Annotated in this window: 61 protein-coding genes and 2 other RNA genes (2 of these 63 cut by a window edge); 23 read left to right on the top strand and 40 right to left on the bottom strand. The window is 62.0% G+C overall.

Annotated elements, in window-relative coordinates:
• The 8 genes in view from AB5Y94_RS19870 to AB5Y94_RS19835 are tightly spaced (at most 21 nt apart) and all read right to left on the bottom strand, a layout consistent with a single transcriptional unit that may run on beyond the window.
• Window positions 1-1247: the 5' portion of a hypothetical protein gene (locus tag AB5Y94_RS19870; RefSeq protein ID WP_368206387.1), read on the bottom strand. 325 nt of this gene lie to the left of the window's left edge; only the first 1247 of its 1572 coding nucleotides appear in the window; it begins with the start codon at window positions 1245-1247; the stop codon falls past the left edge of the window.
• The gene (locus AB5Y94_RS19865; RefSeq protein WP_368206386.1) at window positions 1247-1822 is read right to left on the bottom strand and encodes a DUF3486 family protein; all 576 of its coding nucleotides are present in this window, start codon (window positions 1820-1822) and stop codon (window positions 1247-1249) included. Before AB5Y94_RS19865 ends, AB5Y94_RS19870 begins: the two co-directional genes overlap by 1 nt.
• A 12-nt stretch (window positions 1823-1834) precedes the next feature.
• The gene (locus tag AB5Y94_RS19860; protein WP_201974035.1) at window positions 1835-2131 is read right to left on the bottom strand and encodes an ArsR family transcriptional regulator; all 297 of its coding nucleotides are present in this window, start codon (window positions 2129-2131) and stop codon (window positions 1835-1837) included.
• Window positions 2128-2442 carry a DUF2730 family protein gene (locus AB5Y94_RS19855; protein WP_099359166.1) on the bottom strand — a complete coding sequence of 105 codons (315 nt, stop codon included), beginning with the start codon at window positions 2440-2442 and terminating at the stop codon, window positions 2128-2130. The genes AB5Y94_RS19860 and AB5Y94_RS19855 overlap by 4 nt, the downstream gene beginning before the upstream one ends.
• Entirely contained in the window at window positions 2423-2650 is a 228-nt protein-coding gene (locus tag AB5Y94_RS19850; RefSeq protein ID WP_219280200.1) for a TraR/DksA C4-type zinc finger protein, read from the bottom strand. The genes AB5Y94_RS19855 and AB5Y94_RS19850 overlap by 20 nt, the downstream gene beginning before the upstream one ends.
• A gap of 21 nt (window positions 2651-2671) precedes the next feature.
• Window positions 2672-2893 (bottom strand): hypothetical protein, encoded by a 222-nt coding sequence (locus AB5Y94_RS19845; protein WP_368206385.1) that lies wholly within the window; start codon window positions 2891-2893, stop codon window positions 2672-2674.
• Entirely contained in the window at window positions 2886-3188 is a 303-nt protein-coding gene (locus AB5Y94_RS19840) for a hypothetical protein (protein WP_368206384.1), read from the bottom strand. The genes AB5Y94_RS19845 and AB5Y94_RS19840 overlap by 8 nt, the downstream gene beginning before the upstream one ends.
• Entirely contained in the window at window positions 3185-3772 is a 588-nt protein-coding gene (locus AB5Y94_RS19835) for a glycoside hydrolase family 108 protein (protein WP_368206383.1), read from the bottom strand. Before AB5Y94_RS19835 ends, AB5Y94_RS19840 begins: the two co-directional genes overlap by 4 nt.
• Before the next feature lie 182 nt (window positions 3773-3954).
• On the opposite strand from AB5Y94_RS19835, the gene AB5Y94_RS19830 reads away from it, so the two are divergent.
• Window positions 3955-5085 (top strand): type VI secretion system PAAR protein, encoded by a 1131-nt coding sequence (locus AB5Y94_RS19830; RefSeq protein WP_368206382.1) that lies wholly within the window; start codon window positions 3955-3957, stop codon window positions 5083-5085.
• Entirely contained in the window at window positions 5085-5342 is a 258-nt protein-coding gene (locus AB5Y94_RS19825) for a hypothetical protein (RefSeq protein ID WP_368206381.1), read from the top strand. The genes AB5Y94_RS19830 and AB5Y94_RS19825 overlap by 1 nt, the downstream gene beginning before the upstream one ends.
• A gap of 37 nt (window positions 5343-5379) precedes the next feature.
• Here AB5Y94_RS19825 and AB5Y94_RS19820 read toward each other — a convergent pair whose 3' ends face one another.
• The 16 genes from AB5Y94_RS19820 to AB5Y94_RS19745 all read right to left on the bottom strand — a co-directional run bounded on the left by AB5Y94_RS19820 (window position 5380) and on the right by AB5Y94_RS19745 (window position 13102).
• The gene (locus tag AB5Y94_RS19820) at window positions 5380-5802 is read right to left on the bottom strand and encodes a Mor transcription activator family protein (protein ID WP_368206380.1); all 423 of its coding nucleotides are present in this window, start codon (window positions 5800-5802) and stop codon (window positions 5380-5382) included.
• The gene (locus tag AB5Y94_RS19815) at window positions 5795-6379 is read right to left on the bottom strand and encodes a gp16 family protein (RefSeq protein ID WP_368206379.1); all 585 of its coding nucleotides are present in this window, start codon (window positions 6377-6379) and stop codon (window positions 5795-5797) included. The genes AB5Y94_RS19820 and AB5Y94_RS19815 overlap by 8 nt, the downstream gene beginning before the upstream one ends.
• Window positions 6380-6528: 149 nt before the next feature.
• Window positions 6529-6759, bottom strand: a complete 231-nt coding sequence (locus AB5Y94_RS19810) for a hypothetical protein (protein WP_368206378.1) — start codon at window positions 6757-6759, stop codon at window positions 6529-6531.
• A 40-nt stretch (window positions 6760-6799) separates the two neighbouring features.
• Window positions 6800-6862: hammerhead ribozyme type II (locus AB5Y94_RS19805), an RNA gene on the bottom strand.
• Window positions 6863-6869: 7 nt separating this feature from the next.
• On the bottom strand, window positions 6870-7133 hold the full coding sequence (locus AB5Y94_RS19800) for a hypothetical protein (RefSeq protein WP_368206377.1): 264 nt from the start codon (window positions 7131-7133) through the stop codon (window positions 6870-6872).
• 13 nt (window positions 7134-7146) lie between these two features.
• Window positions 7147-7359 carry a hypothetical protein gene (locus AB5Y94_RS19795; RefSeq protein WP_368206376.1) on the bottom strand — a complete coding sequence of 71 codons (213 nt, stop codon included), beginning with the start codon at window positions 7357-7359 and terminating at the stop codon, window positions 7147-7149.
• A gap of 10 nt (window positions 7360-7369) precedes the next feature.
• A complete protein-coding gene (locus AB5Y94_RS19790) occupies window positions 7370-7555 on the bottom strand; it encodes a hypothetical protein (protein WP_368206375.1) in 186 nt (61 codons plus the stop codon).
• Between the two features lie 8 nt (window positions 7556-7563).
• Window positions 7564-7633: hammerhead ribozyme type II (locus AB5Y94_RS19785), an RNA gene on the bottom strand.
• Between the two features lie 2 nt (window positions 7634-7635).
• A complete protein-coding gene (locus tag AB5Y94_RS19780; RefSeq protein WP_043133138.1) occupies window positions 7636-7833 on the bottom strand; it encodes a hypothetical protein in 198 nt (65 codons plus the stop codon).
• A gap of 14 nt (window positions 7834-7847) precedes the next feature.
• Window positions 7848-8468 carry a DUF3164 family protein gene (locus tag AB5Y94_RS19775; RefSeq protein WP_368206374.1) on the bottom strand — a complete coding sequence of 207 codons (621 nt, stop codon included), beginning with the start codon at window positions 8466-8468 and terminating at the stop codon, window positions 7848-7850.
• Window positions 8469-8509: 41 nt separating this feature from the next.
• Window positions 8510-8740, bottom strand: coding sequence for a hypothetical protein (locus AB5Y94_RS19770; RefSeq protein ID WP_368206373.1), 231 nt, complete (start codon window positions 8738-8740; stop codon window positions 8510-8512).
• Between the two features lie 57 nt (window positions 8741-8797).
• Window positions 8798-9355, bottom strand: coding sequence for a transcriptional regulator (locus tag AB5Y94_RS19765; protein ID WP_368206372.1), 558 nt, complete (start codon window positions 9353-9355; stop codon window positions 8798-8800).
• Window positions 9339-9956 (bottom strand): hypothetical protein, encoded by a 618-nt coding sequence (locus AB5Y94_RS19760; RefSeq protein ID WP_368206371.1) that lies wholly within the window; start codon window positions 9954-9956, stop codon window positions 9339-9341. Before AB5Y94_RS19760 ends, AB5Y94_RS19765 begins: the two co-directional genes overlap by 17 nt.
• Window positions 9957-10001: 45 nt before the next feature.
• On the bottom strand, window positions 10002-10724 hold the full coding sequence (locus tag AB5Y94_RS19755; RefSeq protein ID WP_005353404.1) for an AAA family ATPase: 723 nt from the start codon (window positions 10722-10724) through the stop codon (window positions 10002-10004).
• 42 nt (window positions 10725-10766) lie between these two features.
• Entirely contained in the window at window positions 10767-12980 is a 2214-nt protein-coding gene (locus AB5Y94_RS19750) for a DNA-binding protein (RefSeq protein WP_368206370.1), read from the bottom strand.
• On the bottom strand, window positions 12977-13102 hold the full coding sequence (locus AB5Y94_RS19745; protein WP_257622359.1) for a hypothetical protein: 126 nt from the start codon (window positions 13100-13102) through the stop codon (window positions 12977-12979). The genes AB5Y94_RS19750 and AB5Y94_RS19745 overlap by 4 nt, the downstream gene beginning before the upstream one ends.
• Window positions 13103-13388: 286 nt before the next feature.
• On the opposite strand from AB5Y94_RS19745, the gene AB5Y94_RS19740 reads away from it, so the two are divergent.
• Together AB5Y94_RS19740 and AB5Y94_RS19735 are read left to right on the top strand one after the other, a co-directional pair.
• Entirely contained in the window at window positions 13389-14135 is a 747-nt protein-coding gene (locus AB5Y94_RS19740; RefSeq protein WP_242798505.1) for a helix-turn-helix transcriptional regulator, read from the top strand.
• A gap of 479 nt (window positions 14136-14614) precedes the next feature.
• On the top strand, window positions 14615-15913 hold the full coding sequence (locus tag AB5Y94_RS19735; protein ID WP_017784045.1) for a PAS domain-containing methyl-accepting chemotaxis protein: 1299 nt from the start codon (window positions 14615-14617) through the stop codon (window positions 15911-15913).
• Window positions 15914-16008: 95 nt separating this feature from the next.
• Here AB5Y94_RS19735 and AB5Y94_RS19730 read toward each other — a convergent pair whose 3' ends face one another.
• Window positions 16009-16905 (bottom strand): DMT family transporter, encoded by an 897-nt coding sequence (locus tag AB5Y94_RS19730; protein WP_368206369.1) that lies wholly within the window; start codon window positions 16903-16905, stop codon window positions 16009-16011.
• A gap of 112 nt (window positions 16906-17017) precedes the next feature.
• Here AB5Y94_RS19730 and rsxA point away from each other — a divergent pair, with 112 nt between their 5' ends.
• From rsxA to gloA, 8 genes are all read left to right on the top strand, one after another.
• Window positions 17018-17599, top strand: a complete 582-nt coding sequence (rsxA, locus tag AB5Y94_RS19725) for an electron transport complex subunit RsxA (protein ID WP_005302262.1) — start codon at window positions 17018-17020, stop codon at window positions 17597-17599.
• A 4-nt stretch (window positions 17600-17603) separates the two neighbouring features.
• Window positions 17604-18167 carry an electron transport complex subunit RsxB gene (gene rsxB, locus AB5Y94_RS19720; RefSeq protein WP_005302265.1) on the top strand — a complete coding sequence of 188 codons (564 nt, stop codon included), beginning with the start codon at window positions 17604-17606 and terminating at the stop codon, window positions 18165-18167.
• Window positions 18168-18169: 2 nt separating this feature from the next.
• Window positions 18170-20863 (top strand): electron transport complex subunit RsxC, encoded by a 2694-nt coding sequence (rsxC, locus tag AB5Y94_RS19715; protein WP_368206368.1) that lies wholly within the window; start codon window positions 18170-18172, stop codon window positions 20861-20863.
• Window positions 20864-20866: 3 nt separating this feature from the next.
• Window positions 20867-21919, top strand: coding sequence for an electron transport complex subunit RsxD (gene rsxD / locus AB5Y94_RS19710; protein ID WP_005302270.1), 1053 nt, complete (start codon window positions 20867-20869; stop codon window positions 21917-21919).
• A 112-nt stretch (window positions 21920-22031) separates the two neighbouring features.
• Window positions 22032-22664 (top strand): electron transport complex subunit RsxG, encoded by a 633-nt coding sequence (gene rsxG, locus AB5Y94_RS19705; RefSeq protein ID WP_010633633.1) that lies wholly within the window; start codon window positions 22032-22034, stop codon window positions 22662-22664.
• Between the two features lie 16 nt (window positions 22665-22680).
• Window positions 22681-23439: an electron transport complex subunit E gene (locus AB5Y94_RS19700; RefSeq protein WP_017764207.1), complete on the top strand. Its 759-nt coding sequence runs from the start codon at window positions 22681-22683 to the stop codon at window positions 23437-23439.
• Between the two features lie 14 nt (window positions 23440-23453).
• Window positions 23454-24095 (top strand): endonuclease III, encoded by a 642-nt coding sequence (gene nth / locus AB5Y94_RS19695; RefSeq protein ID WP_005302279.1) that lies wholly within the window; start codon window positions 23454-23456, stop codon window positions 24093-24095.
• A 96-nt stretch (window positions 24096-24191) separates the two neighbouring features.
• Window positions 24192-24605, top strand: a complete 414-nt coding sequence (gloA, locus tag AB5Y94_RS19690) for a lactoylglutathione lyase (protein ID WP_017764205.1) — start codon at window positions 24192-24194, stop codon at window positions 24603-24605.
• A 69-nt stretch (window positions 24606-24674) separates the two neighbouring features.
• Here gloA and AB5Y94_RS19685 read toward each other — a convergent pair whose 3' ends face one another.
• A complete protein-coding gene (locus AB5Y94_RS19685) occupies window positions 24675-25550 on the bottom strand; it encodes an OmpA family protein (protein ID WP_005302285.1) in 876 nt (291 codons plus the stop codon).
• A 68-nt stretch (window positions 25551-25618) separates the two neighbouring features.
• Window positions 25619-27592, bottom strand: a complete 1974-nt coding sequence (locus AB5Y94_RS19680; RefSeq protein ID WP_017764204.1) for a methyl-accepting chemotaxis protein — start codon at window positions 27590-27592, stop codon at window positions 25619-25621.
• Between the two features lie 148 nt (window positions 27593-27740).
• Between AB5Y94_RS19680 and rnt the strand changes: the two genes are divergently transcribed.
• Both rnt and AB5Y94_RS19670 read left to right on the top strand, forming a co-directional pair.
• On the top strand, window positions 27741-28400 hold the full coding sequence (rnt, locus tag AB5Y94_RS19675) for a ribonuclease T (RefSeq protein ID WP_010633628.1): 660 nt from the start codon (window positions 27741-27743) through the stop codon (window positions 28398-28400).
• A gap of 270 nt (window positions 28401-28670) precedes the next feature.
• Complete coding sequence (locus AB5Y94_RS19670; RefSeq protein WP_005302295.1) at window positions 28671-29993, top strand: Na+/H+ antiporter family protein; 1323 nt, start codon at window positions 28671-28673, stop codon at window positions 29991-29993.
• 214 nt (window positions 29994-30207) lie between these two features.
• Here the strand turns inward: AB5Y94_RS19670 and AB5Y94_RS19665 are convergent, their stop codons facing one another.
• The 5 genes from AB5Y94_RS19665 to AB5Y94_RS19645 form a co-directional block, all read right to left on the bottom strand.
• A complete protein-coding gene (locus tag AB5Y94_RS19665; RefSeq protein ID WP_368206367.1) occupies window positions 30208-30333 on the bottom strand; it encodes a hypothetical protein in 126 nt (41 codons plus the stop codon).
• Window positions 30334-30421: 88 nt separating this feature from the next.
• Entirely contained in the window at window positions 30422-32317 is a 1896-nt protein-coding gene (locus AB5Y94_RS19660) for a DEAD/DEAH box helicase (protein WP_005302298.1), read from the bottom strand.
• A gap of 180 nt (window positions 32318-32497) precedes the next feature.
• On the bottom strand, window positions 32498-32959 hold the full coding sequence (locus tag AB5Y94_RS19655; protein WP_195879251.1) for a hotdog fold thioesterase: 462 nt from the start codon (window positions 32957-32959) through the stop codon (window positions 32498-32500).
• 140 nt (window positions 32960-33099) lie between these two features.
• Window positions 33100-33588 (bottom strand): hypothetical protein, encoded by a 489-nt coding sequence (locus tag AB5Y94_RS19650; protein WP_324039423.1) that lies wholly within the window; start codon window positions 33586-33588, stop codon window positions 33100-33102.
• Window positions 33588-36644, bottom strand: a complete 3057-nt coding sequence (locus AB5Y94_RS19645; protein WP_368206366.1) for an FAD-binding and (Fe-S)-binding domain-containing protein — start codon at window positions 36642-36644, stop codon at window positions 33588-33590. Before AB5Y94_RS19645 ends, AB5Y94_RS19650 begins: the two co-directional genes overlap by 1 nt.
• A gap of 169 nt (window positions 36645-36813) precedes the next feature.
• Here AB5Y94_RS19645 and AB5Y94_RS19640 point away from each other — a divergent pair, with 169 nt between their 5' ends.
• The 3 genes from AB5Y94_RS19640 (at window position 36814) to AB5Y94_RS19630 (ending at window position 40882) form a co-directional block, all read left to right on the top strand.
• Window positions 36814-37740, top strand: coding sequence for a cation diffusion facilitator family transporter (locus AB5Y94_RS19640; protein WP_011706465.1), 927 nt, complete (start codon window positions 36814-36816; stop codon window positions 37738-37740).
• 297 nt (window positions 37741-38037) lie between these two features.
• A complete protein-coding gene (locus AB5Y94_RS19635; RefSeq protein ID WP_368206365.1) occupies window positions 38038-39573 on the top strand; it encodes a TerC family protein in 1536 nt (511 codons plus the stop codon).
• Between the two features lie 187 nt (window positions 39574-39760).
• Window positions 39761-40882, top strand: coding sequence for an alkene reductase (locus tag AB5Y94_RS19630; protein ID WP_279484176.1), 1122 nt, complete (start codon window positions 39761-39763; stop codon window positions 40880-40882).
• 80 nt (window positions 40883-40962) lie between these two features.
• On the opposite strand, the gene AB5Y94_RS19625 is transcribed toward AB5Y94_RS19630, so the two are convergent.
• Window positions 40963-41982, bottom strand: a complete 1020-nt coding sequence (locus AB5Y94_RS19625; RefSeq protein WP_368206364.1) for an adenosine deaminase — start codon at window positions 41980-41982, stop codon at window positions 40963-40965.
• 212 nt (window positions 41983-42194) lie between these two features.
• Between AB5Y94_RS19625 and AB5Y94_RS19620 the strand changes: the two genes are divergently transcribed.
• The 5 genes from AB5Y94_RS19620 (at window position 42195) to AB5Y94_RS19600 (ending at window position 47618) form a co-directional block, all read left to right on the top strand.
• The gene (locus AB5Y94_RS19620; RefSeq protein ID WP_005302324.1) at window positions 42195-42944 is read left to right on the top strand and encodes an HAD-IIA family hydrolase; all 750 of its coding nucleotides are present in this window, start codon (window positions 42195-42197) and stop codon (window positions 42942-42944) included.
• Between the two features lie 56 nt (window positions 42945-43000).
• Window positions 43001-44575: a cation:proton antiporter family protein gene (locus AB5Y94_RS19615; RefSeq protein ID WP_010633618.1), complete on the top strand. Its 1575-nt coding sequence runs from the start codon at window positions 43001-43003 to the stop codon at window positions 44573-44575.
• A 126-nt stretch (window positions 44576-44701) separates the two neighbouring features.
• A complete protein-coding gene (locus AB5Y94_RS19610) occupies window positions 44702-45067 on the top strand; it encodes a cupin domain-containing protein (protein WP_226008679.1) in 366 nt (121 codons plus the stop codon).
• A 206-nt stretch (window positions 45068-45273) separates the two neighbouring features.
• The gene (asnB, locus tag AB5Y94_RS19605; RefSeq protein WP_368206363.1) at window positions 45274-46938 is read left to right on the top strand and encodes an asparagine synthase B; all 1665 of its coding nucleotides are present in this window, start codon (window positions 45274-45276) and stop codon (window positions 46936-46938) included.
• A gap of 179 nt (window positions 46939-47117) precedes the next feature.
• Window positions 47118-47618 carry a thioredoxin family protein gene (locus AB5Y94_RS19600; protein WP_368206362.1) on the top strand — a complete coding sequence of 167 codons (501 nt, stop codon included), beginning with the start codon at window positions 47118-47120 and terminating at the stop codon, window positions 47616-47618.
• Window positions 47619-47699: 81 nt separating this feature from the next.
• Here AB5Y94_RS19600 and maiA read toward each other — a convergent pair whose 3' ends face one another.
• From maiA to AB5Y94_RS19570, 6 genes are all read right to left on the bottom strand, one after another.
• Window positions 47700-48338: a maleylacetoacetate isomerase gene (gene maiA, locus AB5Y94_RS19595; RefSeq protein WP_041203201.1), complete on the bottom strand. Its 639-nt coding sequence runs from the start codon at window positions 48336-48338 to the stop codon at window positions 47700-47702.
• A 73-nt stretch (window positions 48339-48411) separates the two neighbouring features.
• Window positions 48412-49410, bottom strand: coding sequence for a fumarylacetoacetate hydrolase family protein (locus tag AB5Y94_RS19590; RefSeq protein ID WP_054544656.1), 999 nt, complete (start codon window positions 49408-49410; stop codon window positions 48412-48414).
• Between the two features lie 11 nt (window positions 49411-49421).
• Window positions 49422-50582 (bottom strand): homogentisate 1,2-dioxygenase, encoded by a 1161-nt coding sequence (locus AB5Y94_RS19585; protein ID WP_054544655.1) that lies wholly within the window; start codon window positions 50580-50582, stop codon window positions 49422-49424.
• A 47-nt stretch (window positions 50583-50629) separates the two neighbouring features.
• Window positions 50630-51727 carry a 4-hydroxyphenylpyruvate dioxygenase gene (gene hppD, locus AB5Y94_RS19580; protein ID WP_005302356.1) on the bottom strand — a complete coding sequence of 366 codons (1098 nt, stop codon included), beginning with the start codon at window positions 51725-51727 and terminating at the stop codon, window positions 50630-50632.
• 237 nt (window positions 51728-51964) lie between these two features.
• Entirely contained in the window at window positions 51965-52633 is a 669-nt protein-coding gene (locus AB5Y94_RS19575; RefSeq protein WP_368206361.1) for an HAD family hydrolase, read from the bottom strand.
• On the bottom strand, window positions 52630-53289 hold the full coding sequence (locus AB5Y94_RS19570; protein ID WP_368206360.1) for a TIGR01621 family pseudouridine synthase: 660 nt from the start codon (window positions 53287-53289) through the stop codon (window positions 52630-52632). Before AB5Y94_RS19570 ends, AB5Y94_RS19575 begins: the two co-directional genes overlap by 4 nt.
• An 86-nt stretch (window positions 53290-53375) precedes the next feature.
• Between AB5Y94_RS19570 and AB5Y94_RS19565 the strand changes: the two genes are divergently transcribed.
• Window positions 53376-54959, top strand: a complete 1584-nt coding sequence (locus AB5Y94_RS19565; protein ID WP_368206359.1) for an ABC transporter substrate-binding protein — start codon at window positions 53376-53378, stop codon at window positions 54957-54959.
• Between the two features lie 66 nt (window positions 54960-55025).
• On the opposite strand, the gene AB5Y94_RS19560 is transcribed toward AB5Y94_RS19565, so the two are convergent.
• A protein-coding gene (locus tag AB5Y94_RS19560; protein WP_368206358.1) for a PAS domain-containing methyl-accepting chemotaxis protein crosses the window boundary here: on the bottom strand, window positions 55026-55232 show its 3' portion. Its footprint extends 1347 nt past the window's final position; 207 of the gene's 1554 nt are visible here — the last part of the coding sequence; its start codon lies off the right edge, out of view; the stop codon is at window positions 55026-55028.

Here is a 55232-nt window from a genome sequence, read left to right as displayed (position 1 = left end):
TCCCGATACCAAGGGTCATTGAGCATCACGCACTCGATCATGCTGGCGCCCCAGCGCAGCCGGGCAGCCTCTGCCAGATAGCCGCCATTGCCGGTAGCATCGAAGGCCGCCGCCGTGAAGCGGTGCAGTCCCTGCAGCAAGTAGAACAGGAGCTGGCGCTGGGTCTCATAGGGGGCATTGACCAGCTCCACCACGAAGGGCACCCGTTTTCGCAGGCTGGTTGCGATGGAGAGCGGGACGAACACAGAGAGATCACCCTTGCGGACAAAATCCTCCCCCAATACATGGCGGCAACTGCGATCGAGCGCTTCGAGGCAGGGCTTGAGGTGCTCCTCACACCAGATCTCCGCTACCGCCTTGCGGGTCTCCTCGCTTTGCAGCTCGAAGTCCGCAGGGGAAGTGAAGCGCAGGATAGGGATATCCGGCTGCATGGCCCGCTCGATCAGGGTGCGCTTGATGTAGACGCCGCTGCTCTGCTTGGGCACACAGAAATACTCTTCCAGCGCATCCTCTTCGGTGGCGGTGTCTTTGAGGAGGCCCGCCTTCCAGGCATCCTCTGCCTCTTGGGACCAGGGCATGCCTTTGATCTGGCAGATGCGGCGATAGAGCCCCTGGCGGCAGGCGTCGTCCAAGGTGATGGTGTGGATGGAGTAACGCTTCTTGCCGGCGCGGCTGTCGCCGATCAGCTGGTTAAACAGATTGTCCACGCCGTTGTGGGTGCTGATGAGGCGCACCTTGGCGCCCCACATGGTCAGCGCCAGCGCCGCTTTCAGCACCTCGGCCAGCCGGTCATGGAAGGCGGCTTCGTCGATGGTGACATTGCCCTGCATCCCCCGCAGGTTGGAGGGGTTGCTGGAGAGCGCCTGCACCTTGAAGCCCGAGGCGAAATAGACCACGAAGGTGAGGATCGCCTTGTCCTCATCGTCGGTGAACACCTCCTCCTGGATCTCGCCGGCCGCCTTGTTGTACGCCTTGGCCCACATGGCCACGGCGTCAATAAACTCGCGGGCCATCTCCTTGTTGCTGCCCACATAGAAGTGGTGACCGCCACCGGCCGACTTGGCCTTGGAGGCCGTCAGCGTGGCATCGGCCGCCTCCGCCCAGGTGATCCCGGTGCGGCGGCTCTTCTCGGCGATCTTGAGCGGGCTCTCGTCGGCAATCCAGATGCGCTGGTAGGGCAGCAGCACCTCGTCGGGGTTGTATTCAGTACCGAGGGACTGGGCCAGTTGTTGGGCGATCGTAGTCATCAGGCGATCCCCAGGATTTCACGGCGAATGGCGGCAGCGGCTTCACCGCTCAGTCCCGCCTGGGTGACGATGGCCTCGGTCTTGGCGGCCACCTCCTCGGCGAAGGCCTGGCGGATCTCCTTCTCCCGCTTGTGGCTCTGCATGGCGGTGGACTCGAGCCGCTGTGCCGCCAGCATGGCGTTTTTCAGCATGTCGATATCCACCGCCTCCTCCGGGTTCTGTACCTGGGCCAGCATCGCCTTGAACAGCTGGGAACGGCCGAGCTCCAGGATGAGCTTGGTGGTCTCCCCCATCGGCTTGTCACCGAGCTGGGAGGTGAGCGCCGCCGTGGTCTCCCGTAAGTCGCGCAAGTGTTGGCCAACCTGTTCCACCTGGCTGGCGTGGCGGCTGAGCCCTGAGCGGGAGAGCTTGAGATCGTCGGGTAGCCCTGCCTCCTCGATAAGGCCATTGATCTCATCCAGGATGGCGGCCTGGCTGTTGGCCCGATCACGCAGCATCTCGTTGAGGGCGTTGCGGATAGCCTCGGGCAGCAGCCATACCTTGCTGGCGCGGCCTCGGGTCGGTTTCTCGGCCATGGTCATCCTCCCTCAATCCTCGGCACGAGGCTTCTTGACGCCAGGCACCGAGGCGCGCCCCTCGGCCACATCCTGGCCCCGACCGGTGAGGTGGGCCACCTGCACCTGGGCGAGACGCTCGATGCGCACCAGCCCCTGCTCTTCCAGCCAGGCCAGTAGGGTCTTGACCCGATCCCGGGTCACCCGGCCGGTGCCGAGCTGATCGAGGCAATCGTTCAAGATCGACTCGTTGGCCGCGCCGCCGATATCGAGCAGGGAGCGCAAGATCACCAGCCGCTGCTGGGCGTCCAATATTGCTTGAATGCTCATGCCTTCTCCTTCTGTACCGATGCCAGCTCGTTCTCCAGCAACATGTCGGCAAGCCGGCGCGCCTGGCGCAGCTCCGGTTTGACCTCCCGCAGTTCGCCACGCAGCTCGCTTATCTCCAGTTGCAGCTTGTGCAGCTCCTTCTCACTCGGCAGGTCGGCCAATACCTGCTCTACCCGTTGAACCCGCTGTACCAGGGCGGTGAGATCCTCCCGTTTGGCGTAGGTCTTGGAGAGCAGGATGATGACCACCAGCCCAACCAGGCTTGCCAGGGCGTACAGGGGCCCCCAGTTCTTAACGATGAAATCCCACACGGACAGCCTCCTTGCGCTCGAATAGGGTCTGGCACTCGATGCAGCGCGGCGCATCGGGTTCGGCATGCAGCCGCGCAATCGGGATGGGCTCATCACAATCACAACAAATGCCATCGCCCCGGGGTTTCGGCCTTGCCCGGTGGGCGGCAATAAGGCGCCCGGTCCGCTCGGCGTCGAGCTGCTGGGCGCGGTCTATGGGGTCGCTCAAGGGCGTCTCCTTGCGAACCGGTTATTTGATGACGTGAGTCGCCTTGAGGCGGCCCCAGATGGCCAGCAGGCCGCCGATGGCACTGGCCAGATCCACAGCAGTGGAGACCAGACTGGTCTGGGTGCCGACATCGACCGGTACGCCGAACAGGCCGGCAATACCGGCCCCCACGGCGATGACACCGCCGATCACGGCGCGGCTCTTGAGCGCAGGCTTTGCTTGGGGTAACAGGGAATCAGGCATGATGAACTTCCTTAGGTTGGGTTGGGGTAAGACGGGCACGGGCCCGCAGGCGATCCAGCTCGCCCACCGACCGCCAACCCTGCTCGTACAGGGATTGGCGCGTGGCGTGATGGCTGTAGAGCGGGATGGCCTCCAGATCCGCACCGGCCAGGGCGGCCTTCAGATGGGCGCGGCGCCCATCCTTGAAGCAGGCGAGGTAACGGGGGTTCTTGAGTTCGGGGATGCCGAAATAGCCGGCGGCCTGGATCCCTTGCAACGCCTGGCGGCGCTTGTTGGTGAGGCTGGGTTTGCTCATGCCGCCCCCTCACCGAACCGGATCGAGAGCAGGTAGCTCTGCAGGCGCAGCAGGCGGTTGATCCAGCCGTGAGCATTGGCCCACTGGCTGGGGTCTTTGCGCACGATACCAAGCATAAAGCCTGCGCGGATTTCCAGCAGTTTCAGCAACAGGGCACGGCCACCGTCCCGCCCCGTCTTGGCGGCCAACACCCGCAAGGTATGGGAGCCCAGTAGCCCATCTGCCAAGACGCCAAGCGCCTGCTGCAGCTGGCGCACCGAGCGACCAGGGCCGTGATGCACGGCCCCATCGAACAGGGCAATGGCAATCAGCGGGCAGACGCTATCGACCCGATCACAACGGGCTGGCAACCAGTAGTTGGCGCGGTAAAACAGCTGGGCGTGGGCAGGGGTCGCATTGCTGACGGCAATGTCCGGCCGGCCATCCCGATCGAGGTCGATCATGCCGTCTTTGTTGCCGTCGGCAGCATCGGCCATGCCAAACTTGGTGTGGCCGCCCCGGTCGGCCGGGTGGTTGACCTCGCCCCCTTCCACATCGGGGCGAAGCAACCAGGCAAGCGCTATGGGATAGGTATCAGGCAACATAAAAGGCCCCTCGATTAACTGCGTTATCGCAGCGTACCGAGGGGCCCTTATCGTGTGGGTTTATGGCGGCTTAGAGTCAGAAGTTGGCGTTAGCCATATGCTACCTGTCATTTTTCCCAGTTAAATATTCTCCCCCGCCCCATAAAATAGCCGTCTTTGAATTTTGAATGAGGCACACCGAGGTGAGCAAAAAAGCGGCGACAATTGGGGATATCGGCACTGACCACGATGGCTACGCGCCTTCGAAAATAATCTCAGGCTCACCCGATGTACTGATTGATGGAAAACCGGTTGCCCGAGTGTCTGATCAACTCGAACCTCACACAAAACCAGGCAGCGCCCCCCACCCTCGCTCGATTGCATCCGGTTCATCGACCGTGTTCATCAACGGTCTGCCAATGGCGATTACAGGAGGAAGTGTTGGTTGTGGGGGCGTCATTATTGGCTCCAGCAGTGTGATCGTCGGAGACATGGCCCCAGCCGCGAAGCGCATGAGCATGTCAGCACCGCTCCAGGAGGCAAAAACATCGGCGGCAAAACCTCCTGTGCCTCCCATCATGGATGATTGGAAACCTGTTCCAGGTTACCGAGGCGTGATCTACCACACCAAGCGACAAATGGATGACTACCAGGCCGATGACCTTCAAAGCGGCGATATGTCTATGGGCGAAATAATGAGGTTGGGCGAAATGTATAATTTCGCCTTTAGCCCAGATGCTTTCATTTACCCGCCAGCCATTCATTTTGGTATTCTGCGCACGGCGGTTCAGTTCGTCTCTCTTGGTGAATATGGGCCCATTATTGGCAGGCTCATTAATCACTTTGAAGGCTCCAGCGGGGCAACCTATACAGATCCGTTGTTAGACAAGGCAATGAAAACGCACGTCACGACGAAAACATTTACAAACCGTATCCAAACGCTCATCGGCGAGCGTTTAACGGCTGGAGGTGGCACTCTCAACGCGGATGATCGCCATCCCATCCAGGCGGGTTTGAACAGCTCAGCCTCATTACCCAAGTTCGATACGATGGCTGACTGGGTGAATGGATTGGGTATTGCCGTCCACGACGTCTATGCCGTCCGCGTTGAGCTCACCGAACTTGAATACAAGGGACATGAATTCCGAGGAGTTCTGACTTATAAGATCCAAGACCACTTTGGCCTAGATGACCTGGATGTAAATGGCGGTAAGAAGTTTGAATATTTGGCTCCATTCCGTTCGTGGTTTTTGCTCCAACGATATGAACGTTACGCCTACAAACCCTTCATCACTGAAATGAATTTTACTGCTGATATTAGAGGATCATTCTGATGCCCCGTCCTGTGATTATCTGGTACCTGCTGGCCTATGTTCTGCTGGGATATGTCGCGTTGAATAGAGGGTCACATGTGCCGGACTCGTATACAGGGCTTGCATTCGCCATTCCTATGATATGTATCCCGATCAGCATCGGGATCACGGTCTGGGGAATTCTGGTGAGCGCCTTCAAAAAACGCTTCAAACTTATGCTGGGTTACATGCTGGCCGGTCTGGGCTTGTATGGCCTGCTGCAGGTGATCGTTGCCTGACACAAAAAGACAGTGGGCCATCTGCCCACTGTCTTTTTTAACTGAATAGGTCTCCCTGCAGCCGCTTTCTGGTTAACAACCGCTGCTCTGCGACCACCGCATAGGTCTGCGGCACCGACAGACCATGCTTGCGAGCCAACTGGTCGATATTGCGGCCATTGAACTCATCCCAGATAGCTCGGTCGCGCAAGGCGGCTTTGAGGTGATCACCGGTGGGAATGTAATACGCTCGCCCTCCCATATAGTGAGCCTGCACCAACGCCAGTTTGCGGGCCTGAGCCAAGGCAAGTTCCGACGTCATGCCACCTCTGGCCAGCTCGCAGGCCAGTACATCCACCAGTTCAGCCAGCGCCTTGGGCCATTTGGCCGTCAGCTCGGTCGTCGGGATCTGGTCGAGGCGATCCACCAACTGCCCCAACGACTCGTGATCGTCAGCGAACAGGTCCAGATTCTTATCCATGTTGCATCTCCTCAAACGCCGCAAGGATGGCCTGATAACCGGCCACTCGGCCGGTTCTCTCATTGGTGGGGACAACCTTCTTGGCCCTGTGCAACGCCTCGACCATCTCCCGCTTGTGCCAATTTTTAAGAGACTCCAGCACCGGATAAGCCAGCGTGTCACTGAGCCACGCCACCTCGGCGACACCAATGCCCTTGTTAATCCGCACCGTCTGGCGCTCTACATAGTGATTGAGCGCCGTCTCGCTACCATCACGCAGCAGGCCATGGCGGTGCATGGTAATCCAGATAGCCCGGATCACGCTTATCTCAGCGGTCTTGGTCGGGGCGCCGCGAGCCGGGCTTAAACGCTTTGGTTTGCCCCCGTTCACGGCACGTTTAACGGTCGGTTTAAACCCTGCCCCCTTCATGGCCAACAGCACTTTGTCCAACTCCTGGAGCGTCAGTTCTGCCGCAGAACGCTTGCCACTCTGCTGGACCAGCAGCTCCCGATAGGTTTCTTCATCCAGCCCCAGGGAGCGGCGGCCAACCTGTACCAACCGGATCAAGCGGGTACGTTCATTGCTGCTTGTTGTCATGATCTCTCCCCACCTTTGCCACCCAGATTTGGCCGGCGGTCACATCGTTCCCACTACGCCATTGCGGACAATGACGATCGAGCCACTGCTCGGCCCCTTGCTGGCTCAATGGGCCGAACTTCATCACATAGGCCAGCAAGCCCTGCCAATTAGACGCTGCCATGACTGACCTCTGCGGCTCTGGCCTGCTGTAACTCAGCCACCAGTTGCCAACGCATCTGGCTGGCCTCCCCGGCCAGGGCAAACAACCCCTGAGCACGAGCATCTCGCTCAAACTGCTTGAGCTGTCTGCACACAGCCCGTTTATCAGGGGTCGCCTGTGCAATGGCGGCCGCGCTGAATATCTTGGTAAGCCGAATATCCATCTCTGTTTTGGTCATCGCCGTGCTCCTTTATCGAGGCGGTGAAGACCTGGGCCCAGGTCGGCTGCTCATCAGTGCCTGGCCACCACGCCAGGCAGACGGGGAGACCCCCGTTTCGCGCTTTTCTCTTACCCAACCATGTCAGTACAATCACCCAGGGCGTAGTCACATGAGTAGTCGACGTCGCTGCCTGGTGGAGCTGGCTGTTGGTTTGTCATCATGGCCACCTGCTTGATTTCTCCCCAGCAAACCTGACCGACAATCTCATCCCATCCATCGCCTGCATTGTCGCGGTAGTCATCAATGACGCTGTTGGCAAAGTCGATGGCTTCTTGCTCAGTTTTGAATGTCTCGAAACCCGCATCTGGGTCATATGCAAAATACCGTTTCATCCAGTTCACCCCCTCAATCTCTGAGCGCTTTACGCGCCTTGTTGACAATGGAGGTCAGCATGACCAAGCGCGATTTCTGGTTGGCGGCTTGACCGTACTGATTGATAAAATCAACGGCCAGCTGAGCTTGCCCCAGAGCCTGCTGCGGATTGCTCCTCAGCAGGCATTCCAGAGAGCTTTTGGCATCCGTTACGCTGGTATTGAGCAGAGCTTTCACGTTCTCCATATCCAGTTCCTCAGTTGACCAAGAACAGACCAGTGAACAGGCCAGCGACGAAAGCTCCATAGATGGCTGCCATCACGTTGACCAGTAGCCAGAAAGCAGCTTCCAGATTCATGCTGCCCTCAATTGTGCTTGCCCCTGACCACGGCCTCTGGCGTTCAACGCCATCATGGTTCTTCCCTAAGATTCGTTTATTCATCTATTCATCCCTGGCTGCTCATCAGTACCCGACCACCACGCCAGGCAGACAGGGCGGCGCGGCCACCCTGTTTCGCATCGTTACTGCTCGAACTGCAGCGGCATCAGATCCTGGTACTCCTCTTCGCTCAGCGGTGCCGGGCCCAACCCCAGCACCCATAACAAAGCGGCCTTGATGCCATCCTCATAGGTGTCATCGGGATAGCAGGTGCCCTCGGTTTCGCTGATTTGTTCGCACAACTGCAGTTGCTCTTCGGCCTGCTCTACGTTGATTTCCATCGCGCACTCCCCCCTTACAACTTCGCCAGATCCAGGCTCATCTGGACGTAACGTCCCTGGCCGTCCCGCTCGTAGAGCCGCAAATATTGGCTGGTGCCGGTCACCTGGATGGCGTCGGCGATCGCTTGCATGGCCTGCTCCCAGTCAGCATCGTCGATATTGAGCTGGCGTAGGGAGAGCACCTGATTGACGTCGATGTGCCCAGCCTTGGAAACCCGAAAGGCATGGTCCACCAGCGCCCGCAGCTTGGCATCGGCACCGTCGCTCCAGCGCTCGATGCAGCTATCGATCAGCACCTTGGCCGCCTGGATCCTTTCATCAAATTTGCGGTGCTCCCCCACCGCCCGGATCAGCTTGTAACGGCCATCGAAGCTGAGCAGAGTCACGTTGCCCTTGGTGCCGCCCCATGCCACCCCGTACTGCTCGGCCGAGAGGTCCACGAAGTCGGCGATCTGCTGCATCGCGCCGATCTTGAAGGCGGCCAATTGGGAGCGCTGCTCACGGGCCGCCGCGATGATGGTCATCACCACCTCATCGCGCAGCTTGTCCGCCGGGGCGATTAAGGATTCCGGAACCCAATGCCCTAGGGCGTTCTGCCGCATCGGGGTCGTGTTGCTGGTCTGTGCTTCTTGCATAAGGCTCTCCTTGATTTATCCCGTTGTTGTTCGGCGATCGCTTACTGCCGCCAGTGCAACAAACACCCACCAAAGCGCACGATGGCGACATCACGCACTACGCCTGCGAGGCATTCACGTCCCCACACGGCCCGCTTGGTCATCCCCTCCGGCAGTGGGCCGGTCACCGCCAGCAAGGGGGTATGGCGCACCCGACTGGTGCTCACCTTGCACCCCTTTGCCATCAGCCAGACTCGCAATTGCTCGGCGGTCTTCTGCAGATTTCTGTTCATCCCGTTCTCCCTGTGATGTCAATCACTGAGCCCACCACACACCCCGAGCCCGTTGATTTACTGACCTGGCTTCTCACCCTTGTCGAGCAGCCGGTTGTACTTGATGCCCAAGATTTTGAGCTCCTCGGCCAGCAGCTCGGCCAGGATGCGCAAGCTGTTGCTGGCATTGTCGCCATCGCTTTTGGCCTGTCGGCGCAGCCGAGAGAGGGTTGCCTCGGCGTCATAGCGCGCGGCTTTCTGTTGGCTACAGCCCTGCTCTACCGATAACCGCATCGGGCGACGAAGCTGCTGCGCCTCGGTCAGCTGGCTATGGGGGCAACCGCTGCGGCATGCCTTCCAGAGCTTGATATCCATCGGACTACTGCCCACTTCGCTCGGGCCTCGGCGTTGGTGAGCGAGACACTGATGAGCCGGGATATCTCCCAAGATGGGGCACCTCACTTTGTTGCCCATCAGGGTCCCTTCCACCAAGGTCTGTACCCTTGCCATGTCGCCGGGATACTTTTCGTTGCAGACCTGGCTGATGGTGGTGCGCGAGAGACCGAGCTTCTCTGCCACCTGGGCCAGCGAGCTGGCCGCCACTTCGGCCTGCAACACCTCAAGCCACGTTTCCATGAGGTGCCTCCTTCACATCAAACTGATAAAAATGCTGCTCGTTCTGATCCCAACATCCCCCCTGTTTAGCTCGCACCATGGGGGCAAAACGGCCGGTATCACGGATCAGCTGATAACGGTTCTGATCTCCTTTCATCTTGAAGCGCTCAATCTTGTCTACCAACCGAACATATCCAGCCCGGATCAAAAAAGTGGTGTAAGTGCTGGCCCCCGCCTCATCGACTCCTGAGGTGATCGCTAGGTCGCTCAGGGTGAAAAAACGACTGATTTTCATGGTGTTCCACATCTTCTGTTGAACCGTTTTGCGGCGTATCCGACGTTTCTTACGGTGCTTCGTTTGCCTGTTACCCGACCCAAACTGGGGCTCATTGAATGGATCGATCACCTGGTACCGGCTACCTCGAAACGAAACGCGCTTACCAAATGGCTTCTGGTACACACACCGCAGATGGCCGCTGGCCAACCAACGCCGAACAACCAGATACAGATTCGCCAGCTTTAATGGGCTGGCAGTAGCTAACTCCAGAAGGTCAAACGACTCTTGCTGGCACATCCACTGCCAGGCCGTCTCTGCATTGGTATTTATGCTTTTACCGACCACTGGTATCCCTCCCGTGCTTTGTTGTTATTTTCCGGTTCCCAGCGGCTAACGGCTGCGGCGCACGTCATGTAGCAGTTCGCTGGCGTCGACATCCTCCAAGCGGATAATCCTGGCGTCAGAGGCCATGGCCATCTTCTCGATCTTGTCCAGCGCCGAAACGATGGTTCGCACCACGCCGTTGGAGCGCTTGCGGATGAGATCCAGCAGGGCATCGTCGATCTCCACATCTACCTCCAGCATTTCGCTGGCGATGAGGGAGACGTCTTCCAGATCGGCTGGCTTGAACTCGATCCACTGAGAGATGCGGTTAAACAGCTGCTTGCGCTGGCTGATACGGCGGGCAATTTCTTCCATCCCCACCAAGATCAGAGGCTGCTCGGTGGCATCGTAGATATCGCGCAGGGTCTCCATGATGCGGGCATTGCCGACCACGTAGTCGGCCTCATCCACAAAGATGGCCAGCTCTTCGGCGCGCACGGATTCGATAATGCTATCGACCTGAGCACGCAAGTTGTGGCGCTGGGGAATACCGATCTCTTTGGCAATCTGCTCCAGCAGGCTGGTTACCGTGTCGGCCTTGTAGCAGCGGACATAGATGCCGTTCACTTCGTCCTGGTTGAACAGCCATTCCACAGCGGTGGTTTTGCCAAAGCCGGAGGGACCGTGGATCAGGCCAATGCCCGGCACGATGCTGGAGCGGTTGAGCAAGTTGTCGAGCAGCTGCTCGGTCTTGATCATGTTTTTGACTTCAACGATCTTGTGTTTCATAGTGGGTTTGTCCTTTGTTTTTGGGCCTTTTCGGGCTACTCGCTAACCTTTTGCCTGGGTGCGGCGGGTAGCCCGAACTTCATCCAGATGGCGGTTAATGCGTTTTGCCATCAGCTTGTGGCTGTAGAGGTATCGGGTCAGCCACTCCTTCTCCCGCTCTGTCAGCGGGGCATCCAACTCCTTCTCTGCCAGGTAAATGGCCTGTTCGTACTCGGTCTTGAGTGCTCTGGACTCTTGCCCGGCAATCGCCTGTGCTCGGGCCGCTTTCTCTTCTCGCCTGGCCTCAATGGCGGCAAGTTCTGCAGCACTGAACTGAGCCGGTTCAGCGGGTGCGGCAATGCCGGATAACGCAGCCAAGGCCGGGTTATCGAGGGTGAGGTCACTGCGTTGGAATTGGGCGATATCCCGTGCCTGGGAGACGAAGTGGCGAACCACATCCTGATGGAGCTGGTCGATGCCAAAGGTCTTGGCCACATTGCGCATCTCGCGGCGAAAGCCGGCCAGCGCTTTGGCATCGGCACGTTTGGCAGCACGGAAGGCATCCGGACTGACGCCATTGCCCAGTAGTTCGATGTTCACGGCTTCGATCCGCTCGTTCCAATCCCCTGTGCGATACAAGATGGCGCGGCCCACATCGCTGGGGTCGAGGAACACACTGACCCGCTGGCTCTTCCAGTTGTGCTCCAGCAGTTCAGGGGCCGTGTATTTGAGCCCACCCGCCTTGATGAAGCCCTTGGAGACGGTGGCCTCACCGACATGGTTAAGCAGCAGATCCAGCGCCGACTCGTCGCTGATGGCACGGCGCTGATAGCGGGCATGACCATATTTCTCGTTGGGGGTCATTCCCAGGGAGCTGTGTTTGCGGTTGTGGTAACGGGCATCGAGCCAGTTATCGAGCAAGCTCTGCAACTCGGCCGCCGTCATAGCCAGCTCGAAGAGCTCCTTTTCGGCATCCGGTTTGCGTTTCTCTTCCAGCCGCTGGGCAAAGCTTTTGCGCGCCTCGATCACCTGCCGGTCTGCCACGCAGTGGCCGATATAGGAGGGCAGCAACTCGATCAAGCCGTGGCTCAGGGTGCGAAAGAAACGCTCTATGTGCGGTTTCTCCCACCCGGAATAGGCGTTGGAGCGGCTGACGTTCATGCCCAGCAGGGTGCAGATGGACATCACCCGCTGGCTCACGTAGTCAGAGCCGTTATCGGTGCGCATCACGCCGTTATCGTTGAGGGTGCCCCAGGCCAGCAGGGTCTTGCGCAGCAGCAGGCAGATCCCCTCGCTTGATGAGGTCTTGGCCACCAGCAGGCGCACCCGGCGGGTAAACACATCGATCACCGCGATAATGCTGTGACGACCATCCACCAACATGGCATCGACCGGCGTGCTGTCGAACTCCCACACGTCATTGGGCTGCGCCATCCAGGGGTACATCTCCTCGATCGCGCTGCGGTATTTGTTGTTGTAGGCATCGGGGTTGGTGGCATAGGTAAAGGCCACCTTGTTGTCACTCAGCCATTTGACCATCCAGCGACGCAAAGAGGATTGGCTGGGGATGTGCCATCCCAACTGGTTCATCTCGCTGTATTGGCTGGCAAGTTCGTGCAGGGCGCCCCACTTGTTGGCCAGATGGGGTTTGGCGGTGACCAGGGCCGTCAGAAACTGGGCCAGATCCGGGCTCTGCTCCACGGTCGATGGCCGCTCCCGCTGGTAGTTGCCGGCCAAGGCTGCGGGGCCTTCATCGGCCAGCGCTCCCTGCCAACGACGCAGGGTGATCAGGCTGAACGGTTTTTGCCGGCCATAAACGCTCACAGGGAGTGACAGGCTGCGGGCACGGTAAGCCTCGATAAAGGCACGGCGCCCCACTTCCCCTTGCTGGCAAGCTTGATAGGGCGCCAGAAAGATATCGGCGGCCTGCAGGATCAGCAGCCTGGCATCGACCTTCTGGCGAGCCCCCTCCCCCAGCGTCAGCAATTTGCGGCCCGCCTCCGGTTTGACCGGCACCCCACGCGCCAGCAACTTGGCCATGGCCTTGCCACCAGCAGCGTGGTCGGTCACAGCTTGACCTTGCTCGGCCACGGCTCTCTCTGCCAGATAACGGCGGGTTTCTATCGGCAGCGAGCTGATGTGGTATTCGCTGCCTTTGCCTTTCTCGCGCTTGCGGCTCTGCCACTCTTCTCGCTCGGCCTTTTTGCGCACACCATCGGGGTATGTGGGCATGCCGGCCAGCCCGGCCAGCGCCTGGGCGGTGTACCAGGTGCTCATTGGTCACCTCCCAGCAGATCGATATCCAGCGACTCGGAGAGCAGCGTCATGATGGTGCGGCTTTCTCGCCGTTTGGGGCTGACCCCCATGGCCGGGGCATAGTGTTTGATACAGCGCTGCACTGCTCTTGGGTGCAACCCTTTGGCGCGGGCCCAAGCAGCTTGGGAATATCCGCGTTTTATGAGCTCAGCCCTGATCCACTCTGGTGTTTTCCCTGACATACTCACCCCGTTTCGGTATCATCAAGTGTCGCGGTGCGTGTCTTAATCATTCATAAAAGAATGATTTTATGTCGCAATGCGTCACATATGAATGATTGATCACCCCAAAAAGATTGACAAGTCTTTTTGCGCGGAATTTTTTGTCTATCGACTCAACAGCATTAGCCACTAGCCGAGAATTCCTTGTATGTCAGAGCGTTATGAAGAAAAACCACAAGCAGTACAAAAAGACGGTGAGGTATCTTTTCTGACGGCGGGAATGGATACTCTGAGCGCTCGTCTGGATGAGCTTCGGGGCAATCTGAGCTACAAGGCATTCGCCGAACAGGTGGGTATGAGTGAGTCGGGGATCCGTAAATACTTCCCTCCATTCAATTCACTGCCCACCATCGACAAGGCGCTGCGCATCGCGCGGGTGTTCAATGTGAATCTGGAGTGGCTGGCCACCGGCCAAGGCCCCAAGCATCCAGATGTAGATGCAGAACTGATGGTGCAACGTGAGGTGTTTGATGAGGAGTACGCGCTGATCGATGGCTACCATGTCACCGTCAGTACCGGCCATGGTGCGTTTAATGATGATCACGAGGTTAAACGCAAGCTGGCCTTTCGCCGCAAGTGGCTCACGTTTCGCAAGTTAAATCCGGATAACCTGGTGGTGGTCTTCGCCAAAGGCGACAGCATGGAACCCACCATCCACTCTGGTGACTCCATCCTGGTCGATATCAGCAAGAATCAGATCGAAGATGGATCCATCTTCGTGTTGCGGCTCGGCGAGGAACTCTATGCCAAGCGCTTGCAGAAAAACTTCGATGGCGGGATCACCATCATCAGCGACAACCGCGATGATTACCCACTGCAGGTCGTTCCAGCCAACCAACTGGAAAGCCTAGCCGTGATCGGCAAGGTCGTATGGGCCGGGCACGATTTTTTTTAATCTAGCCCGCTTCAAAATGGGGTTTAAACGCTGAGTTAAACCCCAAACTGCATCGCCAACCAGCCATCCCAAGTTTTCATTTTTGGCGCACTGTTCCAGAAGATCGTCCGTGATCTTTCATTTTGCCGCATCTCACGCCTAGTATCTTCCAATTTCCCTCTAAGTCCTGTCAGCCTTGAGTTTGTCCCACGAGATCCCACTTGTTTTCGGCTGCTCCCGGTTTTTCATTCTTAGTGGTCGGTTACAAAATGAGCAAATGGAGGGACAAAAACCGCCGCCGCCCCTCCTACCGTCACGCCCTCAGGCGGACTTCCCCCATTCCCCCCTGTTGCCGCTCCCCCGCATGGAACAATAAATAACGACAAAACAAGCAGTTCCCCACAATGGCCAAGGCGATGGCCAAAGAACCTGTACTAGTATTCAGACGGTCGGTTATTGTCATGAAGAGCCTCACAAGGGTCTTAACAAGGAGCTCCGCCATGTTTTGGAATCGCACGGGAAATCACGACAAGAGTGAACAAGCGGCAAAGATCGCAGCACTCGGCGCCTTTGAGCAGGCCATCCAGTCACGGCTGCCCTATATCGAATTCACCCCGGAGGGGGTCATCACCTTCGTCAACGATCGCTTTCTCGCCATCGTGGGCTACGGCCGGGAGGAGGTGATCGGCAAGCACCACAGCTCTCTCTGCTTCCCCGACGATGTCAACACCCGGGAATACGAGCAGCTATGGCAGGAGCTGCGGCGGGGAGAGTCGCGCAGCGGCCGCTTCATTCGGCAGGCCAAATCGGGCAAGGCGGTCTGGCTCGAAGCCAGTTACTTCCCGATCCTCCTCGATGGCAAGGTGATCAAGGTGGCCAAGGTGGCCTCCAACGTCAGCGAGCAACAATCCACCCTGGAGCGCACCCAGGCCCTGCTGACAGCACTGGACAAGTCCCTGGCCGTCATCGACTTCCAACCCGATGGCACCGTCATCACCGCCAACCAGAACTTCCTGCACTGTTTTGGCTACCGGCTGGACGAGGTGGTGGGTCAGCCCCACCGCATGTTCTGCGACGAGGAGTTTTATCAGCAGAATCCCAACTTCTGGCGGGATCTCGGATCCGGCGCCATCCAGTCCGGGCTCTTCATGCGCCGCGGCCGCCACGGCGAGAAGATCTGGCTGGAGGCCACCTACAACCCCATCTTCAACCACGAGCGCAAGGTGGTGAAGATCATCAAGCTGGCGAGCGACATCAGCGAGCGGGTGGAGAAATCCATCTCGGTGCGCGAGGCGGCCCAGAAAGCCTGCGCCATCGCCGGTGAGACCGTTTCGAGCGCCGCCAAAGGGCGGGAGGTGATCGACAAGGTGCTGGAAACCTCGGCCCACATCAACAGTTCGGTCAGCGAGGTCACCCGGCAGATAGAGAACCTCAACCAGCAGTCGAGAAGCATAGAGTCCATCATCTCAACCATCAGCAGCATCGCGGATCAGACCAACCTGCTGGCGCTCAACGCCGCCATCGAGGCGGCCCGCGCCGGCGAGCAGGGGCGCGGATTTGCGGTGGTGGCCGATGAAGTGCGCCAGCTGGCGGCCAGAACCTCCACCTCCACCGGCGAGATCGTCTCCGTCATCCGGCTTAACTCCGACATCACCTCCAGGATCACCCAGACCGTCTCTGTGGTATCGGAAAAGGCGATGGCAGGTCAGGCCCAGGCCGACATCATCGCCGGCGTAATTCAGGAGATCATCGAGGACGCCAACTCCGTCTCGGAGACGGTCAAAGGGCTCTCCATCTAGCTATTTCGTCCACAACAGACAGGCGACGCCGGTGCGTCGCCTGTTTGCTTTGTCTCCTGTGTTATCCGCCTGCATTCGATGGGGTGCTCCGCCCGTTACCCCTCGGCGGTGACGGCCTGCGCCCCCTTGCGCCTGGCCGGCAGTTGCCCCAACGCGATGCCCAGCAGCACGGCGCCGCAGGCCACCCATTGCAGGGCATTGAGGGTCTCCCCCAACAGCAGGTAGGCCAGCAGCAGGGTAAACACCGGGATGAGATTGACGTAGGCTGCCGCCAGCGTCACCTTCACCTGGGTCACCGACCAGTTGTAGAGCAGGTAGGCCCCGAGCGTCACGCAGGCACCGAGAAAGACGATGACCGCCATATCCTGCCAGACCCAGTCTGCTGGCCAGGGCTCCCTGAGGGCGAAGGGGGCAAAAAAGAGGGTGCCGACAAAGGCCTGCAGGGCGGTCAGGGTCAGCACGCTGTAGCGGCTGCAGAGCTTCTTGAACACCACCGAGTAGGTGGCGGCGCAGAACATGGCTGCCATCTCCAGGCTGTTGCCAAGCAGGGCGTTGGGGGCAGACTCATCGGCTCCGCTGCCAAAACCGAGCAGGGCAATGCCGAAGATGGCCACGGCAAAGCCGAGCAGCTGGCGGCGGCTCACCCGCTCCCCGATCAGCAAAAAGGCGACCAGGGCCACCACCAGCGGCAGCAGGGCGCAAACCATGCCCGCCTGGCCAGCGCTGGTGTAGCGCAGGGCGTTGACCTCCAGCAGAAAATAGAGGCAGGGCTCCAGTGCCCCCATCAAGGCCAGCCAGCGCCAATCCCCTGGCTGGTAGCGGAAATTGCCGAGATAGCGGTAGCAGCACAGCCAGCAAAGGGCCGCCACGCTCATGCGCATGAAGAGCACCTGACCGAAGCCCCAGACCCCCAGCACGTGCTTGAGCGCGATGAAGGAGCTGGACCAGAGCAGCATCGCCAGAGTCAGGGTAAAAATGGGTAAAGGGCGCACGTTTCCTCCATGAAATTGGCTATTTGAATAATAACCATGCGGCCTTGCGGTTGTTAAAAGGCACCTAAAATCAGATAATACCGCCGCCTTCAAACCGGATAACCAACCTGCAATGACTGAGTACCTGCTTTTACTGGTCGGCACCGTGCTGATCAACAACTTCGTGCTGGTGAAGTTTCTTGGCCTGTGCCCCTTCATGGGCGTCTCCGGCAAGCTGGAAACCGCCATCGGCATGGGGTTGGCGACCACCTTCGTGATGACCCTGGCCAGCGCCTGTTCCTATCTGATGGAACACTATATCCTGATCCCGCTGAACATCGCCTACCTGCGCACGCTCGCCTTCATTCTTGTGATCGCCGTCGTGGTTCAGTTTACCGAGATGGTTATCCGCAAGAGCAGCCCTACCCTCTACCGTCTGCTTGGCATCTTCCTGCCGCTCATCACCACCAACTGTGCCGTGCTGGGGGTGGCGCTGCTCAGCATCAACGAGCACCACAACTTCATCCAGAGCATCATCTACGGCTTTGGTGCCGCCACCGGCTTCTCGCTGGTACTGATCCTGTTTGCCGCCATGCGTGAGCGCCTGGTGGCCGCCGATGTTCCCACCCCGTTTCGCGGCGTCTCCATCGCCATGATCACCGCCGGCCTGATGTCGCTGGCCTTTATGGGCTTTACCGGCCTCATCAAGATATAGCGCTATGATTCACATTCTTTTTGCCGTTCTGGTGTTGGCTCTGCTGGCCCTGGCTTTCGGCATCATTCTGGGCTTTGCCGCCGTCAAGTTTCATGTGGAAGCCGATCCCATCGTCGATCAGCTCGACGCCCTGCTGCCGCAAACCCAGTGCGGCCAGTGCGGCTACCCTGGCTGCAAACCCTACGCCGAGGCACTGGCCAACGGCGATCAGATCAACAAGTGTGTACCCGGTGGCGATGCCACCATGCGCAAGATTGCCGATCTGATGGGGGTCGAACCCCAGCCGCTGGGCGGCGCAGAAGCCGCCGTACCGGTCAAGAAAGTCGCCTTCATCCATGAAGATCAGTGCATCGGCTGCACCAAGTGCATCCAGGCCTGCCCGGTCGATGCCATCGTCGGTGCCACCAAGGCGATGCACACCGTGATCAAGGACGAGTGCACCGGCTGCGATCTCTGCGTCGATCCCTGCCCGACCGACTGCATCGAGATGATCCCGGTGCCCACCACGGTCGACAACTGGAAGTGGGATCTCAACAACGTCACCATTCCGGTCAAGATAGTGGAGTAACCATGCAGTCCTTACTCGAACGCATCAAAGCCGGCACCCTGTGGGATTTTCACGGCGGCATTCATCCTCCCGAGAACAAGGAGCAGTCCAGCCTCACCCCGGTGGTGGACGCGGGCCTGCCGCCCCAGCTCATCATTCCGGTACGCCAGCACGCGGGCCCGGCCGGCGATCTGCTGGTGCGGGTCGGCGACCGGGTCAAGAAGGGTCAGCCACTCACTCGTCATGAGAAGGGACGGATCGTGCCGGTGCACGCCTCCACCTCCGGCACCATCACCGCCATCGGCCACCATACGGTGGCCCACCCCTCCGGTCTCGACGATCTCTGCATCACCCTCACCCCGGATGGCGAAGATGCCTGGGGCGAGCGCAAGGGCCAAGCCGACTACTGGAATCTGGAGCGGGGCGAGCTGCTCGAGCGCATTCAACAGGCCGGTATCGCCGGCCTCGGCGGCGCCGTGTTCCCGACCCACAGCAAGCTCGACGGCCGTGGCCAGCTCACCGAGATCCTCATCGTCAACGGCCTCGAATGCGAGCCTTACATCACCACCGATGACCGGCTGATGCAGGAGTATGCCGATGAGATCATGGACGGCATCCGGGTGCTCAAGCACCTGCTCAAACCCAAGCTGACCCTGATCGGGGTGGAAGACAACAAGCCGGCCGCCATCGGCGAGCTGACCCGTCACGCCACCGACGAAGACGTACTGGTCAAGGCGGTCCCCACCAAGTACCCCTCGGGCGGCGCCAAGCAGACCATAGAGCTGCTCACCGGCCGTCAGGTACCCAAGGGCGGCCGCGCGGTGGACATGGGCATCATGGTGCTCAACGTGGCCACCGTGTTTGCCATCAAGCGCGCCATCATCGACGGCGAACCGCTCATCTCCCGCATCGTCACCCTCACCGGCGACGCCTTCAAGAAGCCGGGCAACGCCTGGGTGCTGCTGGGCACGCCGGTACGCTGGCTGCTGCAGCGCTTCGAGCTCCAGCCCGAGGCGGATCAGCGGGTCATCATGGGGGGCCCTATGATGGGCTTCACCCTGCCCCACGCCATGGTACCCGTGGTCAAGGCCACCAACTGTCTGCTCTCCCCCACCCGGGCCGAGCTGCCGCCCCCCGGTCCGGAGCAGGCCTGCATTCGCTGCAGCGCCTGTGCCGACGCTTGTCCGGCCAACCTGCTACCGCAGGAGCTCTACTGGTACAGCCGGGCCAAGGAGTACGACAAGGCCGAAGGGCTCAACCTGTTCGACTGCATCGAATGCGGCGCCTGCGCCTGGGTCTGCCCGAGCGAGATCCCGCTGGTGCAGTACTACAAGATTGCCAAGGATGATATCCGCGAAGCTCGCGCCGAGGCCGAGAAGGCCGAGCGCGCCAAGCAGCGCTTCGAGGCCAAGCAGGCCCGCTTCGAGCGGGAGAAAGCCGCCCGCGAAGCCCGCCATGCCGAGGCAGCTGCCCAGCGCCGCCAGGCCATGACAGCGGCCGGCGGAGAAGATCCGGTGGCTGCGGCCCTGGCCCGTCTCAAGGCCAAGCAGGAGGCTCCCGTCACGGCCGTTGCCGCCACTGCCGAAGGTGTGCCCGACAACAGCGCGGTGATCGCCGCCCGTGAGGCCCGCAAGCGGGAGGCGGAAGCCCGCCGCGCTGCCAAGGCGCTCGACACGACGGCAGCCGAGCCGGGCGATGCCACTGCCACCACAGAGGCGGATCCGAAAAAAGCGGCCATCGCCGCCGCACTGGCGCGGGCCAAGGCCAAGAAGGCAGCCCAGAGCGGTGACGCCGAGGCGGCACAGGCCACCCCGGCGGATGCCACAGCGTCAACCAGTGCTGCTGCCCAGAGCGATCCCAAGAAGGCCGCCATCGCGGCAGCCATTGCCCGCGCCAAAGCGAAGAAAGCGCAAGCTGGCAGCGAGGCAGATGCCACCGAGCCAGGCGCTGACAGCCGTGCGGCAACAGCCGAGCCGACCGGCGCGGGGGACGATCCCAAGAAGGCGGCCATTGCCGCCGCCATCGCCCGCGCCAAAGCCAAGAAGGCCGCGGCTCAGGCGCAAGGTGAAACAGCCGTAACCGAGGGTGAAGAGACCGTTGCGACGGCCGCGGCTACCGACCCGCAGCCTGACGCCGCCGAGGCGGATCCCAAGAAGGCAGCCATCGCCGCAGCTATCGCTCGGGCCAAGGCCAAGAAGGCCGCGGCTCAGGCGCAAGGCGACACCGCCGTGAGCGAGGGTGAAGCGGCTGTTGCAGCCGCCCCTGCCGCCGTCTCGCAGCCTGACGCTGCCGACGCAGATCCCAAGAAGGCAGCCATTGCCGCCGCCATCGCCCGCGCCAAGGCCAAGAAGGCCGCGGCTCAGGCGCAAGGCGACACCGCCGTGAGCGAGGGTGAAGAGGCTGTTGCGGCGGCCCCTGCTACCGCCCCGCAACCTGATGCTGCCGACGTGGATCCCAAAAAGGCGGCCATTGCCGCCGCCATCGCCCGCGCCAAGGCCAAGAAGGCTGCGGCTCAAGCGCAAGGCGACACCGCCATAAGCGAGGGTGAAGCGGCTGTTGCGGCGGCCCCTGCTACCGCCCCGCAGCCTGATGCTGCCGACGCGGATCCCAAGAAGGCGGCCATCGCTGCCGCCGTGGCCCGTGCCAAGGCCCGGAAACTGGCGGCCGAGGCGGCAGCCCAGGCCTCCCCTTCTCCATCGACCGACAAGAGCCACTGATCCATGTTCAATATCGCGAGTGCGCCGTTTGCCCATAACCGCAGACAGACCCAAACCCTGATGTTGCTGGTGATGCTGGCCTGTCTGCCCGGTTTTCTGGCGCAGAGCTGGTTCTTTGGCTGGGGCACCCTGATCCAGATCCTGCTGGCCCTGGTCACGGCGCTGGCCTCCGAAGCCCTGGTGCTGCGCCTGCGCCAACGCCCCGTCAAGCCAGCCCTGCTGGATGGCAGTGCGGCGCTCACCGCCGTGCTGATCGGTCTCTCCCTGCCGCCACTGCTGCCCTGGTGGATGCTGGTGCTGGGCACCGCGTTTGCCATCATCATCGCCAAGCACCTCTACGGCGGGCTCGGCCAGAACCTGTTCAACCCTGCCATGGTGGCCTACGTGCTGCTGCTGGTTTCCTTCCCGGTGCAGATGACCAGCTGGCTGCCGCCGTCTAGCATCGCTGCCTACGACATCGGCTTTGGCGATGCAGCCTCGGTGATCTTCACCGGCTTCAGCCTGGATGGCTACAGCATGGCCCAGCTCAAGCAGGGGGTGGACGGACTGACCATGGCCACGCCGCTGGATACCTTAAAGACCGGGCTGACCCAGGGCCTCACCGCCGGCGAAGTGATGACCCACAAGGTGTTCGAGGGCTGGGGCGGCATCGGCTGGAGCTGGGTCAACCTCGGCTACCTGCTGGGCGGTCTGTTCCTGCTGCAACAGAAGGTGATCAACTGGCGCATCCCGGGGGCCATTCTCGGCGCCCTGCTGCTGGCTGCCACCCTGGGTTATCTGGTGACGCCGGATGCCACCGCCACCCCCATGTTCCACCTGTTCAGCGGCGCCACCATGCTGGGGGCCTTCTTCATCGCCACGGATCCGGTGAGTGCCAGCACCACACCGCGCGGCCGCCTGGTCTATGGCGTGCTCATCGGGGTGCTGGTCTACCTCATCCGCCGTTTTGGCGGCTACCCGGATGCCTTCGCCTTTGCCGTGCTGCTGGCCAACCTGTGCGTGCCGCTGATCGACAGCCTGACACGCCCCAAAGTCTATGGAGCCCGCCGCAAATGATCTCGACAGCCAACGCCTGCATGGCTTGCTGGACAGACAGCCTGAGCTGTCCCGGCGCCCATGACGCCCGTCGTATGAACGTCGCGCACACCTCACTCTCAGGAACGATGCAATGTTAAAGAGCATGCGCAAGAACGGCGTCACCCTGGCCATGTTCGCCCTGGCCTGTACCGCCCTGGTGGTGCTGACCAACGAATTGACCCAGGGCCGGATCGCCCATCAACAGCAGCTGGAGAAGCTGCGCACCCTCTCAGCCCTGTTGCCGGAGGGGAGCTATGACAACGATCTGGTGGCCAGCTGCAAGCTGGTGCAGAGCAAGCGCTACCTGGGCAGCGATCAGCCAATGCCCCTCTACACCGCGACCCTGCAGGGCACCACCACCGGCTATGCGCTGGAAACCGTGGCCCCCGACGGCTACAGTGGGGCCATTCGCCTGATCGTCGGCACGGACGCCAAGGGCACCGTCAGCGCGGTGCGGGTGTTGACCCACAACGAGACGCCCGGTCTTGGCGACAAGATAGAGTTGAAAAAATCTGGCTGGATCAACAGCTTCGTCGGCAAGTTCCTCAACCGCGACAACGAATCCAGCTGGGCCGTGAAGAAGGATGGCGGCGAGTTCGACGCCTTCACCGGCGCCACCATCACCCCCAGGGCCGTGGTCAAGGCGGTGAAGAACCTGCTGTTGCTGCAACAGGAGCACCCCGAGCTGCTGCGGGACGCCCCCGCCTGTGACGCCACCCCCTAACGCCGGAGCACAAGCTATGGAACAAGTTGATGTGATTGACGGGCAGAGCCCGATCAGCGAGAGCAATGGCCGCCGTGAAGAGCTCAAGGAGCTGATGCTGCAGGGGCTGTGGAAGAACAACCCCTCCCTGGTGCAGGTGCTGGGGCTCTGCCCCACCCTGGCGGTCTCCTCCACCTTCACCAATGCGCTGGGGCTCGGCCTTGCCACCATGGCGGTGCTGGTCAGCTCCAACCTCGCCATCTCCCTGGTGCGCAACTGGGTGCCCAAGGATATCCGCATCCCGGTCTACGTGATGATCATCGCGGCCCTGGTGACCAGCGTGCAGCTGTTGATGAACGCCTACACCTACGGCCTCTATCAGGCGCTCGGCATCTTCATCGCCCTCATCGTCACCAACTGCGTCATCATAGGCCGGGCCGAGGCCTATGCCTCCAAGAACCCGCCGCTGCTGGCGGCCATCGACGGCTTCATGATGGGACTGGGCTTTACCCTGGTGCTGCTGGTGCTGGGGGGGCTTCGCGAGATCATCGGCATGGGCACCCTGTTTGACGGTGCCGACCTGCTGCTGGGTGAGTGGGCCAAGTCCCTGCGCATCGAGCTGTTCCATGCCGACGCCAGCCTGCTGCTGGCGATCCTGCCCCCTGGCGGCTTCATCGGTCTCGGCCTGATGATCGCCGGCAAGAACGCCATCAACGACTGGATGGGCCGCAAGCAGAGCGCCGAGAAGGCCCACTGCAGCGTGCCGGCCGCGGGCGCCCGCGCGACCCAGCTCTGAGCCAAGAGGGAGCCATGAACAACCAGAAACGCAGACTGATCCTGGAGCGACTGCGGGATGACAATCCCCATCCCACCACAGAGCTCAACTTCACCACGCCGTTCGAGCTGCTGATCGCCGTGCTGCTGTCGGCCCAGGCCACCGATGTGAGCGTCAACAAGGCCACCGACAAGCTCTACCCGGTGGCCAACACCCCGCAGGCCATGCTGGATCTGGGGGTGGACGGGGTCAAGGAGTACATCAAGACCATTGGCCTGTTCAACACCAAGGCCGAGAACGTCATCAAGACCTGCGCCATCCTGCTGGAGCGCCACGGCGGCGAGGTGCCGGAGAATCGCGAGGCCCTCGAGGCCCTGCCCGGTGTCGGCCGCAAGACCGCCAACGTGGTGCTCAACACCGCCTTCGGCTGGCCCACCATCGCCGTCGATACCCATATCTTCCGGGTCTCCAACCGCACCGGCTTTGCGGTGGGCAAGAACGTCGATCAGGTGGAGGAGAAGCTGCTCAAGGTGGTCCCGGCCGAGTTCAAGCTGGATGTGCACCACTGGCTGATCCTGCACGGGCGCTACACCTGCCTGGCCCGCAAGCCGCGCTGTGGCTCCTGCATCATCGAAGATTTGTGTGAGTACAAAGAAAAAGTCTACCCCGAGAGCTGATCCGCAGGGCGAGGCCTGGCTCACAGGCGTTTGCGGACCCAGGCCGAGGGCCATGGATTCAAGGCAGTACCAATCACCAACCCGGAGAATTGAGCAATGAGAATTCTGCATACCATGTTGCGCGTCGGCGATCTGCAACGTTCCATCGACTTCTACACCCGTGTGCTGGGCATGAAACTGCTGCGCAAGAGCGAGAACAGCGAGTATAAGTACACCCTGGCCTTCGTCGGCTACGGCGACGAGAAGGATGAGGCCGTCATCGAGCTCACCTACAACTGGGGCGTGAGCGAGTACGAGCTGGGCTCGGCCTACGGCCACATCGCGCTGGAAGCGGACGACATCTATGCCACCTGCGAGGCGCTGCGCGCCGCTGGTGCCAAGATCACCCGCGAACCGGGTCCGGTCAAGGGCGGTACCACCGTCATCGCCTTCGTCGAGGATCCGGACGGTTACAAGATTGAACTGATCGCCAAGAAAGATGCCGGCAGCGGCCTTGGCGAGAGCTTCTGATCCAGGCTTGTCCCCTGAAAAACCAAAAAGAGCGCCGAGGCGCTCTTTTTTTTATGGCAAAGATATCGCTCAGATGGCGCCATTGCGGCCCATGTTGATCACCACCCGCCGGTTCTTGGCACGGCCACCCTCGGTCTCGTTGGAGGCGACGTGCTGCTTCTCGCCGTGCCCTTCCACCGAGATCTTGCCGGGATCGATGCCCAGATCGACGAACACCTTCTTGATGGCATCGGCCCGCTTCTCCGAGAGCTTCTGGTTCGGCCAGCGGCCGCCGTAGCTGTCGCTGTAGGCGTCGATCACCACCACGTCGATGCTCTTGTCCACCTTCACGTACTCGCCGATCATCGCCAGCCGCCGCTTGGAGGCCAGCGACAGCTGATCGCTGTTCTTGTCGTAGGTGAGCACGCTGAAGGCGATGTCGTTGAAACTGTAGGGCAGCAGGCCGTTCACGCAGTCCATGAAGGCCTGGTACTTGACCCGGAAGTTGACCGAGGAGAGGGAGACCCGCACCGGCCGGTTCTGGCGATACCAGTCGCGATACTGGAAGGTCGGCATGCGCCCTCCCTCCAGCTCGTCCAGCATGGTCCAGGCGGTCTGCCCCTCCACCAGGCCATCAAACTGCTGGTAGAAACGCAGCTGGCTTATCTCCCGACCGGCCAGGCCAGGGCGCCAGATGGGCGGCATGATGCCCAGACTCACCGTCTGGGTCTGGGCCTGCTGGCGCAGCCCCTTGAGTTCGAAGTCCAGATTGATCTTGCGACCGGCGCGGCTGACGAAGGCCCCCGTGCCCCAGCTGGGGATGGGATGCTCGAGCCGGCACTCCACCTGGGTATCAGAGGTCAACCGCCAGACGGATTGATCCAGGCCGGCACCGAATTCGGTGACCCCCGCCTGCAACTGCATACTCACTGATATGCTGACCAACCCCAACACCCAAGCGTTCAACTGCCTGCCCTCCACACGATCTCTGGTTAGGTATCGGCAGGGGCAGGACAAGCTTTAGGTCAAAGCGCTCAATGGGGTGAAGATCCGCCCATCAGCTTGAAGCTGGCGATGCGGCCTGCCAGCTCTCGTGCCAGCTGATCCAGCTCAACGCTGTTCTGCTGCAGGGTCTCAGAGTGCTGGCGATGTGCCTCGTACACCTCGCGGATGGTCATCACGTTGTGCTGGATGTCGTCGGTGACGTAGCGCTGTTCCTCGGTGGCAGTGGCCACCTGGGCCGTCATGTCGCTCACCTTGCGCACCTCGTTGACGATGTCGGTCAGCTCGCTGCCCGCCCGCTTGGCTTCGGTCACGCTCAGCCCCGCCTGCTCGGTTCCCAGGTGCATGGCAGTCACCGCCTGATTGGCACCCTGACGCAAACGCGCCAGCATCCGCTCGATGTCGTCGGCAGCCTGCTGGGTGCGCGACGCCAGCGCCCGCACCTCTTCCGCCACCACCGCAAAGCCGCGACCGGATTCGCCGGCACGAGCCGCCTCGATGGCCGCGTTGAGGGCCAGCAGGTTGGTGCGATCCGAGATCTGCTTGATGAGGTTGAGGGCCTCCCCCACCGACTCGGTATCCTGATGCAGGCTGTCCACCAGTTGCTGGGTATCGCTCAGGGTACCCGCCACCAGCTGGATGGCGTCTATGGTCTGATCCACCTCCTTGTCCCCCTGCCGGGCCCGGCCGATGGCCTGCTGGGTCGCCAGCGAGGTCTGGGTCGCGTTGCGCGCGATCTCCGCCACCGTCGAGGCCATCTCGGTGGCGGCGGTCGCCACCAGGTCCACCTGACCAAAGCCCCTGGCCACTCCGGCGTTCACCTCGGTGATGACGTTGGCCGAGGCGGCGGCGCTGCGGGTCAACACCTCGCAGGAGCGGCGTACCGCCAGCAGCAAGCCTTCCAGGTGTTCGAGGAAGTGGTTCAGATCCCGCGCCAGTGCCCCCAGCTCGTCACCGGATTGCCAGTTGACCCGCACCGTCAGGTCGTTCTCCTTCACCAGCCGCTTGAAGGTCTGATGCAGCGCCGTGAAGCCCAGGTGCAGATCCCGCACCACCCGCCAGCAGACGAAGGTGGTCAGTGCCACGCACAGCAAGACCCCGATGGCAGCCCACCAGAAGTCGCTGGCACTCTGGGCCCGCATCTGGTCGACCCGCTCGGACAGCTGCTGATAGAGGCGATCCTCGCTCTGTTTGAGCAGGCCTATCTTGTCGGTACTCAAGGCAAACCAGGCTTCGGCATCGACACCGAAACCACCGGTGGCCGCCTTGTCGAGCGCCAGTTTCTCCATGGCGGCCACCTTGGCTACCACGGGCGAGGCCAGGCTGTCGGCCAGCAGCTGGCGCTGGGAGGGGCTCGCCACCGCCTGGAAGCGTTCAAGATAGGTATTCTGGGCTGCCAGCAACGAGATGAACTGCTGCAACAGCGCTGGCGTGAAGCTGTCTCGGCCGAACACGTTGCTCAAAGTCGCCCGCTCCAGCCCCATCCGCTCCTTGCTCTGCAAGAAGGCGGCATAGGCGTTGGTCTGCAGCGCTATGGTGGCATCCCGGCTGTGGATGCTGATCTGATCCACCACCGCCAGCAGGCGGGAGATGATCCGGCTGTAGACGCCGACCAGCTCCGCCACCTCCACCCCCAACGCACTGACCCGCTCGCGCATGGCCGTCAGCCCGGCCAGCTCCTGCTGTACCTCGCTGAGCGCCAGCAGGGCCGGATCTTGTGCAAAACGCTGCAGCAGGCCATCAACCACCTTGCGCTGGGCCGGCAGGGCATCGCGGAACTTGTTGCCGCCGGAGCCGAGGAAACCAGCCGACATGCCGCGCTCTTTTTGCAGCTCGTGGGCCAGTTGCGCCGCTTCCCGAACCACATCCAGCGCGGCCTGGGCCTGGCTCATCTCCTGCTCGACCCGATAGCGTTCGTAGACGTACCGGCCGGAGAAAAACAGCAGGGCCAGCAATGGCAGGCAGACAACCAGCAACATCTTGTGCGCCAATCCCAGCTTCTTCATCCTTGCTCTCCATTCCATTGATTGAGTGGTCAATTATAAGCTCGCGTGTCGATAATAGAATCGGCTAGCGCCTGCGGGGCGGCGGAGATGGGACAAGGGCCCGCTTTTTTGCCATAATGCCGCCTCATTTCACGCCGACCGAGATACCATGACCGACGCAGTTCACACCCTCAAGGGCCGTTTTCGTGGCTTTTACCCCGTCGTCATCGATGTTGAAACCGCCGGGTTCAATGCCAGAACCGACGCTTTGCTGGAGATCGCTGCCCATACCCTCAAGATGGACGAGCAGGGCTGGCTCGTGCCCGATCAGATCTTCCATTTTCATGTCGAACCGTTCGAGGGCGCCAACCTGGAAAAGGCGGCGCTCGACTTCACCGGCATCGACCCCTTCAATCCCCTGCGTGGCGCCGTCAGCGAGAAAGAGGCGCTGACCGAGATCTTCAAGGGCATTCGCAAGGGGATGAAGGAGCAGGATTGCGGCCGCGCCATCATAGTGGCCCACAACGCCACCTTCGATCACGGCTTCGTCATGGCCGCCGCCGAGCGGGCCGGCCTCAAGCGCAATCCGTTCCATCCGTTTGCCACGTTCGATACCGCGGCGCTCTCCGGCCTGGCCCTGGGTCAGACGGTGCTGGCCAAGGCGTGCCAGAGCGCCCGCATCCCGTTCGACAACAAAGAGGCACACTCCGCCCTCTATGACACCGAACGCACCACAGAGCTGTTCTGCCATATCGTCAACCGCTGGAAGAGCCTGGGTGGCTGGCCACCCGCTCACCCGGACAACGAGAGTGACGATGGGGGCGAATAAACCCCGATCTTAAGCAGGCTGCCACGGCAGCCGCTTTTCTTTGTACGGTTTGCCTCTGCTCGTTTATTCCTGATCTGGTTTGACCAGAATAGATAATAAAGTGCCATCCAGCGCCTTTTTTCACGCCTCCGACCCCGTTGTCGGCAGCAGAGCGCCGTGAATGCTGCAGATAGGCCATCAGCCTGATTTTTTACTCGACATTTGTCACATTTTTCGCAAACTAACTGCCTTTCACACGACAGACAGCAACACAAACTATAAGGAAATCAAATGAATCCTGTTGTTATCGCAGTGGCGCTGATGCTGGTGCTCAGCCTACTGCGGATCAATGTGGTGGTCTCCCTCGCCATCGGCGCCATCGCGGGCGGCCTGATCGGGGGGCTCACCCTTGAGCAGACGCTCTCCACCTTTACCGGTGGCCTGGGTGGCGGCGCCGAGATCGCCCTCTCCTACGCCATGCTGGGTGCCTTCGCCGTCGCCATCTCCCGTTCCGGCATCACCGATCTGCTGGCCCGCAAGGTGATCAGCCAGCTCGGCAAGGATGCCAGCAGTACCCGCATTCTCTGGGTCAAGAGCCTGCTGCTCGCCTCCGTGCTCGCGGTCTCCGTCTCTTCCCAGAACCTGATCCCGGTTCACATCGCCTTCATTCCCATCCTGATCCCGCCGCTGCTGCACGTCATGGCCCAGATGCAGATCGACCGTCGTCAGGTGGCCTGCGTCATCACCTTCGGCCTGACCGCGACCTACATGCTGCTGCCGGTGGGCTTTGGTGGCATCTTCCTCAACAACATCCTGGCCAAGAACCTGATCGACAACGGCGTGCCGGTCGAGCTCAGCCAGCTGCCGATGGCGATGGCCATCCCGGTGCTTGGCATGTTCTGCGGCCTGCTCATCGCCGTCTTCTTCAGCTACCGCAAGCCGCGCCAGTACGATCTGGAGAAGATCCTGGCCGCCGAGCCGGAGACGGTCGAGCTCAACCTCAGTCACATCTGGGTGGCCCTGCTGGCCATCGCCGTGGCGCTGGGGCTGCAACTGATGACCAACAGCATAGTGCTGGGGGCCCTGGCGGGTTTCGTCATCTTCACCTGTGGCGGCGTCATCAAGTTTCGCGAGAGTCAGGATGCCTTCACCCAGGGCGTGCGCATGATGTCCCTCATCGGCTTCATCATGATCTCCGCCGCCGGCTTTGCCGCCGTGATGAAGGAGACCCACGGGGTCGACAGCCTGGTGCAGTCCGTCGCCGGCATGATGACCGGCCACAAGGGGCTGGCCGCCCTCCTGATGCTGCTGGTGGGCCTGCTCATCACCATGGGGATCGGCTCCTCCTTCTCCACCGTGCCCATCATCGCCACCATCTATGTGCCGCTGTGCATCCAGCTCGGCTTCTCGCCCATGGCCACCATCGCCCTGGTGGGGGCAGCCGGCGCGCTGGGGGACGCGGGTTCGCCCGCCTCGGATTCGACCCTGGGCCCCACCTCGGGCCTCAACGCCGACGGCCAGCACGACCATATCTGGGACAGCGTGGTGCCGACCTTCATCCACTACAACATCCCGCTCATCCTCTTCGGCTGGATTGCCGCCATGGTGCTCTAAGCCGGGCAGCAAGAGACAAGACAACAAAAAGGCGACCTACGGGTCGCCTTTTTGCTGCCTTCATCGTGCCATGTATACGCCGGAATATACGAGCGGACAGGCGAGGCACTTTTCCTTCCTGGCTGCTCTGTCGGCCCTCTCTTTCTGCTTCGTTCTCCCCCCTTTGCGCAGGTTCTGCTCGCAACGGCACAAGGCGGCTCATGAGCTGGCAACCTTAGTTACCATCTTGCACCTTGCAGCCGATGCGGATGCCGATACCAATACCGATACCGATACCGATACCGATACCGATACCGATACCGATATCGGGCAGCCTGTCGGTGATATCAACGGCGCTCAATGGATGAGCCCCACCAGCACAGCATGGGTAAACCACAGGCAACAAAAAGGCCGCTCGATGAGCGGCCTTTTTAGATAACAATCAGAGCTTAGCTGTCGCGGCGCTTGCCACCGAACTTGCGACCCTTGTCGAAACCGCCTTCACGGCGATCCTTGTTGAAGGGACGGTCACCCTGCGGACGGCGATCCTTGTTGAAAGGACGGTCGCCACGGAACGGACGATCACCGCGCGGCGGACGGCTGCTGGTGTTGCCACCGGCCGGCACCTCGGTGTAGCGGCTGATCTGCAGCGGACGCTGGCAGACACGGGCCTTCTTGATCACTTCCAGCACGTCAGGGCTGATGCCCTTCGGCAGATCGACAGTGGAGAAGTCGTCAGCGATGTCGATGTTGCCGATGAAACGGCTCTCGATGTTCGCTTCGTTGGCGATGGCGCCTACGATCTGGCCCGGCTTGACGCCGTGATGAGCACCCACGTCTACGCGATAGCGCTCCATCTCTACGTCCGGGTTGTCTTTGAGCGGACGCGGCTCAAGAGACGGCATGCGACGGGCCGGGCGATCGCCACGGTCACCGAAGTCACGACCGCCGCGGTCGTTGAACTCACGACGCTCGAAACCACCGCGATCGTTGTTGTTGCTGAACAGCGGATCCGGGATGGAGTCATCCAGCAGCAGCGGCTGATCACCCTGTACCAGCTTGGCCAGTGCAGCAGCCAGCTCCAGCGGATCGGCAGAATCTTCTTCGATCAGCTCGTTCACCAGGTTCACGTAGATCTCGAGCTCTTCGCCCATCATGGTTTCGCGGATGCGCTCCTTGAACTTGGCCAGACGGTGCTGGTTGATGTCCTCGGTGCTCGGCATCTTCATCGGCTCGATGGCCTGACGGGTTGCGTGCTCGATGGCGCGCAGCATGCGGCGCTCGCGCGGTGCCACGAACAGGATGGCCTCGCCCTTGCGACCGGCACGGCCGGTACGGCCGATACGGTGAACATAGGATTCGGTGTCGTACGGAATGTCGTAGTTCACTACGTGGGTGATGCGCTCAACGTCCAGACCACGAGCAACCACGTCGGTGGCGATCAGGATGTCCAGCTGGCCCTGACGCAGCTTGTCGACGGTACGCTCACGCAGCTTCTGCGGGATGTCACCATGCAGCGCTTCACAGGCGTGGCCACGAGCAGCCAGCTTGCCGGCCAGCTCTTCGGCGGCGTTCTTGGTACGCACGAACACCAGCAGGGCTTCGTAGGGTTCCACTTCCAGCAGACGGGTCATGGCGTCCAGCTTGTGCAGACCGGTCACCTGCCAGTAGCGCTGGCGAATGGTGGTGGCGGTAGCAGTCTTGGAGGCGATCTTGATCTCTTTGGGCTGCTTCAGGTGCTTCTGGGCCACGCGACGGATCTGCTCCGGCATGGTGGCAGAAAACAGGGCAACCTGACGACCGGCCGGGCACTGATCCATGATCCAGTCCACGTCGTCGATGAAGCCCATGCGCAGCATTTCGTCCGCTTCGTCCAGCACCAGGGCTTTCAGACCGGAGAGGTCCAGGTTCTTGCGACGGATCAGGTCCATCACACGGCCCGGAGTACCCACGACAACCTGAGCACCGCGACGCAGGGCGCGGGTCTGGGTTTCGTAGGAGGCGCCGCCGTAGATGGGCAGCACGTGGAAATCAGGCATGTGGTGGGCATAGCGTTGGCACGCTTCAGCCACCTGCAGGGCCAGTTCGCGGGTAGGCGCCAGCACCAGGATCTGGGTGTTGCGGTTACCAGCTTCCAGACGAGACAACAGAGGCAAGGCAAAAGCAGCGGTCTTCCCTGTACCGGTTTGCGCCTGCCCCAGCAGATCGTGGCCCGCCATCAGGTGGGGAATTGCTGCGGCCTGGATGGGGGACGGGCGCTCATAGCCCACGTCCTGCAGCGCTTTCAGTACAGGCGCGGCCAGTCCAAGCTCACTAAAAAGGGGCAGTTGTTCGGTATCAGACATAGATTCTTCCAGATTAAGGCAGGCGGCTAACACCGCGGAATAGCAAAAAGGCGGCGATTATAGCGCCACTTTGTTCTGCTGTCTTGAAAAATGTGATAGGCCTCTCAAGACGTTGGCAATTATAGAGGGATCTGACGACTATGGCTTGCTTATTTTTCACTCATGGTGCGTGATTGCGGATCACGCTTCGCCAGAGTCCTTGTCCCGCTTGTGCTTGAGCACCGCCATGGTCAACCGGCTGGTGCACAATAAACGACCACGTTCATCGCGAATTTCTATCTGCCACACCTGAGTGGTCGCCCCCAGATGCAACGGCACGCAGCGCCCCGTCACCACCCCTTCCCGCTTGGCCCTCAAGTGGTTGGCATTGACCTCCAGTCCCACGCAATAACTGTCCGCCCCGACCGCCATGTTGGCCGCAAGTGATCCCAGCGTCTCCGCCAGCACCACGGAGGCGCCGCCGTGCAGCATGCCGAGCGGCTGATGGGTGCGGTGATCCACCGGCATGGTGGCCTCCAGCCAGTCAGGGCCAAAGGCGGTGTAGACGATGTCGAGGTGGGCCATCAGGGTATTGCGGGAGCTGGCGTTGAGCCCCTCAAGGCTCATGGGCTTGCGCCAGATGGGGGCGTTATCTTGACTCATGACGAGCTGACTCCTTCTGTGATCAATGGGTTATCGCTGCGCCGTAGCGACAAACCAGCAGTGTCGGCGAAAATGGCGCAGAAAAAAAGATGCCCCGCTTGAGGGGGCATCTTCAGGGCTGGCCGGCTGGCCAGGCCCTGTCACCAGGGGTAGGTCACCCCGGGCCATTCGGCCCAGGGGACGTCCCGCCCCGGCAGGCTCGGCGCGGGCCATTGCCACACCTTGCCAAGCCAGGCGCGCAGTTCGGCCTCCAGTTCGACATCGGTGAGCGGCGCCTCAGCCACCTTCCAGAAGAAGAGCTCCACCGCCACCTCCGGCAGCACCGAGGGGTAGAGGTAAACCCCGCCCCAGAACTCGGGTTCCCGCGCCGGGCTCCAGAGGCCATAGGCAAAGGAGCGTTTGGCCAGAAATTCGGAGCGCTGCCACTCCAGATCGGCCTCGTGCTGGCTCAGGCTGAAATTGGCGGAGGGCCACACATCGTCCGGGCGAAACAGCTGATGAAGCAGCTCGCGCTCGCGCAGCATGGCGACGAACTCCACCACCGCCTGGGCCGGGCTGACCGGCAGCAGCAGGAAGTGCGGGTGCCGATAGGCTTGCGGCACCCGAAACCGCTTGGGCAGGGTCAGCATCAGAGCAGTTCCAGCAGGGCCTGCAACGGGTGCTTGAGTTTCTCCCCCTCCATCCGCTTGACCTGGCTGCGGCACGAATAACCGGTGGCCAGGCAGCGATCCTTGGGCAGGCGCGCCAGCGGCTCGGCCCAGCTCAGGCCATAGATGCCTTTGGAGTTCTCCACCTGTTTAGCGTCGTGGCCATAGGTACCGGCCATGCCGCAGCAGCCCACCGAGACCGGCTGCAGCGTGGCACCGAAACGGCGGAACAGGGTGCTCCAGTCACCGTGGGTGGTGGGCTTGGCGGTCTTCTCGGTGCAGTGAGCGAACAGATACCAGGGTTCGCGGCCCGCCTCTTCCCGCACCGGTAGCGCCTCGGCCGGCAGGGAGAGCAACCACTCCTGGGGCAACATCACCTGGAAGTCGCCGCGAGCGGGGCCGAGTGCCTTCACGTATTCATCCCGATAGCAGAGCACCAGGGAGGGATCGACCCCCACCATAGGGATGCCAAGCGTCGCCACCTTGTTGAGAAACTGGGCGCTGCTGGCTGCGGTACGGGCGAAGGCGCGCAGGAAACCCTTCACGTGCTGGGGTTTGCCGTTGGGCTTGAACGGCAACAAATAGGGCTGCAGGCCGAGCTTGCTGGCCAGTTTCACCAGATCGCGCACCACGGGGGCGTCGTAGTAGCTGGTGAAGGGATCCTGCACGATCAGCACCACTTTTTGACGCTGCTCTGGGCTCATGGCCTCGAGGCCCGGCAGGTCGAAATAGCGGGCGCGATGGTCGCGCAGCTCCTCGGCCAGGGTCGGTACGCTCAATAGCGGCACGTCCACCATGCCGATGCTCTTCTCGGTCGCCTTCTGGGCCCACTCTTTCTCGAGGAAGAAGTTGACCAGTTTCGGCGCCTTGGCCAGCAGGGGGGCGTAGCTCTCCACCGTGCCGACGAAGTAATCCTTGGGGCCGCGCAGATAACGGCTGTGATAGAGCTGCATGAAACGGGCGCGGAAGGTGGGTACATCCACCTTGATGGGGCACTGACTGGTGCACGCCTTGCACGCGAGGCACCCCTCCATCGCCTCCATCACCTCGTGGGAGAAGTCATACTGGCCCCGGGCGCGGGCCACTGTATTGCGGAACTTGTCGACAATCTGCTTGAAGCGCAGACCGCCGCTTTGCAGCGCCACCTCTTCGGCAAGAGGGTCGAAACCCTGCTCCGCCAGCTGGCGCAGCCATTCGCGCATCAGACCGGCCCGCCCCTTGGGGGAGTGGCGGCGATCGCGGCTGATCTTGACCGAGGGGCACATGGGGGAGTCGGTCTCGAAGGTAAAGCACAGACCGTTGCCGTTGCAATCCAGCGCCCGGGTATAGCTGGTGCGCACCGCCAGCGGGATCTGGCGGTCAAACTTGCCGCGCTTGGGCCCATCCACCGAGACAAGCTCGGCACCACTGCCATAAGGCATGCAGATCTTGCCCGGGTTGATGCGATTCGCCGGGTCGAACGCCCCCTTGACCCGTTGCAACTCCTCCCACAGCTCGCCGAAGAAGGCGGGGCTGTATTCGGAGCGAAAGCCCTTGCCGTGCTCCCCCCACATCAGGCCGCCATATTTGGCGGTGAGCGCCACCACCTGATCCGAGATGCGCCGCAGCAGCACCTCCTGCTCCGGGTCGCACAGATCGAGCGCCGGGCGCACGTGCAGCACCCCGGCATCGACGTGGCCGAACATGCCGTAGTCAAGGCCATGGGCGTCCAGCAGGGCACGAAACTCCATGATGAAGTCCGCCAGGGATTCCGGCGGCACGGCGGTGTCTTCGGTGAAGGCCACCGGCTTCTTGCGCCCCTCGGCGTTGCCGAGCAGCCCCACCGACTTCTTGCGCATGCCGTAGATGGTCTCGATGCTCGGCAGGTGGTCGCACACCTGATAGCCGATGACCCCGGCCTCACCGCGCGCCAGCAGGCCGTCGATGCGCCGGCACAGCTCGGCTACCTTGGCCTTGTGCGCATCCTCGTCGGTGTCGGCAAACTCGACGATGTTGAGCCCCTGCAGATCCTTGCCGGGTACGTCCTGGATGAGATCCTTCACCGAGTGCCAGATGATGTCGGCGCGGGCCAGCCCCAGCACCCGGGAGTCCACCGTCTCCACCGACAGGGCGTGCGCCTCCACCATAAAGGGGGCGTTGCGCAGGGCCGAGGGGAAGCTGTCGTACTTGACGTTGACCAGGGTCCGGTAGCGCGGGATGGGGGTGATGTTGAGCCTGGCTTCGGTGATGAAGCCCAAGGAGCCTTCCGAGCCGCACAATACGCGGCTCACGTCCAGGGTGTCACTCTCCGGGATATAGAGGTGCTTGAGATCGTATCCGGTCAGAAAGCGGTTGAGTTTGGGGAAGGTGGCCTCGATGTCGGCGCGCCGCTCCTTACCGATGCGATAGAGGGTGCGATAGATCTCCCCTTCACGACTCTCCAGCGCCAGCTTGTCGGCCAGTCGCTGACCGGTCACCGGTTCGGTGGCCATGAGATCGCCGTTTTCCAGCACGGCTTTGAGGCCAAGCACGTGATCCGAGGTCTTGCCGTACACCAAGGAGCCCTGCCCAGAGGCGTCGGTGTTGACCATGCCGCCCAAGGTGGCTCGGTTGGAAGTGGAGAGATCCGGCGAGAAGAAGCAGCCATGGGGCTTCAAATAGGCGTTGAGCTGGTCTTTGACCACCCCGGCCTGGGCGCGCACCCAACCCTCTTCCAGATTAATTTCCATGATCTGGTTCATATGGCGCGAGAGATCGACGATAATGCCGCCGCCCAAGGATTGACCATTGGTGCCGGTACCGCCGCCGCGAGGGAAGAAACTCAAGGTCGCGTACTCGGGCCCCTGGGCCAGCTTGAGCATCACCGCAATATCGTCCGCATTGCGCGGATAGAGAACCGCCTGAGGTACTACCTGATAGACGCTGTTATCCGTCGCCATCGCCAACCGGCTTGCATAAGACTTTTCGATATCACCACGAAATGCTGATCGCGCCAGCAACTCAAGAAACTGCAGGGTTGTAGGTGACAAACTGTCCTGGTAATCGAGTCTCGGGATCATGAATCCTTGTTCCCTTCCTTTGCTTGATGCCGGAACTCCGGCGACAACGACCGTTCGGGCCAGCCTCTTCGCGGGCCCCCGAACCAGTCCGCTCACATGTGAGCGGGCAGTATATCAGCTAGAAAACCGCTTGCGCGCGCAATCTTCACCATTTGAAAGGAGGACTTTTATGGCTCATTACAGCCATGTTATCAGTACGCTTATTCGCACCGAAAAACAGGCGCTGACCCTGTCGCTGTTTGGTTGCATCACCTTTGCCATTTTCGGGATCGGCTATGGCCTGTTTGTCGGTTCCAACGCCATCATGCTGGACGGCATCTTCACCCTGTTCAGCATGGGCATGACGGGCCTGGGGCTCATCACCGCCTACCTGGTTACCCGCCCCTCCGACGCCCGCTTTCAATACGGCTACGCCCACTTCGAGCCCATCGCCAACGTCATCAACGGCACCATCATTCTGCTGCTCTGTCTGGCGGCACTCTACAACGGCCTCACCACCCTGCTGGCGGGCGGACGGGAGATCGATCTCGGCCACGCCCTCATCTATGCCGTCGTCTCCACCTTCTTCTGCGGCATCATCTACCGGGTCGAGGCCGACGTGGCCGAGCGGGTCAACTCCGAGCTGGTGCGGGTTGACTCCAAGGAGTGGCTGGTGGACACCCTGCTCAGCACCACCCTGCTCATCGGCTTCGTGGTCGCCATCGGCCTCGATGCCATCGGCTACGGCCACTACAACCGCTACATAGACCCGGTGCTGGTCTCCCTGCTGGCCCTGTGCGCCACCCTCATCCCCATCAAGGTGCTCGGTCGCAACCTGCGAGAAGTGCTGAAGATCGCCCCCAAGGGGGATGTCTCCCGGCTGGTGGCAAGCGAAGTCGAGGCCCTGCGCCTGCGCCATGGCATCGAGTGCTACAGCCATCTGGCGAAAAGCGGTCGCCGCTTCGATCTCGAACTCAACATTCTGGTAGCACCCGGCCAGGAGTGGCCCGTCGAGCGCCAGGATGCCCTGCGCCAGGAGCTCTGGTCTCGCCTCGGCGATACCCTGGGGGACGCCTGGTTGTCGGTCTGCTTCACCCGCGAAAAGCGCTGGCTGTAACCGCCGCTTGAACTACCGCTTGGGGGAGGCCAGCCGCCGCCTCCCCCAGTCATCACATCTTCATGGCTTCCCTCTTGCCAAAACGGCGCCAACCGCTATCATCAGGGCTCACTTTTAACCCGAGGTTTTATTGCCCATCATGGACAATCCCCGAAGTTGCCCTTCGTTTCTTCCCGTCAAAACCTATCTTTATCTGCTTAATCAGCGCCTCTGAATAACGTCATAGCCTTGCTGTCACTACGGCCGTCGTGCGCCGTGATCACTCTTTGCTCTGTCTGTTTTTATTGAGGTCACTACATGGAATTGCTGCTGGATCCCCACATCTGGATCGGTCTGTTTACCCTGATCGTTCTGGAAATCGTGCTCGGGATCGACAACCTGGTCTTCATCGCCATCCTGGTGAAAAAACTGCCCCCCGCCCAGCGGGACAAGGCCCGCATCATCGGCCTGTCGCTGGCCCTGTTGATGCGCCTGGGGCTCCTGAGCGTCATGTCCTGGCTGGTCACCCTGACCACCCCCATCCTGCACATCTGGGATCACCCCTTCTCCGGGCGGGACCTGATCCTGATGGGGGGCGGCCTGTTCCTGCTGTTCAAGGCCACCTCCGAGCTGCACGAGCGGCTGGAGGCCAAGCCGCCCGAAGAGGGGCCGGTCGGCGTCTATGCCAGCTTCGGCGTGGTGATCACCCAGATCCTGGTGCTGGATGCCATCTTCTCGCTGGACTCCATCATCACCGCCGTCGGCATGGTGGAACAGCTCGGCGTCATGATGGCGGCCGTGACCATCGCCATGGTGGTGATGGTGCTCGCCTCCAAGCCGCTGACCCGCTTCGTCAACGCCCACCCCACAGTGGTGGTGCTCTGTCTGAGCTTCCTGTTGATGATCGGCTTCAGCTTGGTGGCGGAAGGGTTCGGTTTCCATATTCCGAAGGGCTACCTCTATGCGGCCATCGGCTTCTCGGTGCTGATCGAGTTCTTCAACCAGCTCTCCCAGCGCAGTGCCGAGCGCCACGAGGCCAAGCTGCCCTTGCGCGAGCGCACCACCGCCGCCATCTTCAAGCTGATGGGCAGCAAGGCGTATCAGGACAAACCGGACGACGATCTGGACGCCCCCGCCGCCGAGCCGGTGAGCTTTGGCGAGGAGGAGCGCTACATGGTGACCGGGGTGCTGTCGCTGGCCGATCGCTCCATCCGTACCATCATGACCCCGCGCTCCGAGATGGCCTGGATCGACGTCAACGACACCGATGACGAGATCCGCGCCCTGCTGAAGCAGGAGCCCCACAGCCTGTTCCCGGTCTGTGACGGCGATCTGGACGAGGTGATCGGGGTGGTCAAGGCGCGCGACCTGTTGTTTGCCCTCAACGAGGGGCAGTCCCTAAGCGCACTGGCCAAACAGAACGACCCCATTATCGTGCCGCAGACCATCAACGTGATCAGGTTGCTGGCGGAGCTGCGCCAGGCCAAGGGCAGCCTCATCCTGGTGGCCGACGAGTTCGGCATCATCCAGGGGCTGGTGACCACCCACGACCTGCTGGAGGCCATCGTCGGCGAGCTGCCGGATGAAGATGAGACACCGGACATGGTCCGCGACGGGGAAGGCTGGCTCATCAACGGCAGCACCAACATCCACCACGTGGAGCAGGTGCTGGAGCACGAAGGGCTGGTGAGCGAGAGCGACGAATACGTGACCCTCGCCGGCATGCTGCTCTCCCACTTCGGCACCCTGCCCGCCCCGGGCCAGCAGCTGCAACTGCAGCAGCTCTGCTTCGAGGTAGTCGAGGTGAGCGAGCGGCGCATCGAGCGGGTGCGCGTCATGCCGCTGGCGGCCTGACGCCATCTCGTGAACCCTGCTGCAAAAGGGGACCTTGCCGGTCCCCTTTTCTATTTATCCTCCCCCCTTTCTCCTCTCTCATGTCGCCATTGCTGTCATCAGCGCAATTCTTTTCTGCAATTACCCCTCTTTTTCGCAAGGGATACCGGCACTACAGTGAGCCCATCATCACCATGAGGAATTCACCATGCACCACGATCACCTGTTCTGCCCCCTGCGCCTCGGCCAGCTGCACCTCAACAATCGCATCGTCATGCCCCCCATGACCCGCTCCCGCGCCAGCCAGCCCGGTGACGTGGCCAACGCCATGATGGCCACCTACTACGCCCAGCGCGCAGGGGCCGGTCTCATCATCAGCGAGGGCACCCAGATTGACCCCATGGGCAAGGGCTACGCCTGGACGCCGGGGATCCACAGCGCCGAACAAGTGGCCGGCTGGAAGCTGGTGACCGACGCCGTGCACGCCAAAGGCGGCACCATGTTCGCCCAGCTCTGGCACGTGGGCCGGGTCACTCACCCTGACAACCTCGGCGGCGCCCAGCCCATCTCCTCCTCCGCCATTCAGGCCAAAGGGGTCAAGGTGTTCGTCGACAACGGCAGCGACGCCCCCGGGTTCGTCGAGACCGTCACCCCGCGCGCCATGACCCAGGCCGACATCGACCAGGTGGTGGGGCAGTTTCGCCAGGCGGCCCGCAACGCCATGCTGGCAGGCTTTGACGGCATCGAGCTGCACGCCGCCAATGGCTACCTCATCAACCAGTTCCTCGACTCCGAGTCCAATACCCGCACCGACGGCTACGGCGGTTCGCTGGAGAACCGGCTGCGTTTCCTCAAAGAGGTAACCGAGGCGGTCTGCAGCGAGATCGGGGCCGACCGGGTCGGGGTGCGCCTCGCGCCGCTCACCACCTTGAACGGCACCGTGGATGCCAATCCGCAGGAGACCTACCTGGCCGCCGCCCGCCTGCTGGGCCGGCTCGACGTGGTCTACCTGCACGTTGCCGAGGCGGACTGGGACGACGCCCCGCTGATGGCAGAGAGCTTCAAGCAGGGGCTGCGCGATGCCTTCCCCAACACCCTCATCTATGCCGGCAAATACGACGGCGAGCGTGCCCGGGCGGCGCTCGAGGCGGGTTGGGCCGACATGATAGGCTTCGGTCGCCCCTTCGTGGCCAACCCAGACCTGCCCGAGCGGCTGCGCCACGGCTATCCGCTGGCCCCTCACGATCCGGCCACCCTGTTCGGCGGTGGCGAGAAGGGCCTGACCGACTACCCGACCTATCAGGCGGCCGCCCAGCCCCACTCGGCCTGAATCAAACCCGCCCAGGCATAAAAAACGCGCCCACCATCACTGGTGGGCGCACCGTTTTTACTTTTCATGCGAGCCAACGCTCAGTAGAGGCTGACCCCGTAGCAGGCGGCGTAGCTTCTGATCTCCCGGGTCAGCCGCGCCTTGTCGGCCAGGCTCAGCCAGCTCGCCTCGACGGCATTGAGTGACAAACGGCAGAGCTGGTTCATGCTGGCCCCCAGCTCATGGGCCAGGGCGTGGAAGTTGGCGTTCATGTAGCCGCCGAAATAGGCGGGGTCGTCCGAGTTGATGGTGACGCACAGCCCTTGCTCCAGCAAATTCAGTACGTTGTGGTGGGCCATCTGGTCAAACACCTTGAGGCGGGTGTTGGAGAGGGGACAGACGGTGAGCGGCAGCCGGGTATCGGCCAGATAGCGCAGCAGCTCGGGATCGTCGACGCAGCGTACCCCGTGATCGATGCGCCGCACCTCCAGCTCCCGGATGGCCTGCCAGATGTAGTCCGCCGGCCCCTCCTCGCCGGCGTGGGCCACCACCGGCAACCCCAGCTCGCGGCAGCGGGCAAAGACCCGGGCAAACTTGCCGGGCGGATTGCCCTTCTCCCCCGAGTCGAGGCCGATGCCGTGAATGCGCGACAAGAAGGGAGTGGCCTCTGTCAACGTGGCGAAGGCCTCCTCTTCGCTCAGGTGGCGCAAGAAGCTCATGATGAGCCGCCAGCTGATGCCAAACTCTTTCTCCCCGCGCTGCAGCGCCCGCTCGATGCCGCCCAGCACGGTGGCAAAGGGCACGCCGCGGGCGGTGTGGGTCTGGGGGTCGAAGAAGATCTCCACGTGCACCACCTTGTCGGCGGCGCAGCGCGCCAGATAGGCCCAGGTCAGATCGAAGAAGTCCTGCTCGTTGACCAGTACGCTGGCCCCCAGGTAGTAGAGATCGAGGAAGGATTGCAGGCAGTCGAACTCGTAGGCGGCGCGCACGCTGGCCACGTCTGGCCAGGGCAGGGCCACGCCGTTGCGCTGGCCCAGGGCAAACATCAGTTCCGGCTCGAGCGAGCCTTCGATATGGAGGTGCAGCTCCAGCTTGGGCAGACCGGCAATAAAGTTATCCATGATGACGGCTCCATCAGTGCACAGACAGCGGGACCCGCCAGTGGCAGAGCGGTTCCCTCCCCTGCAATTGATTGTGCACCTATCTCTGTTTATGGGGGAGACTTGTCATCAAACAGACTTATAATGGCGTCACAAAAACAACATAACTATTTGAAGATCTTGAGAGTTGGCGCAACTTTCCGCCGCCTCTTGCGCCTACACAAGGAGTCCCCATGAAGAAAAGCGTCATCTGCGACATCGACGGCGTCATCCTGCACAACAACGATCTGGTGCCAGGCGCCGACCGTTTCGTCCACCGCCTGCTGGAGCAGGGCAGCAAGCTGCTGTTTCTGACCAACTACCCGGCCCAGACCCAGAAAGATCTGCAAAACCGCTTCCGCTCCGCCGGGATCGAGGTGCCGGAGGAGTGCTTCTACACCTCCGCCATGGGTACCGCCGACTTTCTCAAGCGCCAGGATGGCAAGAAGGCCTATGTGATCGGCGAAGGGGCGCTGACCCACGAACTCTACAAGGCCGGCTTCACCATCACCGACATCGACCCCGACTTCGTGGTGGTGGGCGAGACCCGCAACTACAACTGGACCATGATGCAGCTGGGAGCCAAGTTCGTCGATCAGGGGGCCCGCTTCATCGCCACCAACCCGGATACCCACGGCCCCATGATGCACCCGGCCTGCGGCGCCCTGTGCGCCCCCATCGAGCGGATGACCGGCAAGAAGCCGTTCTACGTCGGCAAGCCGAGCGCCTGGATCATCCGCGCGGCGCTCAACCGGATGGAGGCCCACTCCGACGACACCATCATCATCGGCGACAACCTGCGCACCGACATTCTGGCGGGCTTCCAGGCCGGCCTCGAGACGGTGCTGGTGCTCTCCGGGGTGAGCAAGGTGGCCGACATCGACCGCATGCCGTTTCGGCCGAACCACATCTTCGACTCAGTAGTGGACATCGACATCGTCTGACCCGCTACCCAGGATAGAGAAGAGGGCAGGCCGGCCCTGCCCTCGCAGGAAACAACATGGAACCCATTCTTATCGCCGTGGCCTTCGGCTGCGGCATGCTGGTCAACCTCATCGGCCTGCCGCCTCTGCTGGGCTTTCTGGCCGCCGGCTTCATCCTCAATGCCATGGGCTATCACAACACCCCGGCCCTCAGCGAAGTGGCCGATCTCGGCGTCACCCTGCTGCTGTTCACCATCGGCCTCAAGCTCAACGTCAAGATCCTGATGCGGCGCGACGTCTGGGGCACCACCAGTTTGCACCTGCTGCTCTCCACCCTGCTCTTTACCGTGGTGCTGCTGGTGTGCAAGGGGCTCGGGCTGGCGCTGGCCATGTCGCTGGACTGGAAGCTGGCGCTGCTGCTGGGCTTTGCCCTCTCCTTCTCCAGTACAGTATTTGCGGTCAAGGTGCTGGAGGAGCGCAGCGACATGAACGCCCTCTATGCCCGTCTCGCCATCGGCGTGCTGGTGATGCAGGATCTGTTCGCGGTGGCCTTCCTGGCGGTCTCCAGCGGCGAGTGGCCCAGCATCTGGGCGCTCTGGATCCTGGGGCTGCCGCTGCTGCGCCCCTTGCTGCTGAAACTGCTGGAGCGGGCCGGTCACGGCGAGCTGCAGGTGCTGTTCGGGATCTTCCTGGCGCTGGTGGTGGGGGCCGCCGGCTTCGAGGTGGTGGGGCTCAAACCGGATCTGGGGGCACTCATCATCGGCATGCTGATCGCCTCCCACCCCGCCTCCGCGGGGCTGGCCAAGTCGCTGTTCAACCTCAAAGACTTGTTTCTTATCTGCTTCTTTCTCACCATCGGCCTCAACGGCCTGCCGACCCACGACACCATGTTGCTGGCGCTGGCACTGGTGCTGGCCCTGCCGCTCAAGAGCGCGCTCTACTACCTGGTCTACAGCGGCGCCCACCTGCGGGTGCGCACCGCCCTGCTCTCCACCCTGGCGCTCACCAACTTCTCGGAGTTCGGCCTCATCGTCGCGGCCATCGCCGCCAAGGCGGGCTGGATCTCCCACGAGTGGCTGGTCGCGCTCTCTCTGGCGCTGGCGGCCAGCTTCATGATCTCGGCCCCCCTCAACGGCCAGAGCGAGCGCATTTACCATCGGCTCGGCAACTGGCTGCGCGGCATGCAGGCCACCACCCTGCACCCGGAGGACAGGCCCATCGAGCTTGGCGATGCCGAGGTGATCATCCTCGGCATGGGGCGGATCGGCCAGGGCGCCTACTTCGAGCTGGAGAACAAGTACGGCACCGTGATCCTCGGGGTGGAGAACGACAGCGACAAGCTGCCCACCCTGCGCGCCCAGGGGATGAACGTCATCGAGGGGGATGCCACCGATACCGACTTCTGGGACAAGGTGCTGCTCTCCAACCAGGTCAACCTGGTGCTGCTGGCCATGCCTCACCACTCGGGCAACCTCTACGCCATCGAGAAACTGCGCAGCCACGGCTTTGCCGGCAAGATTGCCGCCATCGTCCGCTTCGAGGACGACATCGCCTCCCTGAAGGAGCAAGGGGTGGATGCGGTGTTCAACGTCTACGATGAAGCGGGCAGCGGCTTTGCCCGCCACGTCATCAAGCGGCTGCAGCCACGCTGACGGGGGGCGGTGGCCCCCTTGGCAAGGAGGGCACTATCGTTTACGTTATGCTCAACCTCGTTTAATAAAACGAACAATCTCGGGGCCTGGATGGCCCCGTTTTTTATCCCTTGCCAAGGAGGCAGCATGAAGACCCTCAACGACTGGATCCTGCTCGACCGCCACGAGGCGGCCCCCACCCCGCTGATGCCCGCCCCCGAGCGCCTGCGCGCCGGCAATCCGCGCCAGACGGTATGGAACCACTACTCAGACCCCAGCCAGCAGTTTCACGTGGGCTTCTGGCACTGCGAGCCGGGCCGCTGGGCCATCCACTACACCGAGCACGAGTATTGCCAGCTGCTGGAGGGCGAGGCGGTGATCCACGACGGCCAGGGCGGCAGGCTGCCCCTCAAACCCGGCGATCAGTTTGTCATTCCCGCCGGCTTTGTCGGGGAGTGGGAGACCCTCACCCCCTGCCGCAAGCTCTATGTGATCTTCGAACCCGCCAACTGACGTTCACGTCAACCTCCCCTCTTTTTTCCGGCGACCGGACGGGTCGCCGCACTCCCCTACCTGCTTGACGCTTACGGCATGATTTTCTGCGGTTTTCCCGCTTGCAAAAGGTTTTTGCACTAGGCATTGTGATTGGCGAGGAATGTAAATGGAATTTCGAGCCCGAACGTGGGGGGCTCATATAAAAATCAAGAGGATTACCGCCAATGTGTTCTATTTTCGGCATTCTGGACATCAAATCCGATGCGGCCGCCCTGCGCAAATCGGCGCTGGAGATGTCCAAGCGATTGCGTCACCGCGGTCCTGACTGGTCCGGCGTCTACAGCTCCGACAAGGCCATTCTGGTGCACGAGCGCCTGGCCATCGTCGATCCGGGCAACGGCGCCCAGCCGCTCTACAACCCCGAGCGCACCCATGTGCTGGCCGTCAACGGCGAGATCTACAACCACAAGGAGCTGGAGAAGAACCTCAAGGTCGACTTCCAGTTCCAGACCCACTCCGACTGCGAGGTGCTGCTGGCCCTCTACAAGGAGAAGGGCCCTGCCTTCCTGGATGACCTGAACGGCATCTTCGCCTTCATCCTCTATGACGCCGAGCAGGATGCGTATCTCATCGGTCGCGACCACATGGGGATCATCCCCCTCTACACCGGTCGCGACGAGCACGGCAACTTCTACGTCGCCTCCGAGATGAAGGCGCTGGTACCGGTCTGCAAGAGCGTCGAAACCTTCCCGCCGGGACACTACCTGTGGAGCAAGGATGGCGAGCTTAAACAGTGGTACAAACGCGACTGGATGGAGTACGGCGCGGTCGAGCACAACGTCAGCGACAAAGCCGAGCTCAAAGCCGCGCTGGAAGCGGCGGTCAAACGCCAGCTGATGTGTGACGTGCCCTACGGCGTGCTGCTCTCCGGCGGGCTGGATTCGTCCGTCATCTCCGCCATCACCAAGCTCTATGCCGCCCGTCGGGTGGAAGACGATGGCAAGAGCGAGGCCTGGTGGCCCCAGCTGCACTCCTTCGCCGTGGGCCTGGAAGGCTCGCCGGATCTGGCCGCCGCCCGCAAGGTCGCCGATCATTTGGGCACCATCCACCACCAGATCCACTTCACCGTGCAGGAAGGTCTGGATGCCCTGCGGGACGTCATCTATCACCTCGAGACCTATGACGTCACCACCATCCGCGCCTCCACGCCGATGTACCTGATGGCCCGCTACATCAAGGCGATGGGGATCAAGATGGTGCTCTCCGGCGAAGGCTCCGACGAGCTGTTCGGCGGCTACCTCTACTTCCACAAGGCGCCCAACGCCCGCGAGTTCCACGAAGAGAACGTGCGCAAGCTCGCCTCTTTGCACCTCTATGACTGTCTGCGCGCCAACAAGTCGATGGCCGCCTGGGGGGTGGAGGGTCGCGTGCCCTTCCTCGACAAGGAGTTCATGGACGTGGCGATGCGTCTGCAACCTGCCGACAAGATGTGCGGCAAGGGCAAGATCGAGAAGCACATCCTGCGTGAAGCGTTCGAGGGTCTGCTGCCCCATGAAGTGGCATGGCGCCAGAAGGAGCAATTCTCCGACGGCGTAGGCTACTCCTGGATTGACAGCCTGAAAGCCATGGTCGAGGAAGAGGTGACGGATCAGATGTTCGAGGCCGCGGCCTTCCGCTTCCCCGTCAACACCCCGCTCACCAAGGAGGCCTACTACTACCGCGCCATCTTTGACGAGCACTTCCCGCTGGAGTCCGCCGCCCGCACCGTGCCCTACGGCAAGTCGGTCGCCTGCTCCACCCCGACTGCGCTGGAGTGGGATGCCAAGTTCAAGGAGATGGCCGACCCCTCCGGTCGCGCCGTGATGGATGTCCACCAGCAGGGTTACTGATCTGCCGGCGACCTCCCTTGCCTGAATGCCAAGCCCCTCCTGCGAGGGGCTTTGTTTTTTCCCGCCGACCCATTCCCGCTTTTTGCATAACTAGGGCCCATCTCGCCCTTGGCGGCCGGGCTCGCTCGTGTCACATTGTTGCGGCTTGGAAGCAACCACAACAACACAAGGAGCACGTGATGAACCGACTGCTATTGCCGCTGGTGCTTGGCACCGCCCTGTTTCATGGCGAGGTGTACAGCGCCGACCACCTCTGGAGCCAGACCCTGCCCGACTACAGCCAGGGCTATGACGAGCAGCGGGACCCGGCCCGCGATCTCGCCGCCGCCACCGCCAAGGCCAGTGCAGAGGGCAAGAAAGTCCTGCTGCTGGTAGGTGGTGAGTGGTGCAGCTGGTGCCAGGAGATGAACCACTTTCTGGACCGGGAGCCCAAACTCGCCGGCCAGTTCAACCGCACCTTCGTGGTGGTCAAGGTGAACGTCAGCAAGCAGAACAAGAACGAATCCTTCCTCAAAGATTATCCCGAGTACCTGGGGGTGCCCCACTTCTACGTGCTGGATGGCAAGGGCAAGCTGCTCGAATCCTTCAACACCGGGCTGCTGGAGAAGGGGGACAGCTACGACGGGGAGAAATTCGGCAAGTTCATCGCCTATTTCCAGCCCAAGCCCACCCGCGGCTAGCGCGCCCCTGATATGAAAGCCCCGCACGGTCGACTGACGGTGCGGGGCTCGATAATTGGAACCTGGCAGGAAGGCGCAGCTTCAGGGCTGGGCATCCGGCTGATTGGCGGGGGCGGCCTTGATAAAGGCCTGCAGCTGCTCGCAGTTGGCGACGATGCGGTTGATGGTGGGATAGTCTTCCAGCGACATGTCGTAGCGGCGGGCGTTGTAGACCTGGGGCACCAGCATGCAGTCCGCCAGGGTCACCTCGTTGCCGACGCAATAGATGCCGGCGGTGGTCATCAACAGCTGCTCCAGCGCGCTGAAGGTTTCGTCAATCCAGTGGCGATACCAGGCCGCCTCCTGCTCCTTGCCCGCCCTGAGATGCTCTCCCAGGTAATTGAGCACCCGCAGGTTGTTGAGGGGATGGATGTCGCAGGCGATCATGTTGACGATCTGGCGTACCCGGGCCCGCTCCTCGGGGGCGGACGGCATCAGCGGGTGAGCGGGGTAGGTTTCGTCGAGGTACTCCATGATGGCCACCGACTGACCCACCTGCACCTCGCCATCCACCAGAAACGGCACCAGCCCCTGGGGATTGAGCCGGCGATAGGCCTTCTCGCGCTGCTCCCCCTGCCGCAGATTGACCGGATGCTGCTCGTAGTCGAGCCCCTTGAGCTGCATCACGATCCGCACCCGATAACTTGCCGATGAACGCCAATATCCAAACAACTGCAACATACTTTGTCCCTGTGTTGACAGGTGCATGGACACCTGCCGCTCACCCGTCGGCCACGTGTCCATGCCGGCCCCTTCACTTCGTCTGACTGGCCTCTGCCGGCGTGACCCGCTGCAAAATGGTGCCAAACAGACTCATCCCGTTGCGATCCTGCATCGCGATGGACACTGTATCACCAAAGCGCAGAAAGGGTGTAGTGGCTTGACCTGACTCGATAATTTCCAGCATTCTCAGCTCGGCGAGGCAGGATGAGCCACGGCTTCTGTCGTAGTTGGAGACGGTCCCCGAGCCGATGATGCAGCCCGCCCCGAGCGGCCGGGTCTTGGCGGCGTGGGCGATCAGCTCATAAAAGTTGAAGGTCATGTCCACCCCGGCATCGGGAGCGCCGAACAGGGCGCCGTTGAGGTGGGTCTCGAGGGGCAGATGCACCTTGCCGTCGCGCCAGTCATCCCCCAGCTCGTCCGGGGTGATGGCCAGCGGCGAGAAGCTGCTGGAGGGCTTGGACTGGAAGAAGCCGAAGCCCTTGGCAAGCTCGCCCGGAATGAGGTTGCGCAGGCTCACGTCGTTGACCAGCATCAGCAGCTTGATGTGGCCGGCGGCCGCCTGCGGGCTGGTGCCCATCGGCACGTCGTCGGTGATGACGGCGATCTCCGACTCGAAATCGATGCCCCACTCCTCCGACCCCATCGGGATGGACCCCCGCGGCGGCAGGAAGCTGTCCGAGCCTCCCTGGTACATCAGGGGATCGTGCCAGAAGCTCTCTGGCATTTCGGCGCCGCGCGCCTTGCGCACCAGCTCCACGTGGTTGACGTAGGCGCTGCCGTCGGCCCACTGATAGGCGCGCGGCAGCGGGGAGAGACAGGCCGTCTCGTCGAACGGGAAGGCATCGGCGCAGGCGCCATCGTTGAGCTGCTGATAGACGGCGGTCAGCTTGGGCGCAAGCTCGGCCCACTCGTCGAGGGCCGCCTGCAGGGTGGCGGCAAGGTGCGGCACGCGCACCGCGCGGCTCAGATCGCGACTCACCACCACCAGGGCGCCGTCCCGTTTGCCATTGTTCAGGGTTGCCAGTTTCATAGGGATTCCTTTTATTTGCCGTTGGTGGCGGGTGTGAGTTCCGGGCGCAACCAGCTGGTGACATAACGCGGGTTCTCCACCCCGTCACACAGGCTGCCGACGTTGAGCGCATCTCGGGTATCGAGCATCACCGCCACCTCGTCGGTGAACTTCTTGGTGTAGGCCTGACCCGCCGCAAACGCCTTGGGATGGGGACCGTGGGTAAACCCGGCGGGATGGAAGGTGACCATGCCCCGCTCTATGTTGTCCCGACTGAAGAAATCCCCGGCGTGGTAGAAGAGCACCTCGTCGTAGTCGTCGTTGCTGTGGTAGAAGGGCACCTTGAGGGCGCCGGGATCGCTCTCGATGGGGCGTGGCACGAAGGTGCAGACCACGAACCGGCTCGCCACGAAGGTGGAGTGAGCCGACGGCGGCAGGTGATAGCGGTGGCTCATCAGCGGGCGGATGTCCCGCCAGTTGAGGCGCACCACGCACAAGTCCCCGTGCCACCCTTGCGCATCCAGCGGGTTGAACGGCCAGGTGATGACCGAGACCTGGTTGTGACGCTTCACCTGCAGCGACCAGGGATTCTCATCCTGCTGGGCCAGGAAGCGCTCGTTGATGGCGGGCACGTCCAGCGCCGCCGGGTCGAAGATGGCGTGATTGCCCACCAACCCCTTGTCCGGCAGCTGGTAGCTGTCGTTGGTCGCCTCGATCATCAGGATGAACAGGGGGGCCGTCGGCTCGATGCGCCACATGGTGCCGCGGGGGATCACCAGGTAGTCGCCATCGCGCAGGGTCAGGTGACCGTAGTCGCAGTAAAACTCGCCGCTCCCCTCGTGGATGAACAGGAGCTCGTCGCCATCGGCGTTGCGCACCAGAAACGGCATGGGCTCATGCAGGCGCCAGATGCGGTAGCGGCAATGGGGGTTGCTGAGAATATCCGGCATCACCCAGGGGGAGAGGGAGCTCACCTCCTCGCTCAAGGCGTTGAGATCGAACAGGCGCGGGCGCAGCGGCCCCTCCCAGTTGATCCAGTCGGTGGGAGCATGCTTGTGATGCATGTGGGTGGCCGGCCCGAAAAAGCCGGAGCGGCCCAGTTCACGCTCATAGATGGCCTGCTCGGGCAGGTCGGCATGAGCCTGGCGGGAGTGGGTCCCCTCCCGGTGGGGAAAGTTAATCCAGTTACGCATTGCCAACCTCCCTTGCCTGACCGACAACCTGCACGTGGCGGCTTTCGTTACGCATCATTGAGCACCCCGCGGCGGATCTGATCCAGCTCGATGGATTCGAACAGTGCCTGGAAGTTACCCTCACCAAAGCCTTCGTTGCCCTTGCGCTGGATGATCTCGAAGAACACCGGGCCGATCACGGTGTCGGTGAAGATCTGTAGCAGGATGCCGTCCTTGGTGGGAGAGCCGTCGATGAGAATGCGCAGCTCTTTGAGCGCCGCCAGATCCTCCTGGTGACCCTCGACCCGGCTGTCCACCTTCTCGTAGTAGGTGTCCGGGGTCGGCATGAAGCCGGTACCACGGCCGCGCAGGGTACGGATGGTGTGGTAGATGTCGCTCGACGCCATGGCGATGTGCTGGATCCCCTCCCCCTTGTACTGGCGCAGGTACTCTTCAATCTGGGACTTGTCGTCGGAGGACTCGTTGATGGGGATGCGAATTTTGCCGCAAGGGGCGGTCATGGCGCGGGAATGGAGCCCGGTCAGCTTGCCTTCGATGTCGAAGTAGCGGATTTCGCGAAAGTTGCCGATCCGCTCGTAGAAGTTGGACCAGACATCCATGTTGCCGCGCTGCACGTTGTGGGTCAGGTGGTCAATCTCGTAGAGCCCTGCATCCACCTCGGCCATGCGCGCCTGCCAGTCCGGATAGAAGACGAAGTCCACATCATAGATGGAGCCCTTGTCGCCGTAGCGGTCGACAAAGGAGAGGGTGCTCTCGCCGATGCCGTAGATGGCGGGGATGTTGAGCTCCATGGGGCCAATCTTGCCGACGAACGGCTTGGCGCCCTTGGCGATGGCGTACTGCTGGGCCTTGCCGGCATCGCTCACCCGAAACGCCATGCCGCAGACGCTCGGCCCGTGCAGGCTGGCAAACTGCTCGGCCTGGGAGTGGGGCTCGGCATTGACCACGAAGTTGATGTCCCCCTGGCGGTAGAGCCAGCACTGCTTGTGTTTGTGCTTGGCCACCTCGGCAAAGCCCAGCGAGACGAACAGCGCCTTGAGGGCGGCAATGCCCTTGGCATCGGGCGCCGTGTACTCGACGAATTCGAAACCATCGGTGCCGAGCGGGTTGATGGTGTGAGTACGGGCAGAAGAAGTGGTCGTCATGATGCGCTCCTTGCGATTGACTGATAACGAAACGGGTCACACCGGGGCGCTGCGGGCAGCTGCCACCGGCGTTGTTAACAACTTGTTTCATTAGAGGCAGGGGCGTAGCGGAAGAAAAGAGGCGGCGTTCAGATAGTTTGGCGGGGGGCGGCGCCAAAAGATGTAAATAGATTGTGACATTGAAGCCGCAGCCTTGTGGCGCGCTCGGTGGCGACCCACAAGGCTGTCAGTTTTGCCTTACAGGGACCAGTATCTGGGCTCGATGCGGGGCAATGACTGCCGTGCTCGTTGCAGCCGCGCCGGGGTGGGGTTGATGAGCCAGGCCGCCTGCCCCTCTGCCAGCAGTGGCAAGTCGTGCAGGCTGTCGCTCAGGGCCAGGGTGGCGCCGAGGGCCTGGATCCTGGGCAAAATCTTGTGGCGGCCGTGACAGTAAAAACGTGGCATCAGGCCGCCGAGGCGATAGTGCATGCGCGACCCCAGAATGCGATGGGGCAGCTGGCCGGGCAACTGCTGATGGAGCTGACCCCGCACCAGGGCGCGGGGGCTGGCGGAGAGCACCCAGCAGCGCTGCCCTTCGGCCAGCAGCAGGGCGCGCGCCTCCTGAAACAGCCCAGGTCGGGTGCGGCAGTAGGCCCGTACCAGGCGGCGCCACCCTAGCGGCGACAGCCCAAGGGTGATGGCCCACCAGATCAGCGAAATACCGTGCCTGCGCTGGCTTGGCAGCAGATAGACCAGCCCCCCCAACGCCATCACAGGCCACAGCAGTAGCGGCCAGATGCGGCGGCGCAGAATGAAGCGCAGCAAGCCGGCATGGCTGTCATCCGGTGCCAGGGTGTCGTCAAAATCCGCCAGGATCCAGCCGCTGGCGGGCAGATCCGAGGCCCCTTGCATGGCAGCCCCCTTCATTCGGCCAACCCCGCGATGGCGGCGTGCAGCTCGGGCAGCACAAACAGCGCGCCTTCGTCGGGTGGACAGACGAAGTCGAACGCCTCCCCCGCCAGGGTGAAGTCGAGGCGCCAGGCGTGCAGATAGCCGCGATCGGCCGCCGTGCCGCCGTAGCGCTCATCCCCGAGGATCGGCGCCCCCACGCTCTTCAAGGCCACCCGGATCTGGTGGGTCTTGCCGGTCTGAGGCTTGATGCGATAAAGGCGCAGCCCCTCGCGCACCGACACGGAGTCGAACCAGCTGATGGCGGGGTTGTCGAGTGTGCGGGTCAGCATCCAGCTGCCCCCCCGCCCCTTTTGCATGTCCCCCTTCACCCAGCCCTGCTTCTTCTTCGGCTTGCGATCGGAGAGGGCCAGATACTGCTTGCTCACCTCCCGCGCGGCAAAGGCCATGCTGAGGGCCCGGTTGGCCTCGGTGGTGCGGGCCAGCAGCACCAGCCCGGAGGTCATCTTGTCGAGCCGATGCACCGGATAGAGCAGCAGACCGGTGTCGGCCTTGACCCGGCTGACCAGGCCAGGATGGAGCAGACCGGACTCGTCGGTCTCGTCGTGCATGCCGAGCCCGGGTCCCTTGTTGATAACCATGAAATCTTTGTGCTGCGCTAGTATCCGGTACATCAATAACCCTTTAGAATGTTTTTAATTACAAGAAGATGACCCTGCGGGGTCGCACCCCATGAACACTCAGAACAAGACTCGCACGGATGAAGAGATGCTTGCTTTGGCTGCTGCTGATCGGTATCAGCCATGCTGTTCCCCTGCGGGCCAGCGAATCCCCCCTTGAAGCCCCGGAGCGGGTGGTGCTCCAGTTGCGCTGGCTGCACCAGCCCCAGTTCGTTGGCTATCACATGGCCAAGGCCAAGGGCTTCTATGCCAGTGCCGGGCTGGACGTCGAGATACGGCCCGGCGGCAAGGGCATCAGCCCGGTTGAAGAGGTGCTGAGCGGACGAGCCGACTTCGGGGTCGGCAACACCGAGGTGCTGACCAGCTATGCCAACGGCAAGCCGCTGCTGGCGCTCGCCAGCGTCTATCAGCACTCGCCTTCCATCTTTCTGGCCCGCCGTGACAGCGGCATTCTCACCGTTGACGACATGCGTGGCAAACGGATCATGATGTTTTCGGCCCATCAGGACGCCGAACTGCTGGCCACCCTCTTCTATCAGGGGCTGAGCGAGCGTCAGCTCATCCCGCTGCCCACCTCGGTCAACATCGAGGATCTCATCGAGGGCCGGGTCGACATCTTCAACGCCTACCTCAGCAACGAGCCCTTCTATCTGGAAGAGCGCGGCATCCCCGTCTCCGTCATCAATCCGCGCAACTACGGCATCGATTTCTACAGCGACATCCTGTTCACCACCCAGGCCCAGGAGCACGCCCATCCGGATCGGGTGGCCCGCTTTCGGGCCGCGAGCCTGGCCGGTTGGCGCTACGCCCTGGCCCACCCGCAGGAGGCCATCGCCCTGCTGCGCAAGGAGTATGGCGTCAACCGCAGTCAGGCCCACATGGAGTACGAGCTGCAGGTGAGCAAGGAGATGATCCAGCCGCTCTATGTGGAGATCGGGTATATGAATCCGGACCGCATGGCCCATATCATGCAGCAGCTGGTGGAGATCGGGTTGGTGCCAAAGCCGGTCTCCTTGAGCGACTTTCTCTATCAGGCCCCCTCCGAGCAGTGGATCTTCTGGCGCCCCTGGTTCCTGCTGAGCCTGGCAGCCAGCGTGCTGATCCTGCTGCTGGCCCTCTATCTATTGATGTGCAACCAGCGGCTCAACCGCGAAATTGCCCTGCGCCGTCAGCGGGAGGAGGAGATCTGGCAGCTGGCCCGCCGCGACCCCCTCACCAACCTGCCCAACCGGCTGAGCCTGATGGAGCGGCTCGATGCCCAGGTCAAGGGGCCGGCACCAGGCTGCCTGCTGTTTTGCGATCTCAACGACTTCAAGCAGGTCAACGACAACTTCGGCCACAGCCACGGCGATGCCCTCCTCTGCCAGCTGGCGGAGCGGATCAGCCGCAGCCTCGGGCCGCAGCACTTCTTCGCCAGGCTGGCCGGCGACGAGTTCGTGCTGCTGTTGCCGGGCCATGATCAGGCGCAGGCCGACGCCATCGCCGAGCAGATCAGGGCCACCATGCAACCGCCATTCGAGGTGGAGGGTGTCCCGCTGTCGGTCGGCATCAGCGTTGGCATCAGCCAGTACCAGCCGGGCTGGCATCCCGAACAGTGGTTGATCCAGGCCGACCGCGCCATGTACCACGACAAGGGGAACCCGCTGGGCCAGGCCGCGATCTGATCGACACGCCTGACAGCACAAGGCCACCCGCGGGTGGCCTTGTTGTTGTATGGATATTAGCGGCGGCTAGCCGAAGGTCTGCCCCAGGGATTTGAGCTGTCTGGCCTTGGTCAGCAGGATCTCGCTCGACTCGTCCACGTCCTGCATCTTGTTGCTGTTGGCGTGGGAGTGCTGGGAGATGAGGTTGACGTTCTGGCTGATGTCCTCCACCACCGCCTGCTGCTGCTCCGCCGCCGCCGAGATCTGGGCCGAGAAGTCCATCACCAGCTCGAT

It is taken from the genome of Aeromonas sp. s5, from assembly GCF_040907865.1.
In the GTDB taxonomy this organism is placed as follows: domain Bacteria; phylum Pseudomonadota; class Gammaproteobacteria; order Enterobacterales; family Aeromonadaceae; genus Aeromonas; species Aeromonas dhakensis.
Note: the sequence above shows the minus strand (reverse complement) of the source record. Positions and strands in the feature narration are given on the sequence as shown.

Bases quoted from the DNA above. Each gene is read 5' to 3' on its own strand.
- AB5Y94_RS19865 (WP_368206386.1), bottom strand. From the start codon at position 1,822: ATGGCCGAGAAACCGACCCGAGGCCGCGCCAGCAAGGTATGGCTGCTG.
- AB5Y94_RS19860 (WP_201974035.1), bottom strand. From the start codon at position 2,131: ATGAGCATTCAAGCAATATTGGACGCCCAGCAGCGGCTGGTGATCTTG.
- AB5Y94_RS19845 (WP_368206385.1), bottom strand. From the start codon at position 2,893: ATGCCTGATTCCCTGTTACCCCAAGCAAAGCCTGCGCTCAAGAGCCGC.
- AB5Y94_RS19840 (WP_368206384.1), bottom strand. From the start codon at position 3,188: ATGAGCAAACCCAGCCTCACCAACAAGCGCCGCCAGGCGTTGCAAGGG.
- AB5Y94_RS19835 (WP_368206383.1), bottom strand. From the start codon at position 3,772: ATGTTGCCTGATACCTATCCCATAGCGCTTGCCTGGTTGCTTCGCCCC.
- AB5Y94_RS19825 (WP_368206381.1), top strand. From the start codon at position 5,085: ATGCCCCGTCCTGTGATTATCTGGTACCTGCTGGCCTATGTTCTGCTG.
- AB5Y94_RS19820 (WP_368206380.1), bottom strand. From the start codon at position 5,802: ATGGATAAGAATCTGGACCTGTTCGCTGACGATCACGAGTCGTTGGGG.
- AB5Y94_RS19815 (WP_368206379.1), bottom strand. From the start codon at position 6,379: ATGACAACAAGCAGCAATGAACGTACCCGCTTGATCCGGTTGGTACAG.
- AB5Y94_RS19810 (WP_368206378.1), bottom strand. From the start codon at position 6,759: ATGACCAAAACAGAGATGGATATTCGGCTTACCAAGATATTCAGCGCG.
- AB5Y94_RS19800 (WP_368206377.1), bottom strand. From the start codon at position 7,133: ATGAAACGGTATTTTGCATATGACCCAGATGCGGGTTTCGAGACATTC.
- AB5Y94_RS19795 (WP_368206376.1), bottom strand. From the start codon at position 7,359: ATGGAGAACGTGAAAGCTCTGCTCAATACCAGCGTAACGGATGCCAAA.
- AB5Y94_RS19790 (WP_368206375.1), bottom strand. From the start codon at position 7,555: ATGAATAAACGAATCTTAGGGAAGAACCATGATGGCGTTGAACGCCAG.
- AB5Y94_RS19780 (WP_043133138.1), bottom strand. From the start codon at position 7,833: ATGGAAATCAACGTAGAGCAGGCCGAAGAGCAACTGCAGTTGTGCGAA.
- AB5Y94_RS19775 (WP_368206374.1), bottom strand. From the start codon at position 8,468: ATGCAAGAAGCACAGACCAGCAACACGACCCCGATGCGGCAGAACGCC.
- AB5Y94_RS19770 (WP_368206373.1), bottom strand. From the start codon at position 8,740: ATGAACAGAAATCTGCAGAAGACCGCCGAGCAATTGCGAGTCTGGCTG.
- AB5Y94_RS19765 (WP_368206372.1), bottom strand. From the start codon at position 9,355: ATGGAAACGTGGCTTGAGGTGTTGCAGGCCGAAGTGGCGGCCAGCTCG.
- AB5Y94_RS19755 (WP_005353404.1), bottom strand. From the start codon at position 10,724: ATGAAACACAAGATCGTTGAAGTCAAAAACATGATCAAGACCGAGCAG.
- AB5Y94_RS19750 (WP_368206370.1), bottom strand. From the start codon at position 12,980: ATGAGCACCTGGTACACCGCCCAGGCGCTGGCCGGGCTGGCCGGCATG.
- AB5Y94_RS19740 (WP_242798505.1), top strand. From the start codon at position 13,389: ATGTCAGAGCGTTATGAAGAAAAACCACAAGCAGTACAAAAAGACGGT.
- AB5Y94_RS19735 (WP_017784045.1), top strand. From the start codon at position 14,615: ATGTTTTGGAATCGCACGGGAAATCACGACAAGAGTGAACAAGCGGCA.
- rsxA (WP_005302262.1), top strand. From the start codon at position 17,018: ATGACTGAGTACCTGCTTTTACTGGTCGGCACCGTGCTGATCAACAAC.
- rsxB (WP_005302265.1), top strand. From the start codon at position 17,604: ATGATTCACATTCTTTTTGCCGTTCTGGTGTTGGCTCTGCTGGCCCTG.
- rsxC (WP_368206368.1), top strand. From the start codon at position 18,170: ATGCAGTCCTTACTCGAACGCATCAAAGCCGGCACCCTGTGGGATTTT.
- rsxD (WP_005302270.1), top strand. From the start codon at position 20,867: ATGTTCAATATCGCGAGTGCGCCGTTTGCCCATAACCGCAGACAGACC.
- rsxG (WP_010633633.1), top strand. From the start codon at position 22,032: ATGTTAAAGAGCATGCGCAAGAACGGCGTCACCCTGGCCATGTTCGCC.
- AB5Y94_RS19700 (WP_017764207.1), top strand. From the start codon at position 22,681: ATGGAACAAGTTGATGTGATTGACGGGCAGAGCCCGATCAGCGAGAGC.
- nth (WP_005302279.1), top strand. From the start codon at position 23,454: ATGAACAACCAGAAACGCAGACTGATCCTGGAGCGACTGCGGGATGAC.
- gloA (WP_017764205.1), top strand. From the start codon at position 24,192: ATGAGAATTCTGCATACCATGTTGCGCGTCGGCGATCTGCAACGTTCC.
- AB5Y94_RS19680 (WP_017764204.1), bottom strand. From the start codon at position 27,592: ATGAAGAAGCTGGGATTGGCGCACAAGATGTTGCTGGTTGTCTGCCTG.
- rnt (WP_010633628.1), top strand. From the start codon at position 27,741: ATGACCGACGCAGTTCACACCCTCAAGGGCCGTTTTCGTGGCTTTTAC.
- AB5Y94_RS19670 (WP_005302295.1), top strand. From the start codon at position 28,671: ATGAATCCTGTTGTTATCGCAGTGGCGCTGATGCTGGTGCTCAGCCTA.
- AB5Y94_RS19660 (WP_005302298.1), bottom strand. From the start codon at position 32,317: ATGTCTGATACCGAACAACTGCCCCTTTTTAGTGAGCTTGGACTGGCC.
- AB5Y94_RS19655 (WP_195879251.1), bottom strand. From the start codon at position 32,959: ATGAGTCAAGATAACGCCCCCATCTGGCGCAAGCCCATGAGCCTTGAG.
- AB5Y94_RS19650 (WP_324039423.1), bottom strand. From the start codon at position 33,588: ATGCTGACCCTGCCCAAGCGGTTTCGGGTGCCGCAAGCCTATCGGCAC.
- AB5Y94_RS19645 (WP_368206366.1), bottom strand. From the start codon at position 36,644: ATGATCCCGAGACTCGATTACCAGGACAGTTTGTCACCTACAACCCTG.
- AB5Y94_RS19640 (WP_011706465.1), top strand. From the start codon at position 36,814: ATGGCTCATTACAGCCATGTTATCAGTACGCTTATTCGCACCGAAAAA.
- AB5Y94_RS19635 (WP_368206365.1), top strand. From the start codon at position 38,038: ATGGAATTGCTGCTGGATCCCCACATCTGGATCGGTCTGTTTACCCTG.
- AB5Y94_RS19630 (WP_279484176.1), top strand. From the start codon at position 39,761: ATGCACCACGATCACCTGTTCTGCCCCCTGCGCCTCGGCCAGCTGCAC.
- AB5Y94_RS19625 (WP_368206364.1), bottom strand. From the start codon at position 41,982: ATGGATAACTTTATTGCCGGTCTGCCCAAGCTGGAGCTGCACCTCCAT.
- AB5Y94_RS19620 (WP_005302324.1), top strand. From the start codon at position 42,195: ATGAAGAAAAGCGTCATCTGCGACATCGACGGCGTCATCCTGCACAAC.
- AB5Y94_RS19615 (WP_010633618.1), top strand. From the start codon at position 43,001: ATGGAACCCATTCTTATCGCCGTGGCCTTCGGCTGCGGCATGCTGGTC.
- AB5Y94_RS19610 (WP_226008679.1), top strand. From the start codon at position 44,702: ATGAAGACCCTCAACGACTGGATCCTGCTCGACCGCCACGAGGCGGCC.
- asnB (WP_368206363.1), top strand. From the start codon at position 45,274: ATGTGTTCTATTTTCGGCATTCTGGACATCAAATCCGATGCGGCCGCC.
- AB5Y94_RS19600 (WP_368206362.1), top strand. From the start codon at position 47,118: ATGAACCGACTGCTATTGCCGCTGGTGCTTGGCACCGCCCTGTTTCAT.
- maiA (WP_041203201.1), bottom strand. From the start codon at position 48,338: ATGTTGCAGTTGTTTGGATATTGGCGTTCATCGGCAAGTTATCGGGTG.
- AB5Y94_RS19590 (WP_054544656.1), bottom strand. From the start codon at position 49,410: ATGAAACTGGCAACCCTGAACAATGGCAAACGGGACGGCGCCCTGGTG.
- AB5Y94_RS19585 (WP_054544655.1), bottom strand. From the start codon at position 50,582: ATGCGTAACTGGATTAACTTTCCCCACCGGGAGGGGACCCACTCCCGC.
- hppD (WP_005302356.1), bottom strand. From the start codon at position 51,727: ATGACGACCACTTCTTCTGCCCGTACTCACACCATCAACCCGCTCGGC.
- AB5Y94_RS19575 (WP_368206361.1), bottom strand. From the start codon at position 52,633: ATGAAGGGGGCTGCCATGCAAGGGGCCTCGGATCTGCCCGCCAGCGGC.
- AB5Y94_RS19570 (WP_368206360.1), bottom strand. From the start codon at position 53,289: ATGTACCGGATACTAGCGCAGCACAAAGATTTCATGGTTATCAACAAG.
- AB5Y94_RS19565 (WP_368206359.1), top strand. From the start codon at position 53,376: ATGAAGAGATGCTTGCTTTGGCTGCTGCTGATCGGTATCAGCCATGCT.